The sequence below is a fragment of the Microbulbifer halophilus genome (assembly GCF_026183675.1).
Classification (GTDB): Bacteria; Pseudomonadota; Gammaproteobacteria; order Pseudomonadales; family Cellvibrionaceae; genus Microbulbifer; species Microbulbifer halophilus.
The window spans coordinates 1-57,671 of sequence record NZ_JAPIVK010000010.1; the positions used below are offsets into that span (position 1 = coordinate 1).

The 57,671-nt window shown below is 61.8% G+C and carries 42 protein-coding genes (1 of these 42 running past the window's edge); 27 read left to right on the forward strand and 15 right to left on the reverse strand.

Annotated features, from left to right (window positions below; all coding sequences use genetic code 11):
* The first annotated feature begins 296 nt into the window (after window positions 1–296).
* Window positions 297–2,009: an extracellular catalytic domain type 1 short-chain-length polyhydroxyalkanoate depolymerase gene (locus tag OQE62_RS06890; RefSeq protein WP_265721273.1), complete on the forward strand. Its 1,713-nt coding sequence runs from the start codon at window positions 297–299 to the stop codon at window positions 2,007–2,009.
* A gap of 182 nt (window positions 2,010–2,191) precedes the next feature.
* On the opposite strand, the gene OQE62_RS06895 is transcribed toward OQE62_RS06890, so the two are convergent.
* Window positions 2,192–3,529: a serine hydrolase domain-containing protein gene (locus tag OQE62_RS06895; protein WP_265721274.1), complete on the reverse strand. Its 1,338-nt coding sequence runs from the start codon at window positions 3,527–3,529 to the stop codon at window positions 2,192–2,194.
* A 103-nt stretch (window positions 3,530–3,632) separates the two neighbouring features.
* Window positions 3,633–7,004, reverse strand: coding sequence for a LamG-like jellyroll fold domain-containing protein (locus tag OQE62_RS06900; protein WP_265721275.1), 3,372 nt, complete (start codon window positions 7,002–7,004; stop codon window positions 3,633–3,635).
* 891 nt (window positions 7,005–7,895) lie between these two features.
* Here OQE62_RS06900 and OQE62_RS06905 point away from each other — a divergent pair.
* The 3 genes from OQE62_RS06905 to OQE62_RS06915 all read left to right on the forward strand — a co-directional run bounded on the left by OQE62_RS06905 (window position 7,896) and on the right by OQE62_RS06915 (window position 15,238).
* Window positions 7,896–10,718, forward strand: a complete 2,823-nt coding sequence (locus OQE62_RS06905; RefSeq protein ID WP_265721276.1) for a TonB-dependent receptor — start codon at window positions 7,896–7,898, stop codon at window positions 10,716–10,718.
* A gap of 553 nt (window positions 10,719–11,271) precedes the next feature.
* Window positions 11,272–13,959: a TonB-dependent receptor gene (locus OQE62_RS06910; protein WP_265721277.1), complete on the forward strand. Its 2,688-nt coding sequence runs from the start codon at window positions 11,272–11,274 to the stop codon at window positions 13,957–13,959.
* 289 nt (window positions 13,960–14,248) lie between these two features.
* A complete protein-coding gene (locus OQE62_RS06915) occupies window positions 14,249–15,238 on the forward strand; it encodes a Gfo/Idh/MocA family protein (RefSeq protein WP_265721278.1) in 990 nt (329 codons plus the stop codon).
* Window positions 15,239–15,303: 65 nt separating this feature from the next.
* Here the strand turns inward: OQE62_RS06915 and OQE62_RS06920 are convergent, their stop codons facing one another.
* From OQE62_RS06920 to recQ, 3 genes are all read right to left on the reverse strand, one after another.
* Window positions 15,304–16,800, reverse strand: coding sequence for a CoA-acylating methylmalonate-semialdehyde dehydrogenase (locus OQE62_RS06920; RefSeq protein WP_265721279.1), 1,497 nt, complete (start codon window positions 16,798–16,800; stop codon window positions 15,304–15,306).
* A gap of 176 nt (window positions 16,801–16,976) precedes the next feature.
* Window positions 16,977–18,311 carry an aspartate aminotransferase family protein gene (locus OQE62_RS06925; protein WP_265721280.1) on the reverse strand — a complete coding sequence of 445 codons (1,335 nt, stop codon included), beginning with the start codon at window positions 18,309–18,311 and terminating at the stop codon, window positions 16,977–16,979.
* A 244-nt stretch (window positions 18,312–18,555) separates the two neighbouring features.
* Window positions 18,556–20,373, reverse strand: a complete 1,818-nt coding sequence (gene recQ, locus OQE62_RS06930; RefSeq protein WP_265721281.1) for a DNA helicase RecQ — start codon at window positions 20,371–20,373, stop codon at window positions 18,556–18,558.
* Window positions 20,374–20,576: 203 nt separating this feature from the next.
* Here recQ and OQE62_RS06935 point away from each other — a divergent pair, with 203 nt between their 5' ends.
* Window positions 20,577–21,011 (forward strand): hypothetical protein, encoded by a 435-nt coding sequence (locus tag OQE62_RS06935; protein ID WP_265721282.1) that lies wholly within the window; start codon window positions 20,577–20,579, stop codon window positions 21,009–21,011.
* Window positions 21,012–21,139: 128 nt separating this feature from the next.
* Here OQE62_RS06935 and OQE62_RS06940 read toward each other — a convergent pair whose 3' ends face one another.
* Window positions 21,140–21,934 (reverse strand): glutaminyl-peptide cyclotransferase, encoded by a 795-nt coding sequence (locus OQE62_RS06940; RefSeq protein ID WP_265721283.1) that lies wholly within the window; start codon window positions 21,932–21,934, stop codon window positions 21,140–21,142.
* Between the two features lie 11 nt (window positions 21,935–21,945).
* Between OQE62_RS06940 and OQE62_RS06945 the strand changes: the two genes are divergently transcribed.
* Entirely contained in the window at window positions 21,946–22,554 is a 609-nt protein-coding gene (locus tag OQE62_RS06945) for a DUF502 domain-containing protein (protein ID WP_265721284.1), read from the forward strand.
* Window positions 22,555–22,807: 253 nt separating this feature from the next.
* Here OQE62_RS06945 and mnmC read toward each other — a convergent pair whose 3' ends face one another.
* From mnmC to trmL, 3 genes are read right to left on the reverse strand one after another with little or no spacing between them, the layout of a single operon-like run.
* Window positions 22,808–24,931, reverse strand: coding sequence for an FAD-dependent 5-carboxymethylaminomethyl-2-thiouridine(34) oxidoreductase MnmC (mnmC, locus tag OQE62_RS06950; RefSeq protein WP_265721285.1), 2,124 nt, complete (start codon window positions 24,929–24,931; stop codon window positions 22,808–22,810).
* A 7-nt stretch (window positions 24,932–24,938) separates the two neighbouring features.
* Complete coding sequence (gene fldB, locus OQE62_RS06955; RefSeq protein WP_265721286.1) at window positions 24,939–25,460, reverse strand: flavodoxin FldB; 522 nt, start codon at window positions 25,458–25,460, stop codon at window positions 24,939–24,941.
* Between the two features lie 17 nt (window positions 25,461–25,477).
* Window positions 25,478–25,942, reverse strand: a complete 465-nt coding sequence (gene trmL / locus OQE62_RS06960; RefSeq protein ID WP_265721287.1) for a tRNA (uridine(34)/cytosine(34)/5-carboxymethylaminomethyluridine(34)-2'-O)-methyltransferase TrmL — start codon at window positions 25,940–25,942, stop codon at window positions 25,478–25,480.
* Window positions 25,943–26,286: 344 nt separating this feature from the next.
* Between trmL and OQE62_RS06965 the strand changes: the two genes are divergently transcribed.
* The 8 genes from OQE62_RS06965 (at window position 26,287) to OQE62_RS07000 (ending at window position 42,755) form a co-directional block, all read left to right on the forward strand.
* Window positions 26,287–27,186: a DMT family transporter gene (locus OQE62_RS06965; protein ID WP_265721288.1), complete on the forward strand. Its 900-nt coding sequence runs from the start codon at window positions 26,287–26,289 to the stop codon at window positions 27,184–27,186.
* Window positions 27,187–27,545: 359 nt separating this feature from the next.
* A complete protein-coding gene (locus OQE62_RS06970; protein ID WP_265721289.1) occupies window positions 27,546–30,863 on the forward strand; it encodes a TonB-dependent receptor in 3,318 nt (1,105 codons plus the stop codon).
* A 213-nt stretch (window positions 30,864–31,076) separates the two neighbouring features.
* Window positions 31,077–35,351, forward strand: a complete 4,275-nt coding sequence (locus OQE62_RS06975; protein WP_265721290.1) for a hypothetical protein — start codon at window positions 31,077–31,079, stop codon at window positions 35,349–35,351.
* Between the two features lie 192 nt (window positions 35,352–35,543).
* A complete protein-coding gene (locus tag OQE62_RS06980) occupies window positions 35,544–36,188 on the forward strand; it encodes a hypothetical protein (protein ID WP_265721291.1) in 645 nt (214 codons plus the stop codon).
* A gap of 155 nt (window positions 36,189–36,343) precedes the next feature.
* Window positions 36,344–36,961, forward strand: coding sequence for a hypothetical protein (locus OQE62_RS06985; RefSeq protein ID WP_265721292.1), 618 nt, complete (start codon window positions 36,344–36,346; stop codon window positions 36,959–36,961).
* Window positions 36,962–37,269: 308 nt separating this feature from the next.
* Window positions 37,270–38,481: a hypothetical protein gene (locus OQE62_RS06990; RefSeq protein ID WP_265721293.1), complete on the forward strand. Its 1,212-nt coding sequence runs from the start codon at window positions 37,270–37,272 to the stop codon at window positions 38,479–38,481.
* 680 nt (window positions 38,482–39,161) lie between these two features.
* Entirely contained in the window at window positions 39,162–39,608 is a 447-nt protein-coding gene (locus tag OQE62_RS06995) for a hypothetical protein (protein WP_265721294.1), read from the forward strand.
* 381 nt (window positions 39,609–39,989) lie between these two features.
* Window positions 39,990–42,755 carry a TonB-dependent receptor plug domain-containing protein gene (locus OQE62_RS07000; protein ID WP_265721295.1) on the forward strand — a complete coding sequence of 922 codons (2,766 nt, stop codon included), beginning with the start codon at window positions 39,990–39,992 and terminating at the stop codon, window positions 42,753–42,755.
* Window positions 42,756–42,855: 100 nt separating this feature from the next.
* On the opposite strand, the gene OQE62_RS07005 is transcribed toward OQE62_RS07000, so the two are convergent.
* From OQE62_RS07005 to OQE62_RS07015, 3 genes are all read right to left on the reverse strand, one after another.
* Entirely contained in the window at window positions 42,856–43,860 is a 1,005-nt protein-coding gene (locus tag OQE62_RS07005; RefSeq protein WP_265721296.1) for a FecR family protein, read from the reverse strand.
* Window positions 43,861–43,886: 26 nt separating this feature from the next.
* The gene (locus OQE62_RS07010) at window positions 43,887–44,408 is read right to left on the reverse strand and encodes an RNA polymerase sigma factor (protein ID WP_265721297.1); all 522 of its coding nucleotides are present in this window, start codon (window positions 44,406–44,408) and stop codon (window positions 43,887–43,889) included.
* A 399-nt stretch (window positions 44,409–44,807) separates the two neighbouring features.
* Window positions 44,808–45,335 (reverse strand): glycine cleavage system protein R, encoded by a 528-nt coding sequence (locus tag OQE62_RS07015; RefSeq protein WP_265721298.1) that lies wholly within the window; start codon window positions 45,333–45,335, stop codon window positions 44,808–44,810.
* Window positions 45,336–45,445: 110 nt separating this feature from the next.
* On the opposite strand from OQE62_RS07015, the gene OQE62_RS07020 reads away from it, so the two are divergent.
* From OQE62_RS07020 to OQE62_RS07035, 4 genes are all read left to right on the forward strand, one after another.
* Window positions 45,446–45,748 (forward strand): MTH1187 family thiamine-binding protein, encoded by a 303-nt coding sequence (locus OQE62_RS07020; protein ID WP_265721299.1) that lies wholly within the window; start codon window positions 45,446–45,448, stop codon window positions 45,746–45,748.
* Window positions 45,749–45,765: 17 nt separating this feature from the next.
* Window positions 45,766–46,695, forward strand: coding sequence for a class I SAM-dependent methyltransferase (locus OQE62_RS07025; RefSeq protein ID WP_265721300.1), 930 nt, complete (start codon window positions 45,766–45,768; stop codon window positions 46,693–46,695).
* Between the two features lie 66 nt (window positions 46,696–46,761).
* Complete coding sequence (locus tag OQE62_RS07030) at window positions 46,762–46,986, forward strand: YheU family protein (protein ID WP_265721301.1); 225 nt, start codon at window positions 46,762–46,764, stop codon at window positions 46,984–46,986.
* On the forward strand, window positions 46,979–47,623 hold the full coding sequence (locus OQE62_RS07035; RefSeq protein WP_265721302.1) for an alpha/beta family hydrolase: 645 nt from the start codon (window positions 46,979–46,981) through the stop codon (window positions 47,621–47,623). The genes OQE62_RS07030 and OQE62_RS07035 overlap by 8 nt, the downstream gene beginning before the upstream one ends.
* Here the strand turns inward: OQE62_RS07035 and OQE62_RS07040 are convergent.
* Window positions 47,598–47,885 carry an antibiotic biosynthesis monooxygenase family protein gene (locus OQE62_RS07040; protein WP_265721303.1) on the reverse strand — a complete coding sequence of 96 codons (288 nt, stop codon included), beginning with the start codon at window positions 47,883–47,885 and terminating at the stop codon, window positions 47,598–47,600. The two genes, OQE62_RS07035 and OQE62_RS07040, sit on opposite strands and share 26 nt — an antisense overlap.
* Before the next feature lie 145 nt (window positions 47,886–48,030).
* On the opposite strand from OQE62_RS07040, the gene tusA reads away from it, so the two are divergent.
* The gene (tusA, locus tag OQE62_RS07045; RefSeq protein WP_265721304.1) at window positions 48,031–48,264 is read left to right on the forward strand and encodes a sulfurtransferase TusA; all 234 of its coding nucleotides are present in this window, start codon (window positions 48,031–48,033) and stop codon (window positions 48,262–48,264) included.
* 207 nt (window positions 48,265–48,471) lie between these two features.
* On the opposite strand, the gene OQE62_RS07050 is transcribed toward tusA, so the two are convergent.
* Window positions 48,472–49,158, reverse strand: coding sequence for a hypothetical protein (locus tag OQE62_RS07050; protein WP_265721305.1), 687 nt, complete (start codon window positions 49,156–49,158; stop codon window positions 48,472–48,474).
* Window positions 49,159–49,406: 248 nt separating this feature from the next.
* Here OQE62_RS07050 and OQE62_RS07055 point away from each other — a divergent pair, with 248 nt between their 5' ends.
* Genes OQE62_RS07055 through OQE62_RS07075 form a run of 5 tightly spaced genes read left to right on the forward strand, consistent with a single transcriptional unit; the run spans window position 49,407 to window position 54,120 of the window.
* On the forward strand, window positions 49,407–49,991 hold the full coding sequence (locus OQE62_RS07055) for an elongation factor P hydroxylase (protein ID WP_265721306.1): 585 nt from the start codon (window positions 49,407–49,409) through the stop codon (window positions 49,989–49,991).
* The gene (locus OQE62_RS07060; protein ID WP_265721307.1) at window positions 49,988–50,896 is read left to right on the forward strand and encodes a 5'-3' exonuclease; all 909 of its coding nucleotides are present in this window, start codon (window positions 49,988–49,990) and stop codon (window positions 50,894–50,896) included. The genes OQE62_RS07055 and OQE62_RS07060 overlap by 4 nt, the downstream gene beginning before the upstream one ends.
* On the forward strand, window positions 50,893–52,035 hold the full coding sequence (locus tag OQE62_RS07065) for a 4-phosphoerythronate dehydrogenase (protein WP_265721308.1): 1,143 nt from the start codon (window positions 50,893–50,895) through the stop codon (window positions 52,033–52,035). The genes OQE62_RS07060 and OQE62_RS07065 overlap by 4 nt, the downstream gene beginning before the upstream one ends.
* The gene (locus OQE62_RS07070) at window positions 52,032–53,171 is read left to right on the forward strand and encodes an ATP-NAD kinase family protein (RefSeq protein WP_265721309.1); all 1,140 of its coding nucleotides are present in this window, start codon (window positions 52,032–52,034) and stop codon (window positions 53,169–53,171) included. Before OQE62_RS07065 ends, OQE62_RS07070 begins: the two co-directional genes overlap by 4 nt.
* Window positions 53,172–53,193: 22 nt before the next feature.
* On the forward strand, window positions 53,194–54,120 hold the full coding sequence (locus OQE62_RS07075; RefSeq protein WP_265721310.1) for a class I SAM-dependent methyltransferase: 927 nt from the start codon (window positions 53,194–53,196) through the stop codon (window positions 54,118–54,120).
* A gap of 183 nt (window positions 54,121–54,303) precedes the next feature.
* Here OQE62_RS07075 and nadB read toward each other — a convergent pair whose 3' ends face one another.
* Window positions 54,304–55,935, reverse strand: coding sequence for an L-aspartate oxidase (gene nadB, locus OQE62_RS07080; RefSeq protein ID WP_265721311.1), 1,632 nt, complete (start codon window positions 55,933–55,935; stop codon window positions 54,304–54,306).
* Between the two features lie 175 nt (window positions 55,936–56,110).
* Here nadB and rpoE point away from each other — a divergent pair, with 175 nt between their 5' ends.
* The 3 genes from rpoE to OQE62_RS07095 form a co-directional block, all read left to right on the forward strand.
* Entirely contained in the window at window positions 56,111–56,725 is a 615-nt protein-coding gene (gene rpoE, locus OQE62_RS07085; protein WP_265721312.1) for an RNA polymerase sigma factor RpoE, read from the forward strand.
* A 156-nt stretch (window positions 56,726–56,881) separates the two neighbouring features.
* The gene (locus OQE62_RS07090; protein ID WP_265721313.1) at window positions 56,882–57,571 is read left to right on the forward strand and encodes a sigma-E factor negative regulatory protein; all 690 of its coding nucleotides are present in this window, start codon (window positions 56,882–56,884) and stop codon (window positions 57,569–57,571) included.
* 1 nt (window position 57,572) lies between these two features.
* A protein-coding gene (locus OQE62_RS07095) for a MucB/RseB C-terminal domain-containing protein (RefSeq protein ID WP_265721314.1) crosses the window boundary here: on the forward strand, window positions 57,573–57,671 show its 5' portion. Its footprint extends 960 nt past the window's final position; 99 of the gene's 1,059 nt are visible here — the first part of the coding sequence; the start codon lies at window positions 57,573–57,575; its stop codon lies off the right edge, out of view.

Here is a 57,671-nt window from a genome sequence, read left to right on the forward strand (position 1 = left end):
TCATGCGGCCATTATACCATATCTATATTCGTACCGGGTTAATAACATCGGGCGAGTCCTGTATTCGCTCCATGCGATCGTCATTCCGGACTTGATTCGGAATCTAGGCCGACGGGGCACCTTCGCTGGATCCCGGATCGTTTTGTCATGCCGGACTTGATCCGATACCGGGATGACGGCCCGGAGGGTGGACTTTGGTCAAAACAATTTTGAGATGACTAATAACCCCCGAAATTTGAGTAAAAATGATTCCCCGGCGCGCCGGGGAATCTCGAGGGAGAGAAAGCGGAGGAAAAATGAAACGCAACAATTACCTGGCCCGGCTCTGCTGCGCGGCCCTGATGGCGGTTGCCGCCATGTCTGTAACCCTGTCGAGGGCCGCGGCGGCGGAACTGACACAGGTGCAGGGCTTTGGCAGTAACCCCGGCAACCTGGAAATGTATCTCTATGTGCCCGACCAGACCGCCAGCCAGGCGCCGCTGCTGGTGGCGTCGCACTACTGCACGGGCACCGGGCCGGCTTTCTATTCGGGCTCCCAGTTTGCGCAACTGGCGGACCAGTACGGTTTTATCGTCATCTATCCGTCGGTAACCCGCAGTTCCCAGTGTTTCGATGTCTCCTCGCCGGAGTCGATGAACGGCACCGGCAGTGACCCTGTCTCGATCAAGTCGATGATCGATCATGTAACGCAGAACTACAGCATCGACCCCGGGCGTATCTACGCCACCGGTGTCTCCTCCGGTGCCATGATGACCAATGTGCTGCTGGCGCTCTACCCGGATGTTTTCTCGGCCGGGTCGGCCTTTGCCGGCGTGCCCTATACCTGCTTCGCCACCACCAACGGCAGCGACTGGAACAGCGACTGCTCCAGCGGCAATATCAGCAGGACGGCGCAGGACTGGGGCGATCGGGTGCGCGATGTCAACCCCGGCTACAGCGGCCCCTGGCCGCGGATGCAACTCTGGCACGGCACCAGTGACGACACGCTCGACTACAACAATTTCAGCGAGGAAATCAAACAGTGGACCAACGTCAACGGCCTGGACCAGACACCGGCCTTTACCGACAGCCCCGACAGTAACCAGACCCGCACCCGCTACGGCAGTACCGGGCCCCGGGCGCCGGTGGAGGCCATCAGCCTGCAGGGCACCGGCCACAATCTGCCGGTGAATGCGGCGGAGGCGATCCGCTTCTTCGGGCTGGATGGCAGTGCGCCCCCGGGGTCCTCCAGCTCCACTTCGAGCTCCTCGTCCAGCAGTTCCTCCTCGAACAGCTCATCCTCCAGCAGTTCTTCCAGCAGCTCCTCCGGCGGTAGCGGCGAAAACACCTTTGTACTGCGGGCCAGCGGCACCAACGGCGAGGAGTCGGTCAGCCTGCGTATCGGCGGCAGCACCGTGCAGACCTGGACCCTGTCGACCAGCATGCAGAGTTACACCGCTGCCAGCAGCCTGGCCGGGGAGGTCACGGTCGACTTCACCAACGACGCCAGCGGCCGCGATGTACAGGTGGATTACCTGCAGGTGAACGGCGAAATCCAGCAGGCGGAAAACCAGGGCGTCAACACCGGCGTCTGGGCCGACGGCGCCTGTGGTGGGGGCAACAGCGAGTGGCTGCACTGCAGTGGTTATATCAGCTTCGGCGATGTGACCGTCGGCGACGGAGGAGGTGACGACGACAGTGGGAATGACGGTGGTGGCATGGGCGGTGTCACCTGTTCCGTGGATTCCAGCAATGTGTGGAGCAGCGGTTACCAGCTCAATGTTCAGGTCACCAACGACGGCAACAGTGCCATCGATGGCTGGGTCGTGACCCTGGACTTCGGCGAGCCGGCCAATGTCGGCAGTAGCTGGAACGTAACGGTCAGTGGCGGCAACAGCTCGACGCCATCCTTCACCAACTGCTGTGGCTGGAACGGAAACCTGTCGCCCCGGCAGAGCGCCAGTTTCGGTTTTCAGGGAAGTCACGATGGCAGCTTTGCAACGCCGGTCTGCAGTGCCGTAGCCAATTAGTCCGGAAAAAGAAACGCAGCAACCTGCCAATCAGAGGCCCGAAAAAATCCCGGGGTTTCTGTAGGAGCCTGCTTGCAGGCGAATATCGAGGCCCCGGTCCTTTCGCCTGCAAGCAGGCTCCTACAGCGGTAGGTGCGCCGTGAGCACCGGAATGGCCGGGATCCCTGGTCCGGCCCGGGATTCTATGGTTGCGACTTCGCCAGCTCGTAGGCCCGGCTGAGGAATTCCGGGTAGAGCGCATCGCGCTGGTACATGTTGAGGTAGAACAGCGCGATCAACTTGTTTTCCGGGTCGATGATATATTCCGTCCCCATCATGCCGCCCCAGGCATAGGCGGAGTCGGAGACTTCCGGCACGGGTTTCTTGTGCTCGTTGTAGAGTTCAAAACTGAGCCCGAATTCGAAGTGGCTGTCTTCCTCTTCCGGTTCCGGCAGGCGGTTGACGGTGGTCATCCGTTCCACCGTTTCCGGTTTCAGGATGCGATGCCCGTTGAACCTGCCTTTGTTGAGCAGCATCTGGCAGAACCTGGCGTAGTCCTCGATGGGGCCATTCAGGCCGATGGCGCCCTCGGCGTAGGTCTGCTGTTCACTGACGGCGCCCCTGCTGTAGACATTCGAGCCGGGGACCAGCTTGCCGTCCACCCTGCTGTAGGCTTTTACAAACCGGTCCAGTGCCCCGGGTTCGTAGTACCAGTCGGTGTCGTTCATCCCCAGTGGCAACAGTACCTTCTCTTTGACATATTCCTGCAGGGGCTGGCCGGAGATACGCTCGATCATATAGCCGAGCATATTTGTACTGATATGGTAGTTCCAGGCGGAGCCGGGATCGAAGCCCAGGGGATATTTCGCCAGCTCGAGCATTTCCTCTTCCAGGTAGCGCGCCCGGTAGTTTCCACCGCCGGTGTGCTGGCCGCTGGGCTGTATGTCCGGTTCTTTGCCGTCGAATCCCAGGGGTGCGCCCGGTACATCGCTGTTGGCCAGGCGTGCTTCGCCGGCCAGGCCGGCGCTGAGCCCCGAGGTGTGGGACATCAGGTGCACGAAGGTCATGGGCGTAGAGGCGGCGCGGGTTTCGTAGCTGCCGTCTTCATTGAGGGCGGTGATCACCTGGTCGGGAATATCGGGAAAATATTTCGCGACCGGATCGTTGATATCCACCAGGCCCTGCTCAACCAGGGTCATGAAGGCAACGGTAACCACGGCCTTGGTCTGGGAGAAAAGCACATAGTAGTCGTCCACCGAGGCGGGAATCCGGTTTTCCCTGTCTCTCCAGCCAAAGGCGTTGGAGTAGAGCACCTCGCCATCTTTGGCGACGAAAGCGGCCAGGCTACTGGCTTTTTGGTCGTCTATGAAGGATTGCAGCAGCTTGTTGATTTTCTCCGCTGGTGCACTCTTCGTTGGCTGCTTGTTGCCGTCGTCGAATGACTGCGGTATTTCGTTATCCGCCTTCGCCGCACTGTATCCGGCGGCTGGGAAGGCGAATAGAAAGGCGGTTGCGATGGTTTTCAGGTTTCGGTATTTCATGCGTGCGATGGTTCCGGTTGTCTGTAGCGGTACGGAAATGGGGCCGCCCATTTCCCGCACCGGGCCGTAGGAGCCTGCAAGCAGGCTCCTACGGGCGGGAGTCTCAGTCCTCCGCCAGCAATTCCGCCTCGTACAACTTGCGGATATCGGCTGCCGGTACGGCATTTTCGTAGATTTTCAGCTCATCCATCATGCCGGCGTAAGGTGTATCCCAGTAGTTGACGCCCAGCGCGAAGTGGCTGGTTTCCGCGGTGCCGAAGATATCCGGGAAGCCGTTGCCGCTGAACTGCTGTTCGCCATTGATAAACACCCTGGTCTCGCCACCGTCGACGGTTACCGCCATGTGGGTCCAGGCGTCGGTGGAGATCAGCGATCCGGTGTTGGCATCGTACCAGTCGGTGCCCGACCAGAGCTTGGTGTCGCCCTCGCCGCCCCGGGGCAGCAGGCTGATCCAGCGCTCGGTGGTGTCCCAGCCGAACAGGGCGGGGGTGAAATCGGTCAGCGCCGAGGGGCTCAGCCACAGGGTGAAGCTGTAGCTGTTGTCGGTAATCAGGTTGTCCGGCAGCCGTACGCCGGAGTTGCCGTCCAGCACCAGGGCCCGGCCCTCCACGCCTTCCGTGTAGCTCACCGTGCCGCCGCTGGCGTCGATGGTGGCCCCGACTACCGTGCCGGGCCCGAAGTTGCCACTGCTTTCATGCAGGTTCTGTTCGAAAGCGAAAGTGGCGACGGCATTCGGCGGGCCCTCTTTTTTGACGGTGACGTCGAAGTTTTTTGTCTGTTGCTCGCCGTCGAGTGCGATGTCGGCCGTCAGCGTTACCTGCGCGTCGACATTCTGCGGGCGGGTGACAACGCCGGTTTCGCCGTTGATGGCGATCACATCCGGGTCGGATGAGATCCAGTCGATGGCGCTGGCGTAAGCGCCGCTGGTGGGCAGGTAGAGATGGTCCCGCACCGCCGAGGTGTCGCCCAGGTCGAGCTGCTGTACCGCCGAGGCGAGCAACTCCGCGGAGCTGGCCGGGTCGATATCCAGCAGCCGGATTTCTTCGGCGGACAGGGCGCTGTCGTAGATTTTCAGTTCGTCGATCAGGCCGTGGTAGGGCGCATCCCAATAGTTGACGCCCAGGGCAAACCGGCCGGCCCCGCCGGTAAACAGGTCGCCCAGCGTACCGCCGGAGAATTTCTCCTCCCCGTCCAGGTAGACGCGCACATGGCCCTCATCCACGGCGAAGGCCAGATGGGTCCAGGCGCCTTCGGCGATACGCTCGCCGGTGGTGCCGTCGAGCCACTGCTCACTGCCGCTCCAGAGCATGGTGTTGCCGTCCCAGCCTTCCGGCAGAAAACTGATCCAGCGGTTGGAGTCGGGCAGGCCGCTGTCGTCCAGCTGTTCGTCTGCGCCGAAAAAGGCCGGGCTGTTGGCGGCGATGGCGGTGGGGTTGGCCCAGAGGGAGACGGTGTACACGTCGTTGTCGATCAGTCCCTCCGGCAGCAGCACGCCGTTGCTGCCGTTCAGCTGCAGCGCCCGGTTGTTGTGGCCCGCGGTATAGGCGACCGAGCCATTGTTCGAGATGCGGTCGGCGGTAGCCGTGCCGGCGTCGAAACGGCCCAGGGATTCGCTCAGGTCGTCTTCGAAGGCAAAGTGCGCGGCGCGGTTGTACGGCAGCCGCTGCGGTACCTGCACCGTGTAGCTACGGCTGAGCTGCTGGCCGTTCAGGGTGATGTCGGCGGTCAGCGTCGCGCTGGTATCGCCGTTGCCGACATTGGGGCGGGTGACGCGGCCGTTGTTGTCGATGGCGAGTGTGTTGTCGCTATCCCAGGTGATGGCCGCGGCGCGCGTGCCCCGCTGTGGGAGTTCCAGCGATCCGCCCCTGGCCACGTCCGGCTGTTGCAGGTCGTCGGCGATACTCTGCAGCACGGCCTGCTCCGTTCTCCGGTCCATGCGGCTGCCCCAGACGGATTCGCCTTCGCCGTTCAGTGCAGTGAAGATCGGCACCAGTTCGCCGGCAGCGCTGTTCCACTGCCACTGCATTACGCCGCGGTAGCTTTTGCTGTTGCCGTCGATCTCCAGGGTCAGGTCGATACGGCGCGGCTCCTCTTCGAAAAGCTGGTATTCGCCGCTGATCTCGCCGCCGATACTGCCATCCTCGTTGAGGTGGATATAGCGGGTCTGTTTGGCGTCGCGGTTGATGTCCCTGCCGTGGTCGATAAATTTGTAATCGCCCACCAGGTCGCCGCTGTCGACAATATTGTCGCCCTCGATGGGGGCGTAGCGGTGGGGCGAGGCCACCAGCCAGCCGTCGGCGTTGACATACATTTCGTGTACGCGGATCGCGTGTTCCTCGCCGCGTCCGGGAAAGCGGGTGTGGGTGAACAGCAGGTGCCGGCCCGCGTCGCCATCGTAATAGGCGGAGTTGTGGCCGGGAGCCAGGTAGCCGCGTTCCGGCACCGGGTCGCCGGGGTCGGAGGCAAAGGTGAAACCGCCCATCAGCTTGACCCCGTAGGGCTCGATGCTGTTCCAGTTGCCGCGGGCCGCGGTCATCGCATTGCCCCCGGCGTCGACGAAGGGGCCGTCCGGATTGCGCGAACGGGCCACGCGGATGTTGTAGCCGTCGGTGGAGACATAGCCGCCGAAGGACATGAACAGGTAGTAGTAGTCGCTCTCGGGGCTGTACAGCATGTAGGTGCCCTCGATGGCGCTGTGGTCGCCGCCGGTCAGGTGCTTGCCGTAGCCCTGCCCGGGCAGCGGCTTGCCGGTGGATTCGTCCATTTCCAGTATGAAGATACCGCCGGAGTAGGAACCGTAGGTCATCCACAGCCTGCCGTCTTTATCGTAAAAGGCATCCGGGTCGATGGCATTGGGGTGGATGGTGGGGTCGTAGCTCTCCAGCCCCTCGGGGCCGTAGCCCGCGGCGATCTCCTCGTCGGTCATGCCGGAGCGCAGGAAAATTCCCAGGTCCGTATAGGGTCCCTCGATACTGTCGGATACCGCCACGCCCAGGTAGGAGCGCGGCGTGTCGCAATCGCCGGCTTCACTGGCCGGGTTGGCGCAGTGGTTGTAGTAGAAGTAATAGCGGCCGTCGCCGAGCCGGATGACGTCCGCGGCCCAGGAACCCTGGTGGCCGCCCACCCATTCGATCCCCTCGGAGATCTCGCTGGCGTAGGTATTGAACAGCGGGTTTGCATCGTTCACTTCGTTGGCGACGCGCTCCCAGTGCATCAGGTCGCCGGTTTTGGCGGCGGCCAGGTGGGAGCCGAATACATAGTAGGTGCCGTCTTCATCGCGAATGACTGAAGGGTCGTGCACCGCCATATCGTTGTAGTTGACGGTGTCGGCGGTGGGATCGGCCGGATCCGGTTCGCTGGTGGACGGCGGCTCTTCGGGGGCCGGTGATGAACCGGAGTCCCCGCCGCAGCCGTAGAGTGGCAAAACAAAACTGAGCGCAAGCGTAAGCCTGCCGATTATCGCGGCAACTTTCATGGAAAGTCTCCCTCATCTTTATCTTTATTTTTTGACTTCCAGGCCTTCGGTGGTCACCCCGAGTGCCGGGTGAGATCCGCTGGACTATTACGGCTGGATAGCGGCGTCGATGCCGAAGGAGGGAATCATATTGCCAATAGAGTTATGGTATTACAATATTATTATGGAGTGGAGATCATGGTCCCATGGGTGCCAGGGCGATCCCACAGTTGCCGGCCGCATACGGAATGCCCGGAAAGGGAGGTAAATAACCCGGAGAGAGCCGCCTGGGAAGGTGGTCTGGGCCGGTTGGAGAAAGCTCGCCACCGCGGAGGGCAGGGACGGCGGCAGGAGGGGTAGAATCGATAAAATCTGCCTGTTTTGATCATAAAGTATAACAAAACAGGTATTTTAGGCGTTGACTAGCCAAAATTTGCTGGATAATATGCCAAATAATAATACAAATAGTCGTCAAGGCGGGCTGGACCCGACTGGCGGCGAAGCAGAAAACCGAGAGCGCGCATCGGCTTGCAATCGACATGAGTTGAAAAGCGCGCCAAAATAATAAAGAGAGAGGAAAAAGCGATGAGAGAACCGCGTCTACAACGCGCGTCTGCCGCTGTGTCCCCCTGGGAGACGGCGGAGCACTGCGCGATTCCTCCCAGCCGACATCCGAAATGCCGGCACCGGCCCGATTCCGAACAAGGACCCGTTGCTCCCGGCGAGCGGCCCCGGTCCTTACTGCCATCATTCCTTTCCACACCCCCGTTCACTATTCGCGACTCGTGTGTGGAATCGAGACTGGCAAACGCGCCCGCTGACGTTTAGCGCGGTGTTCACTGGGGCGGGTGCTGTGTCGCCGGGCCCTGAATATTCGGCAGCAAAATAATAAAACCCAGATGGGAGATGATTATGTTCAAGCAACGATTGCTGAGTTCCTCGATTGCCATGGCCACCGCTGTGGGCGGTGTGCAGGCTGTGGCGCAAGTCCAGGGTGAACAGGCCCTGGAAGAGGTGGTTGTTACCGGTGTGCGGGCGAGTCTTGAGAAAGGGCTCGATATCAAGCGGGACAGCTACCAGGTTGTGGACTCCATCGTCGCCGAGGACATCGGCAAGTTCCCCGACAACAATGTCGTGGAGGCGCTGCAGCGGGTTTCCGGTGTGCAGGTGACCGATCGCGGGGCCGGTGAGGTAAATACCGTTTCCATTCGCGGTCTGACCGATGTAACCACGACGATTAACGGTCGCCAGATTTTCACTTCGTCAGGTCGGGCCGTGGCACTGGCCGATGTTCCGGCCAGCCTGCTGAAAGGCGTGAACGTCTATAAGACCCGCTCCGCGAGCCAGCTTGAAAGTGGTATTGCGGGGCAGATCGATATCAGGACCCAGCGCCCGTTCGATTTCGATGGCAGCAAGGTGGTAGTCGCCGGCCGTGGTATTTACCAGGAGCAGGCGGATTCCACCGATCCCAACCTGAGCGGCCTGTTCAGCAATCGATGGGAAACCAGTGCAGGCGAGTTCGGTGCGCTGGTCAATGTTTCCTATGCCGAGACCAATTACCGCGACCAGAATGTTGCCCCCGGTGCCATCATTCCCTTCGCCACCGAAGATGCGCCTGCCAACCTGAATCCCTACCAGCCGATTCGCTCGGTCTATACAGCGAACGGACCGGAGCCCTGGGCCGTAGACCCGGAATACTGGGGCGTGCAGAACTGGACCCCGGGTCTGGAAGCCGGCCTTCCAAACCAGCCGGGTTCAACCGTGACGGTCGGCGGAGAGGAAGCCGAATATATGCTGTCTCGCGACGCCATTTTTGAAAACGACCTCACAGGCACGCGCGAGCGCCCGGCCGCCAACATCTCATTGCAGTGGGCTCCCAATGAGCGTTCGGAATACCTGTTTGAAGCCTTCTACAATGGCTATCGCAACGAATCCTTCAACACCCTGAATTTCTCCTATGTCGATTTCTGGGGGGATGCATCGGGCCTGCCCAATGGCGGTGAGTTCGATTACTACGAAGGAACCAACGTGGTCAAGTCCCGCGAGGTTGCCGAGGCCTATGGATTTACCAGTGGCGACCTGACCAAGAGCGAGACAGACAGCTTTGTCTATGCCCTGGGCGGTAACTGGGATATTACCGACAACTTCCGCCTGGAGTCCGAGGTCTATTACCAGAAGAGTGAGTATGAGGATTCGTTTATCGCCATGCAGGCGTTTCGCTCTGCCTATGGCGTAGGCGTGGACTTCAACTCCGGCAACGGGATGCCCTCGTGGGTCTACTACGACAACCCGGAAACTACCGATGTCGACGAGAGTGACTTGACGGATGCTTCCCAGTGGACCACCTCAAATTTCTACGATAATGGCGCTTCCAGCGAGGGCGATGCGCTCACTTTCGACCTGGATGGCGAGCTGGACCTGAACGAAGGTGCGATTCATACCCTACGCTTCGGTCTGCGTCACGATGTCCGCGGAGCCTCCGAGGCGTCGCGGGACCAGAATAACGAGGCCCCGGAAAATTATCGTGAAATGCCTCTGGATTCGATCGACGGTCTGGCCTCCGTCGGTTCCGGTTTCTTTGATGGTCGCGCCGACATCCCCACTGCCTGGGCATCTACAGACGGTTATTACCTCAGCGCCAATGCCGACGAGATCCGGGAAATATATGGCCTCCCGACCGAGTCAATGCGCAAGACCTTCGAAGTTGAGGAGGCAACCACTTCTGTCTATGCGGAAGCCGATTTCGATACGGAACTCGCCGGCAAAGTGGTGGATGGCCAGTTTGGCTTGCGCTATGTCACTGCCGATACGGATATGGACTTCTACGACTTCGACGAAGACACGGATACCGGCTCTAAGAGCAGCGCATCGGCCAGTAGCTCCAAGCTGCTGCCGAGCCTGGTCACCCGCCTGCATATTACCGATGACCTGATTGCGCGTTTCGCCTATACCGAAACACTGCGTCGACCCAATTTCGACCAGTTGAATGCTTTCACCTACTACCAGGCCGCCGTTACCGATACCGAGCTGGGCACTGCAACCAGTGGTAACCCGGAGCTGGAGCCGGTGGAGTCCCAGAACTACGACCTGTCCCTGGAATGGTATTTCTCCGATTCCAGTGCATTGTACGGAACCCTGTTCCGCCGCGATGTCGACGGCTTTGTCCACGATTCCGCACGTGTGGTGGATTACGAAGGGGATACCTACGTCCTGACCCAGCCGGCGAACACCTCCAATGGGGTGCTCGAGGGGCTGGAACTGGGCCTGACTTATTTCCCCGATAACCTGCCGGAGATGCTGGACGGCTTTGGTATCCAGGCCAGCTATACGGCCCTGGATTCCGAGCAGGAAATCCCGGTTTATGACGGCCAGGGCGAGAAGACGGGCATGACCGACACCCCGATGTTCGGTGTGTCCGATTCGTCCTACAGTGTTGTCTTCGCCTACGACAAGAACAAGCTCGATATGCGGCTTTCCTACGTATGGCGCGACGACTTCCTGTACGACTACGAAGCCCGTTCCTTCGCCAACCCCCTGGGAATCTACAATGACGCGGAAACCAGTGTGGATTTCCAGGCGAGCTACGATGTTACCGACAACCTGTTGGTTACCTTCGATGCGACCAACCTGACCGATGAAGAGTACCAGAACTATTACGAGAATCAGGATATCTACAACCTGAACACCGCCATCTACAGCCGCACCTTTGCACTGGGTGCGCGCTACTCCTTCTGATTATTCTCCTTCAGTGCGTCTCACAGCAAGGCAGCCTTCGGGCTGCCTTTTTTGTTTTTGGGGCCCCGTAATTCGGGTTCAGTGGCGCTCGGGAATCCCGAACCCTCCAATCGGTACTATATTGGTCCAATAGTCATAAAGTATAACAAAAATAGATTTTCAGACGTTTACGGCCGTAGTATTTGCCGATAATATGCTTATTAGTAGTACAAATAAGGGGTTGCGAGTCTTCAGGATCACAGTGTTGCTGTGGAAGCGGCCCCGGAAATGATAAGAAGCGTTCGACATTAACGTTGATATAAGCGCCAAGAATAATAAGTGAGAAGGCGATGAAAAAGCTGCGTTTGCGCCGTGCACCTGCGGGTGACTGATACCGGCTAATTTGCCCCCTCACTTTCATTATCCCAGGCCCGGGCGCCCTTTCCGGCGTGTTTATTCCAGGTATCGCTTCCGGCTGGTTATCGTTCCTGCAGTTAAAACGAAGCCGACGACCGGTCTCCCGATATCTGGGCTTTGAATTAAAAACATAAAAATCAAAGATGGGAGAGAAGATATGTTCAAGCAGAAGAAGCTGAGTCTGTCCATTGCGCTGCTGGCTACGATTGGCGGCCCGCAGGTCTGTGCCCAGGATGGGGAACAGCGGCAGGCCGACGATCCGGCCCTGGAAGAGGTAGTGGTCAGGGGCGTGCGCGGCAGTGTCGTCACTGCCCAGGCGATCAAGATGGATTCCCAGCAGGTGGTGGATTCCATCGTTGCCGAGGACGTGGGCAAACTGCCGGACAACAGTGTCGCCGAAGCCCTGCAGCGGGTGACCGGTGTGCAGATCGAGCGCGCCAACGGCGAGGCGTCCACGGTGCTGGTACGCGGCCTGCCCAATGTGGTCACCACCCTGAACGGCCGCAATATTTTCACCACCACCGGCCGCGGTGTCGCGCTTGCGGATATCCCCGCAGACCTGCTGCATCGTGTCGACGTCAAGAAGTCCGCTAGCGCCGCGGATATCGAGGGCGGCATTGCCGGTGTCATCGACGTTCGCCTGCGCCGGCCCTTCGATTTCGACGACGGCTTCACCATCGCCGGCGGCCTGCGCGAAGTCTACAGCGAGCGCGCCGAATCCACCGACCCGGTGGGCAGCGTGACCATGAACAACAACTGGAGCAGCGGCGACAGCGACTTCGGTGCCATGTTCAGCGTGTCCTACCAGGACCGTGGCTATATGGACCAGGTGAATTTTGTTACCGCGCCTTTCGCCAAAGAGATACCGCACCCGGACTCTGTGGCGGCACCGAACCCCGGCGAGCCGACATTGATACCCAATGTGATCGGTTCCTACTTCCGTCACGGCGACCGCAATCGCACCTCCTATAATGGTGCCTTCCAGTGGAGTCCGAATGATAACAGCGAGTATTACGCGGAATTCTTTCACATTGCCTACGAGCAGGATTCGGAGTGGAACTTCTGGGTGCCCCTGCCTTCCTGGGGAGATCCGGCTGACGAGCCCATTGGTCTGGGCTATGTGACCGAGTACAAGCCCGGCACTAATGTCGCCAAGGAATATGTGCGCGACGATGCGCCCGGCACTATCACCAGTAACCAAGCCTTTTCCGATAGCTCCGATACCACCCAGGTCGCCTTCGGTGGGGAGTGGAATTTCGACCGGTTGACGGTCAATACCGACCTGGCTTACACCACCAGTGAGGCGGAAAACGAAACCTTTATCCTGGATCTGGTTTTCTTCGCACCGAGTGTCACTTACGATTTTTCCAAGAACGGTACCGGTGCTTCGGACGTGACCATCGAAAATGCCGACGGCACGCCCTATGACCTGACTGATCCCTCCCAGTATGTGCTGAACCAGTTCTTCGATCAGCGCAGCCGCCAGGAGGGGGAAGCGATCTCCTGGAAGACAGACTTCAATTATGCGTTTGACCAGGGGGTAGTGACGTCGCTCGATTTCGGTTTGCGCCTCAACCAGCGCAGCGCTTTCAACCAATCCGCGGATACTGGCGGCCTGGCGGGTGATCCCGACAATCCGGTATTCCTGACCGACTTCCCCGGTCTGGAAGACATGACACCGTCGGGATTTTTGAGCGACGTAGTCGACGTGAACACCGACCAGTGGCTGACCCCGAGGCGCGACTACCTGCTGGCCAATCGCAGCGAGATCCGCCAGGCCATGGGTCACGACCCATTGCCACAGGGGCCGGACTATATTCCCGCGCTCTACTTCGATAACGAAGAGAACAACTATGCGGCCTATATCAACGCCAACTATGAAATGTCTCTGGGGGATATGCCGCTGGACGGCGAGCTGGGTGTGCGTGCAGTAAGACTGGAGTCCACCCTGCGCGGTGCCGGCGCTTCCGAAGACACCAGTGCGAATAAACTCCTGCCCAGCCTGAATGCGCGTCTCGGCCTTCGCGAAGACCTGTTCCTGCGCGGTGCGCTTAGCCAGACGATCACCCGTCCGGGCTTTGCCGACCTCAACCCGTTTACCGCCTACTTCCAGCCTACACCGACGCAACCGGATTTCGGTACCGGCGAGGGTGGCAACCCGGAACTGGAGTCAGTTGAATCCAGCAACCTCGATATGTCCCTCGAGTGGTACTTCGATGATGCAAGTTCACTGACAGCGGGCCTTTTTTATCGCGATATTGAAGGTTACATCCAGTTCTACGCCTCGGAGGAGATGCGTGACGACGTGCCCTACGAGGTGACCCGCCCGCAGAATACCGGTTCGGGTTCCCTTGAGGGTGTTGAGCTGGCCTATACCCAGTTCTTCGATAACCTGCCCGGTTTCTGGTCCGGCTTTGGTATCCAGGCCAATGCCACCTTCATGGACGGCGAGGCCGAATCCCCGCCCGATGCCGAGGGCAACACCGAGATGCAGAATCTGCAGAATGTCTCCGACGAGTCCTACAACCTGGTGTTGCTGTACGAGAAATACGATTTCTCCGCACGCCTGGCCTACAACTGGCGCAGCGATTACTACCTGAATTTCGATGAAGCCGGTGCCCAGCCGGGAAGTTCGGTGATCGTCACGGATACGGACTCGCTCGACCTGGCGCTGAACTACGACTGGAACGAAAACCTGAGCTTCCTGCTGGAGGCCACCAACCTCACCGACTCGGTCTACAGCGACTACTTCGGCGGCGGTGGCAGTGCGGATGAATCCCTCTACCCGAGGGACACCTTCGCCCGCGAACGCACCTATTCCCTGGGCATGCGTTTCCGCTACTGAAGGTCGGGCCACAAAATCCGGGGCCCTCTCGGCCCCAGTCCTTTCGCCTGCAAGCAGGCTCCTACAGGTAATTCCCACCCCTCGACGGGATCCGGTTGATGGGCACGCTGCGCTTTGCCCATCCTACGAATTCGTGCCGCCCCGGGCCCCGCGGTCGGAATACTGGCGTAGGATGGGCAAAGGAGCGTAGCGACGTGCCCATCAATGGCCTATAAAAATCCCCCGCTCGTCCTCCCCGCCACGCTCACGTAGAATGACCCGAAACACACTGTCGAGGAAGGAGGTTTGCATGTTCCGCTGGGGTATTCTGTCCACGGCCAAAATCGGCCGGAATTTTGTCATTCCGGAATTGTTGGAGTCGGAGAACGGTGTCGTTACCGCGATTGCCAGCCGCGAGGAAGCGCGGGGAAAAGCTGTCGCCGGGCGTTTCGATATTCCGGAGGTGTTTTCCTCCTACGAGGCGTTGCTGGCCTCGCCGGAGGTGGACGGCGTCTATATTCCGCTCCCCACCTCTCAGCATGTGGAGTGGGCGGTAAAGGCGGCGGATGCCGGCAAGCATGTGCTGGTGGAGAAGCCGCTGGCCCTGGACGCGGGCGATATCGCCCGGGTGATCGAGGCGCGGGACCGCAACGGTGTGCTTGTCTCGGAGGCCTTTATGGTCACCTACCATCCCCAGTGGTTGAAGGTGCGCGAGCTGGTGCGCGAAGGTGCTATCGGCCGGCTGCGCCATGTGCAGGGCGCCTTCAGCTACTACAACCGGGACCCGGATAACATGCGCAACCGGCCGGAGCTGGGCGGCGGGGCGCTGCCGGATATCGGTGTCTACCCCACGGTCACCGCGCGCTTTGTGACGGGAGAGGAACCCGCTCGCGTGCAGGCCCAGGTCGAGCGCGATCAGGATTTCGGCACGGATATCCATGCCAGCGTCAGGGCCGACTTTGGCTCTTTTGAATTGAGCTTCTACGTCGCCACACAGATGGCCGCGCGGCAGGCCATGGTCTTCCATGGCGACAGGGGATTTATCGAGGTGGAGGCGCCGTTCAATTCCCGCGTCTACGGCGACGACCGCGTGATCCTGCACAACGCCAACCACTCCGAGGCCACCGTCTACCGCTTCGGCAACACGCGCCAGTACCGGCTGCAGGCGGAGGCGTTTGCCCGCGCCGCAGCGGGGGAGGGCGACGGGGTTTTCAGCCTGGAGGAATCGGTGAAGAACCAGAAGGTGATCGACGCTGTCTACCGCGCTGCCGGGCACGACGGCTGGGAACCGGTTCAGTAGTAGGGTGCGCCGCGCGTACCGATCGGGCAAATCGCGGCCTGGGGGCCGCGATCCGTTTCGGTCGATTACCCGTTACTGGGGAAATTGAACTGCGCCCCTTCCCGCACACCGCCGGCCGGCCAGCGTTGCGTCACCGTCTTGCGCTTGCTGTAGAAACGAACCGAGTCCGGGCCGTAGGCGTGCAGGTCGCCGAAGAGCGAGCGTTTCCAGCCGCCGAAGCTGTGGTAGGCCACCGGCACCGGCAGGGGCACGTTGATGCCCACCATACCCACCTGGATATTGTCGCTGAAGTAGCGCGCCGCCTCGCCGTCGCGGGTGAAAATGCAGGTACCGTTGCCGTATTCGTGGGCGTCGATGATGTCCATGCCTTCCTGCATGGTGTCTACGCGCATCACGCAGAGTACCGGGCCGAAAATCTCGTCGGTGTGGATCGACATACCTTCCCTGACGTTATCGAACAGGCTGGCCCCCAGGTAGTTGCCGTTTTCGAAACCGGGCACTGTCAGGCCGCGGCCGTCCACCGCCAGTTCGGCGCCTTCCTCGATGCCTCTGGCGATATAGCCCTCGATTTTCTCCAGTTGCGCGCGGGTTACCACCGGGCCCATATCGTTGTTGTTGTCCCGGCCGTCGCCGATTTTCAGTTCGACGATGCGCGCTTTCAGTTTTTCCACCAGCGCGTCCGCGGTGGCATCGCCCACCGCCACGGCCACGGAGATGGCCATGCAACGCTCGCCACAGGAGCCGTAGGCGGCGCCCATCAGTGCGTTGACGGCGTTGTCCAGGTCCGCGTCCGGCATCACGATGGCGTGGTTCTTGGCCCCGCCGAAGGCCTGCACCCTTTTGCCGTTGGCGGTACCGGTGCTGTAGACGTACTCCGCAATCGGCGTGGAGCCGACGAAACTGACCGCCTGGATGCGCTTGTCGGAGAGCAGCGTATCCACCGCTTCCTTATCGCCGTTGACTACATTCAGCACCCCCGCGGGCAGGCCCGCCTGCAGGCCCAGTTCGGCGATAAACAGCGCCGAACTGGGATCGCGCTCGGAGGGCTTGAGAATGAAAGTGTTGCCGCAGGCCACCGCCATCGGCCACATCCACAGCGGCACCATGGCCGGGAAGTTGAACGGTGTGATACCGGCGCAGACCCCCAGCGGCTGGAATTCGCTCCAGGAATCGATGGCCGGGCCGACGTTCTTGCTGTGTTCGCCTTTCAATAATTCCGGTACGCCGCAGGCGTACTCCACGTTCTCGATACCGCGCTGCAGTTCGCCCATGGCATCGTTCAGTACCTTGCCGTGCTCGCGGGTAATCAATTCGCAGATCTTGTCGGCGTTCTGTTCCAGCAGGTCCTTGAGGCGGAACATGATGCGCGCGCGCTTGATCGGCGGTGTGTCGCGCCAGTTTTTGTAGGCGGCGTCGGCCGCGGCAATGGCTTCCTCCACGGTGGCCTTTTCGGCCAGGGAAACCTTGCCGGTGACTTCGTTGGTGGACGGGTTGACGAGATCCTGCTGGCGCGGATCGCCGCTGACCATTTCGCCGTTGATCAGGTGGCCGATGGTGTTCATTGTTTTGCTCCTTCGGGTTGCCCCGCTTCGGTGATCGTTCTGTATCTTCAGATCTATTGTTCGTCATACCGGCGGAGGCCGGTATCCAGGGCGGAGCCGCCGGTGCTGGATTCCGGTACCGGATCAAGTCCGGCACAGGCTATTCGCCGGAATGACGAGTTGGTGATGTAGGGTGGCTATTCCGCAGTGTGCAGTATGTCCTTCAGTGTCTGCGCAATCTGCTCAATCTGCGCCTGTTCGATAATAAACGGCGGCGCCACGGCGATGGTATCCCCGGTCCAGCGCAGCAGTACACCGCGCCGGTAGGCCTCCAGCACCACTTCCATCGCCCGCCTGCCCGACTCGCCGTCGCGCGGCTGCAGCTGGATGGCGCCGGCCAGGCCGTAGTTGCGAATATCCGCCACATGGGGCGCATCGCGCAGGCCGTGCAGGGCCTCCTCGAACACCGGCGCCAGGGTTTTGACCCGCTCGAACAGCTTTTCGTTCTCGTAGATATCCAGCGTCGCCATGGCCGCGGCGCAGGCCACCGGGTGGGCGGAGTAGGTGTAGCCGTGGGCCAGCTCCGGGATATGTTCCGGACCCTGCATAAAGGCGTCGTAGATACCCTCGCGAGCGAAGACCGCGCCCAGTGGTACGGCGCCGTTGGAGATGCCCTTGGCGGTGGTCAGCAGGTCCGGCAGCACATCGAACTCCTGTGCGGCAAAAGCCGAACCGGTACGGCCGAAGCCGGTGATCACCTCGTCGAAGATCAGCAGGATATCGTGCCGATCGCAGATTTCCCGCAACCGCTGCAGATAGCCTTTGGGCGGCAGAATCACACCGGCGGAACCGGCAAAGGGTTCCACCATCACCGCGGCGATATTCTCCGCACCCTGCAGGTTGACGATATCCAGCAGCCGCTCCGCCATGGCCTCGCCGCTGTGTTCCGGCAGGCCGCGGGAAAAGCGGTTTTCCGGCAGCAGCGTGTGGGGCAGGTGATCCACGTCCAGTGCCGGGCCGAAATTCCTGCGGTTGCCCACCATGCCGCCCACCGAGATACCGCCGAAATTCACCCCGTGGTAACCCTGGGCGCGGCCCACCAGCCGGGTCTTCTCCGGCCGCCCTTTGGCGCGCCAGTAGGCGCGGGCGATTTTCAGGGCCGTGTCCGCCGCCTCGGAACCGGAGTTGCAGAAAAAGACCCGGTTCAGGTCGCCGGGTGCCATATCCGCCAGGCGCTTGGCCAGCTTGAAGGCCAGCGGGTGGCCGAACTGGAAGGCCGGGGCATAGTCCAGCCTCACCAGTTGCTGCGCCACCGCATCGGCAATCTCCTTGCGGCCGTGCCCGGCGTTGCTGCACCAGAGCCCGGAAAAACCATCCAGCACCGAGCGGCCGTCGGCGGTGGTGTAGTGCATCCCCTCCGCACTGACGAACAGGCGCGGCTCGGCCTTGAAGTGGCGGTTACCGGTAAACGGCATCCAGTGGGCGTCGAGCTCGGCGCTCGTCAGACCGGCGAAATGATCGATCTCGGCCATGGTTCACCTCTCGCGATCGGTTTTGTTGTGTTTGAGAGGAGTCTAGGGGTGGTTAATAAAATTTACAATAGTTGAATGATTGTTCGGTTGTCGTTGAGCCGGTTCCCCTCTCCCTTCGGGAGAGGGGCTAGGGGAGAGGGTGGCTGATGGGGCCACTAATGCAGATGGTGCCATCGAACCGGCCCTCTCCCCGGCCCCTCTCCCGGTGGGAGAGGGGAGCTTTTCGTTCTGTATGTTAAATATATTAACCGTTTATGGCGGTATCAAACTCCCGCAACACCCCCAGAAAATCCTCCCCGAACCGCTCCAGCTTGCTGTCCCCCACACCGGAAACCGCCAGCAACTGGTCCGGGGTCTGTGGTCGGGCAGCGACCATGCCGCGGAGGGTGGCGTCGTGGAAGACCACGTAGGGCGGCACGCCCTGTTCGTCGGCGATGCGTTTGCGGCAGGCGCGCAGGGCCTCCCACAGGGGTTCGTCGGCGGGGAGTATTTCCGCCGGTGGGGCGCCGCGCCTGGGTTCGGCGCCGGCGCCCCTGGTCTGCGCGGGCAGTTTGCGCAACTGGATACTCTCCTCGCCGCGCAGCAGCGGGCGGCAGGCCTGTGTCAGGCGCAGGCCCTGGAATTCGCCCTCCACTTCCAGGTAGTCGCGCACCACCAACTGGCGCACCACGCCCCGCCACTCGTTGGCGGAGAGTTCCTTGCCGATACCATAGGTGGAAACCTGGTCGTGGTTGAATTTGCGCACCTTCTCGTTCTCCGAGCCCCGCAGCACGTCGATCACATGCGCGGCGCCGAAGCGCTGGCCGGTGCGGTAGACGCAGGACAACAGCTTGGCCGCGGCCTGGGTGCCGTCCCAGGTCTGCGGCGGTTCCAGGCAGGTGTCGCAGTTGCCGCAGTCTTCCCCCAGCTCCTCGGCGAAGTAGCGCAGCAGCGCGCGGCGGCGGCAGCTGGTGATCTCGCACAGGCCCAGCATGGCGTTGAGTCGGTTGCGCTCGGCGCGCTTGTGCTCCTCGCTGCCCTCGGACATGGCCGCCATCTGCCCCAGCTTCACCACATCCTCCAGGCCGTACAGCAGCAGCGCCGTGGAGGGCTCGCCGTCGCGCCCGGCGCGGCCGGTTTCCTGGTAGTAGGCCTCCACGCTCTTGGGCAGGTCCAGGTGGGCCACGAAACGCACATCCGGTTTGTCGATGCCCATGCCGAAGGCGATGGTGGCGACCACGATCACGCCGTCCTCGCGCAGGAAGCGCCGCTGGTGGTCGGCGCGCACCTCCGCCGGCAGGCCGGCGTGGTAGGGGAGGGCCTTGAACCCCTGCTGGCACAGCCAGTCGGCGGTGCTTTCCACCTTGCTGCGAGACAGGCAGTAGACGATACCGGCGTTGCCCTGCTGCTCGTCCTTCAGGAACTGCAGCAACTGGCGGCGCGGGTTGTTCTTCTGCGCGATGCGGTACTGGATATTGGGCCGGTCGAAGCTGCTGACGAAGTGCTCGGCCGATTCCAGGTCCAGGCGCCGGGCGATCTCGCCGCGGGTGCGCCCGTCGGCAGTGGCGGTCAGGGCGATGCGCGGTATCGCCGGAAAGCGCTCGTGCAGGCAGTTGAGATACAGGTAGTCCGCGCGGAAATCGTGGCCCCACTGGGACACGCAGTGGGCCTCGTCGATGGCGAACAGCGACAGCGTCGCCTGCCCCAGCAGTTCCAGGGTGCGCGGCTGCAACAGCCGCTCCGGCGCCAGATAGAGCAGGTCGAGGTCACCCGCGAGCAGGGCCGACTCGATATCCCGGGCCTCGTGGAAGGGCAGCGACGAGTTCAGGAAGGCGGCGCGTACGCCGGCGGCCTGCAGGGCCTCCACCTGGTCCTGCATCAGCGCGATCAGCGGCGAGATCACCACGCCGCAACCGGGCCGCGCCAGCGCCGGGATCTGGTAGCAGAGGGATTTGCCGCCGCCGGTGGGCATCAGCACCAGGGCATCGCTGCCGGCCATCAGGGTGTCGATGACCTGCCGCTGCGGGCCGCGGAAGTCGGCGTAGCCGAAAACGTGTTCGAGAATATGCTGGGGAGAAGTCATGGGGGCGGAGTATATCAGGCCTGTGCCTTGCAGAATCCGGCAGGGATCTGGCATTTCCGACCATTGATTTGACAGAAATATTTCACAAAAATGGCAGGAATTACGTCCATGGTCGAAGCTGGCCCGCCTATAATCGGCGGCACAACAGTGATAGGCCGGGGCCGGTTGAGACGCCTGTTCAGCGGGTCCCCAAGGAAAAGGCTATGCGCACTTCAATAATACTGTCTTTGCTGTTGGTATCGGGAACCCTGGGGACCGCAGGATGCGTGACCACTTCCCCCCAGACGCTGGTCCAGTCGGCCCTGGCCGACACCCACCTGGGCTGGCAGCCCGCCCCGGAGCACCAACTGGCGTTCTCCATTGCCACCGCCAGCGGTATCGCGCGGCTGGAGCTGCGCCCGCTGCCGGCGGACCTGGAGACACTCACCCTGGACCTGCCGGGAATGGAGAAGGTAGAAGGCGTCCAGTGGCGCAGCGGCGACGGCGAACACGCCATGCTCTACAGCGGCGCCGCCGGCATGGAAGGCGTCGAACTCCAACGCCAGGGCCACGGTTTCCGCCTGGAAATCTCCGGCGCGGCGCTGGACCGTGTGCGTGGGGGTGGGGTGTTGACGGTGATTGATTTTTATCGGGGGTGAGGGGCTGTTTGTGTTGATGGTGACCGCTTCGGCCGCCCTCTCCCCTGAGCTACCTACTACCACCAAGCAGGTCCCCTCTCCCTCCGGGAGAGGGTTAGGGAGAGGGCCGGTTGGGGGGCCGCTGAAGGTTAAGTAGCCTCCCCACCAGAACTCTCCCCAAACCCCTCCGGCCGAATCAGATACAACACCGGCCAGAACTTCCCCGTCACCCAGAGCCCGTTCCGCTCCCTGTCCCAGGCGATGCCGTTGGCGACTGCGTCGGGGTTTTGCGATTGGGGGGCGAGTTCTTCCAGGTTGATCTGCTGCCGCACGGCGCCGCTTTCGGGGTCTATGGCGATGATCAGGGGGGTCTGCCAGATATTGGCCCAGACCAGTCCGTGGGCGTATTCCAGTTCATTCAATTGCGACCAGCGGCGATCGCCGCCGTGCACTTTCAGGCGGCGCTGTATCTCGAAGGTTTCCGGGTCGCGGAAGGTCAGTTCGTCGCTGCCGTCGCTCATGATCAACTGTTCGCCGTCGCTGGTCAGCCCCCAGCCCTGGCCCCTGTAGCGGAGGCTGCCCAGCGGGGACAGGTCGCTGCGTTTGTAGCGTTGTAACTCGCCGGCCCGGTAAGTGAGCAGGTAGAGCTTGTCTCCCAGCACGGTCAGGCCTTCTGCGAAGCGGTTCGCAGCCAGCCATTTGCGGCGTAGGGGATTGGCGGTGGGGTCGGTATACTCGGCCAGCCAGGATTGCCGATAGCGGCCGCTGCTCTCCCACCAGCGCTCGCCGTCGAAATAGAGCCCCTGGGTAAAGTGATCGCCGGGGCGCTCGCGCTCTTCCAGGATTTCATAGGGGGTATCCGCCAGCGGCGCTTGCGCTGCCAGCTCGAAGGGGAGCAGGGCGAGCAGCAGTAAACTCCATTTGTGTATTTGCAGGCATTGCATCCGATAAGACCATGAACCGAGTAAAAACATTTGTCACCCTGACCCTGCTGGGGGGCCTGGCGGTGGTGTTGCCCATCGCCATCTTCATCCTGTTGTTCCAGTGGCTGTTCGGCCAGGTCAGCGAACTGCTGGCGCCGGTAGTGGCCTGGCTGGAATCGCACACCGAGTTCAAGGATACCCTCGCGCGCCTGGTGGTGATAGCGCTGATCCTGGGTGGCTGTTTCCTGATCGGCCTGCTGGTGAAGACCAGTGTCGGCCGCTGGGCGCACCGGCACCTGGATCACTGGCTGGGCCGGCTGGCGCCCGGCTACAACACCATCAAGGACCTGGTGCTGCAGTTTATCGGCAGCGGCGGTGGCGAGGGTGTGCTGGCCGGCCCAGTGGCGCGGGTGCGTATCCACGGCCCGGAAACGCCACTGTCGGTCACCGCCATTGTCACCTCCCGCCACGAAAACGGCGACTTCACTGTCTACGTCCCCACTGCGCCGGTGCCCACCTCCGGGTTCGTCTACCACGTGCCCGGCAGCTGTGTGGAGATACTGCCGGATGTATCGGTGGAGGCGGCGATGAAATCCGTGGTCGCCTGTGGTTCTGGCAGCGCGGCGCTGTTGGCCCGATGAGTTGGTTCCCATCTCCCTCCGGGAGAGGGTGGTTGATGGGGTCGCAAATTGCCGATGGGGCACCGAACCGGCCCTCTCCCCCGGCCCCTCTCCCAGTGGGAGAGGGGAGCTCTGTTTCTGGCATTTGGGGAGATATTTTCCACCCAGCCCTCTAGAACCATTGAGCCAGTCCCCTCTCCCGCCGGGAGAGGGTTAGGGAGAGGGGCGCCTGGTCGTTGGCACCGGAGCAGAACCCCGCGTAGGGTGCGCCGTGCTAGCGGTTTTTCCCCAAATCCCTCACCGCAAACCGCGCCGGGTGCAGCGCTTTGGCCAGCTCCACAGGCACCGGCAACACCTCCCCGCCAACCCATGCCGCCAACAGTTCCGCCGCCAGCGGCGCGTAGGTAAATCCCCGCGAGCCCAGGCCGCCGAGTACAAAAAGATTCGGCTGGTAATGCGCCCTCTGCGGAATCAGGAATTTGCGGTTCTTGCGCAGCTCGGCGTAGGTGCTGGCGATGGAATCCCAGTCCGGTACCGGCCCGGCCATGGGCAGGTAGTCCGGCGTGGCCGCCCGCAGTGCCGCGCGGCCGGTGAGTGGTTGCGCGGCAAATTCCGCCGCCATTTCGGGCAGCAGCGCCGCCAGGGTCTCCAGGTTTTCCCGGTGCTCCCTGTCCCGCAGCGCCGTATCCGTATCCTTTAGCTTGAAGCTGGCGCCGAAACTTTGGTGGCCACTGGCGCCGGGGATCAGGTAGCCCTCGCCGCAGAGGGCGGTCTGCAACCTGCGGGAATAATCGGTGGCCACAGCGCCGGATACCTGGCCGCGAATGGGGCGCAGGGGCAGGGCGGCGGTCTGGGGGAACCGACGGATGGCGTTGGCGGTGCAGATGATCACGGTATCTGCACGGAAGCTGCCGCCGGGAACGCCGAGCCCCAGCTCGGCATCGGGGTGGGCGCGCGCCGGCTCCACCAGCGCTTTGCCGAGCTGGGGCTCGGCGTTCCCGGCAGGGGTACCGTGCAGTTGCCAGCCGTCCTTGCCATGTTCCAGGCTTTCAATTCGGGTATTGCAGCGGAGTTCGATATTCTCGTGCTCCAGCAGCGCCGCACAGACCCGCCTGGGCTCCAGCCACCCCGCTTGCGGAAAATACAGCCCCCCGAATTCCAGCGGCAGCCCGGCAATCTCGCTGGCCCCGGCCGCATCCACGCGCTGCGCCAACGCCCTCGCCCCGTGTTGTTGCAGCAAATCGTCAATCTGCCCCTGCAGGCCCGTCTCTTTTCCCGACTGCGCCAACTGCAGCAAACCGTCGAGATGCACCGACTGCGGGCACTGCCGCCGGTAATAGCGCTGCGCAAACATCAGCGCGTGCAGGTTGAAATCGCCATTGGGGCCGGGTTTGGGGGAGAGTTTGGCGTAAAGGATACCCTGGTCGTTGCCGGAGGCGCCGGCGGCGGGCCCCGGGCCCTGTTCGAAGACGGTGACCCGGTGCCCGCGTTCCGCGAGGGCGCGGGCGGTGGTGGCGCCGGCGATGCCGGCGCCGATGATGGCGATTGATTGGGCTTTGGGCTCTCCCTCTCCCCCGGCTCCTCTCTCCAAGGGAGAGGGGGACTTTGATCCCGAAGGCAGGTGCCAGGGCGTCGACGCTATTCGCGGTTCACCCGTTTCCTTCAGCCGCCCCCGCAACATCTCCCGCTTGCGCCCGAACCCCGGCACTTTCTGCAATGCAAAGCCGGCACCTTTCAGTCCGCGTTTTACGATCCCGGCGCAGGTGAAGGTCGCGAAGGTTGCGCCCGGCTGGCTCAGTGCGGCGATATTTTCGAACAGCGCCGGCGTCCACATAGCCGGGTTTTTGGCCGGGGCGAAGCCGTCCAGGAACCAGGCGTCGACGTTGCGATCCCGGTGGTTGTCCCCCAGCCGAAGGCCGGCAAAGGCCTCGCTCGCCTCGCCGATGGCCAGGGTCAGACTCACGGGGCCGAACTGCAGCCGGTGCACGCCGCGGGCGCAAAAGGGCGGGTACTGTTCCAGCAGTTGCCCGGCCAGCGGCTGCAGTTGCGGCCACAGCGCCAGGGCGCGCTCCAGGTCGCCCCGGTGCAGCGGGAACTTCTCCACCGAGACAAAGTGCAGTCGCGCGCCGGTTGGGGCGGATTGCCGCCACAAATCCCGGGCGGCGAGAAAGTTCAGGCCGGTGCCGAAGCCGGTTTCGCCGATGGTGAACACATCGCCGTCGGCGAGCGCGGCAAAGCGCTCCGGCAGGCGGTTCTGTTGCAGGAAGACGTAGCGGGTTTCCTCGAGGCCCTCCTGCGGAGAAGAGCCGCCGGAGAAATAGACATCGTCAAAAGCGCGCGACAGCGGCTGGCCGTCTTCGCGCCACTCGATCTCCGCGTGCAATCGGTCGTCGCTCATCCCGCTACTACTGCAGCCCGAACTGGCGCATCACCTGCGTGCACCACTGGTCGATACGCTCCTCGCTGAGATCGAATTCGTTCTCGTCGTCCAGCGCCAGGCCCACAAACTGGCTGCCATCGGCGGTCAGCCCCTTGGACTCCTCGAACTCGTAGCCATCTGCCGGCCAGTAACCCACGGCGCGGGCACCGCAGGCCAGCAATTGTGCGTGCAGGTAGCCGATTGCATCCTGGAACCACTGCGGATAACCCTCCTGGTCGCCCAGGCCGTAGAGCGCCACCGTCTTGCCGTCCAGGTTCAGTTGTGCCAGCTCGTCCCAGATCTCCTCCCAGTCTTCCTGCAGCTCGCCGTAGTCCCAGGTGGGGATACCGAAGATCAGAAAGTCGTACTGTTCCGCCAGGGCGATATCGTCTTCGGCCACATTGTGGATATCGATCCACTCGGCACCGATGCGATCGCAGATCTTCTCTGCCGCCATTTCGGTGTAACAGGTGCTGGAACCATAAAAGAGTCCGATGGGTGCAAGCATGGTGAAAAAGGTCTCGATCAGCGGGCGCCGGCGAAATCGAATTGTCGCCAGGCCTCGTAAATGACAATCGCGGCCGCATTGGACAGGTTGATACTGCGGCTCTCGGCGCGCATCGGGATGCGCAACGTGTGTTCCGGGCCCACCTGTTCCAGGAAGTCATCCGGCAGGCCCCGGGTCTCCGGGCCGAAGACGATGGCATCGTCCGGCCGGAAACCGATCTCCGCGTGGTTGCGGCTGCCTTTCGTGGAGAGCGCCAGCACCCGCGCCGGCCGCTCCGCCGCCACAAACGCCGCCCAGTCCCGGTGGCGTGCCACGCGGCTGTACTCGCCGTAATCCAGCCCGGCGCGGCGCAGCCGCTTGTCGTCCATCGCAAACCCCAGTGGCTCGATCAGGTGCAGCTCCGCGCCGGTATTGGCGCAGAGGCGGATGATATTGCCGGTGTTGGGGGCGATTTCCGGTTGGTAGAGAACAATCTTGAACATCGGGCGCCTTAGGGCCGGCCACCGCGGGCCGGCAAACAGTGGGAGCGCATTATAACGCGGTGTGGGGGGCTCTGCAGGGGCGGGGCGAGTCGGGCCGCAGTGGCGCCGTTAACCGGCCCTCTCCCTAACCCTCTCCCGGAGGGAGAGGGGACTGGTATGAGCCTTAACAAAACCCGGTGGGTAGATCCGCCCTGAATATCTCCGACATAGCTCCCCTCTCCCACCGGGAGAGGGGCCGGGGGAGAGGGCGGCCGGCGGTGGCCACCATCAGCATAACGGCCCCTCATTCCCATCCCCTTGACCTGCCGATAGAATGGCGAGCCCCATCTCCCCAGGGCGGTAATATGAAAAAAATGATTCTCCTCAGCATCCTCTGCGCCTTTCTCTGGGCGACAACCGGGATTTTTGTGAAGGCAGTGCAGGAGATGACCGTGTGGATGATCGTCTGGGGGCGTTTTCTGGTTGCCTTTTCGTTCTCTTTGATCCCTTTTGCCGGCCGGAGCACAAGCTTGCTGCCGCAATCGCGTATTGGTTGGCCCGACTTCTTTCTGTCTGGACTGATGACGGCCTATTACCTCTTTGCAACCCTCTCCTTCCTGCATGCACCGGTCGCACTGGCCGCATTGTTGATAGCGTTTACCCCGCTGATAACCATGGTGTGGCGAGTGGCAGGAGGAGAGAGCATAGTGCCCGGCGAGGTTGTCGGTTTTCTGGTGGCGTTTTTTGGCGTGGGGATATATCTGTTTGCGGGCAACCAGGCCAGTTTAAACTACAGTGCCAAGGATCTCCTGCTGGGCGGCGGGTTTGCGCTGGCGGCAGCAACAGTGCGTGCCAGCTTTTCGTATGCCATCTGGAAGAAGGCGCAATCGGGTGGGAGGCCCAACCTGGCCGGTATCAACCAGATGACGTTCATGACCGGTATCGTCCTGCTCCTGTTCTTCGCCTTCAGGGATATTTCCTCCCAGAGAGTGGATCTCTTCAACTGTGTCGTTCTGGTATTGCTGGGCATCATAGCCACTGCCCTTCCCAACTATCTCAACGGTGCCGTGTCTGAAAAACTTCCACCGATGATTCACAGTGTGATAGGAATGAGTACTCCCCTGCTTGCCGGGATACTGGCTTTCTCAATCCTGGGAGAACCCCTGGGCCTCTGGTCGCTGCTCGGGATGCTTATGGCCGTTATCGGAATCTGTATCTCCATCTACTCCGGGGCGGCTGCTCCCCGGCGGGCGGTTGGCGGTTAGCGGCTTCCACCGGCGCCTCCCGCCCACTTATTCCCGGATCACACCCGGTGCCAGCAACCAGTCGCCCCTCTCCCCCGGATCAAGTCCGGGGCAGGCCGCCCTCTCCCACGGGGAGAGGGCGGCCGGAAAAATCTCGTGGCCCGAATGGAGCGCCGCACCCACCGTCACAAAACCTTCTCCAAACCTTCATCTAATCCCTGTCGCCATTCGCCGCCAGTTACGTCTCTTGAAGCGTTGGATACGGGGAGTGCCCGTGTGGCGTCTTTGCGCCTATCTGAAGCCGGCGGGGGAAAACACCGGCCGCTGACATCACTTTTTCTTTTTATTTTCTTAGCCTTAGAGCGGGGGACAATATGGGATTGACGGTTTCAAAGCGGCTGCTATGCAGCGCCATTGGCATGGCCGTGGCCAGCCAGGGGCAGGCGGCCGCCATTAAACTGGATGCGTTTGTCGACGGCCGGCCGGCCGCGGTGACGGAAGTGCTGCTGGATGGCGAAGCCATCGGCAGCAGCGGGGCAGGGGAGAGCTTCTGGCACGAAGACGTGGACGGCGGCCGCCACAGCCTGCGGCTGCGCATCGATGGCGAAACCATTCCCTACGAATTTGCCGTCTCCGCCGATGAAGCGGCGGTGATCACCATCAACCGCGCCTCCGCCAGCGGCGAATCCACCAAATCCCTGCAGCGGGTGGACCTTGCCCGCTTCGAGGCAAGCAGCGGCGATGCCGCAATGATCGCCCCCGGCGAGGGCGAAGACCTGGCCCCCGGCCTGATCCAGGGCACCGTACTGCGCAAAGACAACCAGGCCCCTGTGCGCAATGCCACCGTGCAGGTGGTGAACGGCGAGGTGCAGGCCGTCACCGACCGCTACGGCAACTTCGAGCTGCAACTGCCCCCCGGCGTCTACGAACTGCAACTGGACCACGACGAATACCGCTCCAGCCGCCTCACCGGCCTGCGCGTACTGCCCCGCATGAACCTGGCGGTGGATGTGCAGATGAGCGCGGCCCCGGACAGCGATGCATTGGCAAACGCCCCCGCCAGCCCCGCCATCGAGGAAGTACAGGTGGTGGGCCGCTACATCGAGAGCAACCCCATTGAACTGGAGCGCATCTCCTCCTCCGTGGTGGACAGCATCGACTTCACCCAGATAGCCCGCTTCGACGATTCCATGGTCAGCTCCGCCCTCAAGCGCGTGGTGGGCGTCTCCATGGAAGACGACCGCTTCGCCGTGGTGCGCGGCATGAAGGGCCGCTACCAGTCGGTGGAGTTCAACGGCGCCTCCCTGCCCAGCACCGACCCGGGCCGCCGCGACCTGCCCTTCGATATCTTCCCCGCTGGCATCATGCAGAGCCTCAGCCTGCAGAAAAACGCCACGGCCGATGTCCCCCTGAATGCCACCGCCGGCCATATCGATATGCGCACCAGGGATATCCCGGACGAGGGCTTCTTCAAGGTCTCCTACTCCGCCACCCGCAGCGACAGCCACGGCGACGACCTGCTGATGAGCAGCACCGAAGGCGACCGGGACTGGTTGGGCATGGACGACGGCACCCGCGAGATGCCGGATATCCTCAAGCCAACAGGAAATGCCTATATAAATCCAAAAGACAATTCCGGACACTTGAGCACAGACGCCCTGGAAACCCTGGGCGAAGCCGTTCCGCATAAGGGGATCAACTACGGCGAGGCGCAGCTCGATTCCAGTTTAAGTTTCAGTGGCGGTGATAGCTGGGAGCTGGGCCGGCAAAGCCTGGGCGCAATCGGCGCCGTGCGCTATGCCAACAAGTGGAGCAGCAATACCAAGGAAAACACCCGTTTCGGCAGCAGCGGAACAACAGAGCCGGTACTGCACTTGGACAGCGAGAACGAAACCCTGGATACCAACCAGGTAATAGATCTCAGCGCCATGCTCAACCTGCAGTGGGATATTACCGATAACCACCGGCTCGGCCTCAACAATATCGTCCTGCGCCACACCACCAACTCCAGTGAGTTGGAGCATTCCATGTTGCCCAAGGGAAATGTCGGTATTGACAAGGAAGATTTTGATGAAGTAGCTGCCGAGCGTCTACGCAGGGGAGAGGAAACCGGCCTGCGCGACAACGTGAATACAGAGCACGTAACCAGGCAGCGCTCCGAGTGGATCGAGGAGCAGCTTGTCAGCCACCAATTGTGGGGCTCTCATTGCCTGGATATCTCCGCCGACCGCGGCTGGTCCCTCTACCTGGGCAACCTGGACCTGGAGTGGCAGTTAATGGGGGCCGAGACGGAATATGACCGCCCCAATGCCAGTCTGTACAGCTATCGCATGGAAAGTTCAGATAACCACGCAAAGCTTTCAAATGATGCTGGTGACCAGTACAACAATTGGGAGAGTATGACCGAGGAAAACGAAGGTTACCGCCTGGACCTGGCGCTCCCGGTGGAAGATCTCGGCGGTGTTTCCCTGTTGTTCAAGGCCGGCCTGCAGGGTTTGCAGCGGGACCGCGATGGCAGTTTTTCCAGCTATTACTACAGGATGGACACCGATCAGAACGCCGATTTCGGCGGCGGTATTCCGGACCCGCGCAGGGTTTTTGTGCCCGAGAACATTACCGGTGTCCTCAATGAAGATGGCAATATCCTGGGTGTAGGTTCTTTCAGCCTCACACCGGAGCAGGATGTTGGCCTGGTGGGTGACGACTACCTCTCGGAGCTGGAGAAAAACACGCACTACGCCCTGATGGAAGCCAATATCCTGGAAAAGCTCAAGGTCAACCTGGGGGCGCGCAAGGAAACCTTCGTTCTGGATGCAGAGATGTTCGCCTATTCGCCGGAACCCCTCATCAACCTGATGGACCGGGAGCGCACCAACCCCTCCCTGGGCCTTACCTGGATGTTCAGCGATGCCTGGCAGCTCCGCGCCGCCTGGTCGGAGACGGTCAACTGGCCGGAAGTCTTCGAGGTGATCCCCCGCCGCTTTAACGATGTCGAAACCCTGGAGCAGTACCGCGGTAACCCGGAGATCAAGCCAGCGGATATCGAAAACCTGGACCTGCGCCTGGAGTGGTATCCGTCAGACACCGAGTCCATAACCCTGGCGCTGTTCCGCAAGCAACTGGACAACGCCATCGAAAACCGCTTTTACGATAGCGGCGAGGTTTACGATGTCTATACCTTTGCCAATGCCATGGAAGCGGAAGTGGAGGGCGTAGAGCTGGATATGCGCCGGGAATTCACCCTGGGCGCGGATAGTGGCCACCAGCTCTTCGTGCAGTTCAACTACACGGATATCACCTCCTCCGTTGATCTTATCGATGGGAGCGGCATCACCGAACAGCAAATGAACCGGCCCCTGCAGGGCCAGCCGGACTATATCGCCAACCTGCAACTGGGGTACGACCACCTGGACACCGGCCAGGAGGTCACTCTGGTATTCAACCAGACCGGCGAGGAACTGGCGATAGTGGCCCCGATAACCACTTATGACCAGGCCCTCGGCGATGTATACGAGCAGCCCTACGGCGACCTGAAGCTTATCTACAAGAAAGCGTTCCTGAACGGCCTCTCTGTCTCCGCATCGGCGGAAAATCTGTTGGACGAGGAACACAGCTACGAATACGAGGAATTCGGTGTGCCCTACCTGAAATACAAATCCGGGCGCAAGTTCAAGCTCAAGGCCAGCTACAGCTTCTGATAACGCGGGAGCCACGGAACTCCCCTGTAGGAACCTGCTTGCAGGCGATTGTGTTGGAGCGGCCTCTTCAGCTATTCGCCTGACAAATTTTAGCTCCTGCAAAATTTGCATTTTCGTTGGGCGGCATTCCGTTGGGCGGCATTCCGCCATCCATGGCGGTCACAGCAGGCTCCTACGGCACAGCTTTCAAGACCAATACAACCAGGTGATCCAATGTTTTCACGAAAACCAAAAACCCGGATACTCCCCCGCGGCCTGTTACTGGCCGCCGGCGTGCTGTTGCTCGCCGGCTGTGAGGGGGATATGTCAGACGATATCGCCCAGGAAGACTCCCTGGAAACCACTCTGCAACAGTGCGAAGTGGTTGTGGGTGGCGTGGTGGGCTCCCCCACGGATCCCGTCACCATCGACGGCGAGCCCATCCGGGCCTGCCTGCTGGATACCGATGTGGGCCAGCGCGGCGAAGTGCGCCTGAAAAGCACCCACAACTTCGAGCCGCTGGTGTGGGTGCTGGACGGCACCTACGAAATCGGCGAGAGCAAGCGCTACGCCACCCTGGCGGACTGGCAGGCGGATACCATGCATCGGGTCGAGGCCCTCGCTGTTAACGGCATAAGCAACAGCGTGAACACACAAAGACCACGAAGACTTTACGCCCGCGAAGGCGCCATGGTGGTGGTGCACCGCAACGGCCAGTTGTTTGCCAATATCGAATCCGTCGACGACAACAACACCGGCACCGGCGAGTGGGCCGGCGTGGTGGTCAACGGCGTGGGGCCGCACCCGGATTGTGGCAGCAATGCCGGTGCGGAAAACTTCTGCAATATCGAGGGCGACCGGGGGTATTACGGCGGCGTTCCGTCCGATACCGATACTCAACTGGATGCTACCGGCTTCGCTGGCTGGGCCATGGAGGCCGGCGGTGAACCGGCCAGTGGTATTGCCCCGTCTGCCGCCGTGACCCTCAATGCGCCGCATCCGCTGCAGAATAGTAGCGCCTCTCACGCCGCCTACAGCGCCAAGACCGGCCTGGAACTCAACGGCGGCGCTATTGGTTTCAGTATTCGCAGCATTGGCAATAGTGGTAGTGCCGTACACTGGCACAGCGGCTATAGCGGGGATATTAAGGGAACCGTCTACCACGATAATGAAGAGCCGGCCCTGCGCGGCGAGAGCGGCGGCAACACGGTGCTGAAGACCCTTACTCTGGTGGACAAGGACCGGCAGGCGGGCAATGCCATCCGCCTCAGTGGCGGCGGCGACGTGGCCGTGGACAATGTGGTTATCCAGGGCTTCTCCGGCTGCCTGCAGGTAAACGATGGCATTACCCGCGTCTCGCCGGTCAGCAACAGTGTCTTCTACTGCGACAGCGCCAGCGCGGCCGCCGAGGACGGCAGCGATTACGCCGCCGATGCCCTGGCCGCGGCGGAAAACTTCTTCACCACAAACCCGGACCTGGACCCGGCGCTGAAGATTACCGCCACCGGTATCGAGGGGATTAATGCGATCGCCAAGGCTCCCAGCAGCCCCTACGATTTCAGCCTCACCTACGAAGCCTGCTACGGTGTCGGCACGCCGCTGGAGGAAACCGTCGAGATCGGCCAGGGCGGCAGCTACAGCATCTGCGAACTGCAAGGCGAAATCACCGAGAACCTGTATTTCGACGACGATATCAACGGCGAGCAGGTGGCCTGGCGTATTCGGGGCGATGTCACCCTGGGCCGTGATTTCAGCGCCCTGGATGCCGGCCAGCAGCGGGCACTGCTGGAGGCACCGCAAAAAGTCACCCTGGACGACACCTCCCGGCTGCGGCTGCCCGCGGATGCCTCGCTGGCGGTAAACCCCGGTGTGCGCTTCACCGTCGCCGGTACCCTGGAGAACCCGGTGGAGCTGGATATACGCCCGCAGGACCGGGGCGCCCAGTGGGGCGGTCTCACCATCAATGGCCTGGCGGATAGCTGCGCCGATGCGGCAACCTGCGCGCTGGCGCAAGAGCGCTTCGTGGATATCCAGTACCTGCGCCTGCTCAACGGCGGCAGCGGCCAGGCGGCCCTGACCCTGAACGAGGTGAGCGCGGCCGGCCAGATCGACAACCTGGATATCGCCGATGCCGCCGGCGACGGCCTGGCCCTGAACGGCGGCGCGGTGAATATCGACCGGCTGCTGATCTCCGGGGCCACCGGCGACCAGGTGCAGTGGAGCCACGGCTACCGCGGCACCCTGCAGTACGCCATATTGCAGGCGGACGAAAGCAGCCTCGGCCACGCCCTGCACGGCCGCAACACCAGTGCAGACCACGACCGGGACCCGCGCTCGCGCCCGGTACTGGCCAGTGTCACCATGAAGGGCAGCGAGAGCGCCGACACCGCCATACTGCTGGAGCAGGGCTCCGGCCTGCTGCTGTACAACTCGGTGGTGGCGAACTTCAATACCTGCCTGGATATCGACCATCAGTCCACCGCGGACCTGCAGCACACGGACCCGCGCCAGATCCACTTCGACAATGTGGTGCTGGACTGCAACGCCGGTGACAACACCCTGCCGCAGGAGGACGAAGACGGCGGCTTCGACTTCGCCAATACCACCACTGGCCAGGCCGGCGTCTACGAGGTGGCCGCGGTGCTGGATAGCAACTTCGTCGCCACCGGCCCGGATATTCCCGCCATCGAAGGCGCCATCGACTTCACCCTGGCCGGCGCCGCCGCCGACTACCTGGAATCGGGTGCCGACTATATGGGCTCGGTGCGGGATTCCATGGACGACTGGTACCTGGACTGGAGCGATTCCGTCGGCGTCCGCCTGGCGGCGGAGTGTGATTTCAAGGGCGTGCTGGAATATTTCGTTGAGGGTCCAGAAATTGACGTTGACGATGAAACGGGTAACGAAATCTTCGATTATCATCCGCAGCGCCCGGTCTGCGGGCTTCGCGGCACCCTGACCGAGGATCTCCTGCTCACCCATTATACCGGCACGGACCGGGAGGCGGTGGAGAGCGGCGAGCAGGTTATCGATATTGTGGAACACGACGGAATCGAATACGAGGTGGCGCGCGACCCACTGCGTACAACCTGGCTGTTCAATGGCCTGGTACGGGTCGGCGAGGGGCACCTGGAGATCACCGATACCGCCCAGGTGGAGGCCATGAAGGCGGACCCGGTTACGCTGGGTATCGAGGCCTCCGCCAATATAAGCACGACCAACCGCGGCGGCCTGCATATTACCCGGGGCGGTGAACTGGTGGCGCTCGGCGGCGAGAGGCTGTACGAAGAAACCGATCCCGACGCTGCCGGTCCCATTACGCTGGGCGGGAACCTGATCGTGGACGGCTTTGCCAGGAACAACCAGTGCCCGGAAGCCATGGCCGAGCCCGGCAGCCGCGTCTGCAATATCCAGGGCGACTTTGGCTACCACGGCGGCTACGACGACGACCACGGAAACCTGGAAGTGGAGAACCTGCATATCATAAGCAACCGGCTGTACCTGAACAGTGTCGGCCGCGGCGGCAAGCTCGAGAACCTTTATCTCGAGGGCGCCGACACCTGGAGTGCCCTCGACCTGGGCGGGGCGATGATCGATATCGACGGGGGAACGGTGAACCTGCGCTCCGTCAATATCGAAAAGGTACCGGGCAGTGCCATCCGCTGGAATCACGGCTACCGGGGCAATATGCAGGGTGTCTATGCCGAGGGCCTGCTCAAGTCCAGCGGGGCAGCCAGTAACGACCCTGCCTTTTTCGATCCCCTGTTCCAGGATGAAGACGGCAACTGGCAGCATTACCCGATGATTCGCGGCGCCAATGGCGAGGAGGGGCACGAAAGCGACCTGCCGCGTTCCATGCCCACCCTGGCCAATATGACGCTCTGGCTAACGGAAAGCGGGGATTTGTGTTCCTTTTTCGGGTGCGAACCGGTTGAGGTGGGGAGTACCGCGATAGAGCTGTCCCATGGCAGTGGCGTCTACCTGCATAACAGTGTTGTTGGGGGGACGGCAGGCCAATTTGATGGCCTTTATGGGAATATCTTGGTTGACCAGTGTCTCTCCGCGGATCCGAGTGTCGAGAGCTTGCTGGGTGAGGAAGTGATCCTGAACCAGGTTGCCTTTGGCTGTAAGGAAGCTTCCAGCGATCCCAATCTGGTAGGACAGATCGACCGGGCCTTTGCAACCAGTACCCATGTCAATAGCGAGACGGCGGTCAGCAACAAGAATATGCTTCCCGATCCCAGCCTGGCCGATGCGGATGTTTACTACTTCGATTGGGTACTGGGGCAGGCAATAAGCTTTTATTCGGACGTCCAGGGTGTAACCGTATTTGACGGCTGGCAGGAACAACGTTATCCGGATGCGAACCTGATCAATCTCGGTGAGGCGCCCATGGATTATTCCGGCTCCCAATCCGCAGATCCGGAGTTTATCCTCGATACCAACTACTTCGGCGCGCTGGATTACTTTGTGCCGCTCGAAGCGGGAAGGAATATTCCCGAGAATTAAGCATCTGTTCGCTTTGCGAGAATGGGCCGGCTTTATGCCGGCCTTTTTTATAAAAGCAATAAAAGATTCATGTCGCTGTTTTTTCGCTGGTGAGTCTATAGATTGAAGGCTGCCCGGTTTGAGGCTGTTTTTTTCGGGGCTGTGCTTTCATCCTGTTTTCTTGAAAAGCGTTTTCATCTAAAGGAGATAGATATGAAAAAGTTAATTGCCACACTCGGCCTGCTGGCCCTGGCTTCGGCGTCCCAGGCTGTTACCACGCTGGGTGGTGACGTAGAGTGTAATTATAATGGCGCATCCCTGGGCTTTATCCCGTTCAACAATACCGCCTATCTGGGTTGTGAGCTTCCTCTATCCATTGCGGTGGACGACACGGTGGTGCTGGCCAAAGACAGTGCTTCACTCGAACTGCCCATCGTATGGACCCTGCCGGGCATCGTTGAAGTCGGCAACGGCAGTAGCGCCAATGCTACACCGTCATCCGTGGATCATACTCTTTTGCAGATCGAGGCCGGTGCGCAGATTGCGGGCTCTGTAAATAGCGAGTCCGCGTTGCTGATCTCCCGCGGTGCCGGCATCGAAGCTGTGGGCACAGCCGAGGATTCGATCGTCTTCTCCTCGGTGGATGACAACTACAATAGATCCCAGGAGTGGGGTGGGTTGATTATCGCCGGCTTCGGCCAGAGCAATGGATGCCCGAACGACACCGGTAGCTGCGAGATGGAAGGTGTTGCAAGGGGCCATTACTTTGGCGGTGGCCTGACCGACAACGAGAGCCCGGAAAGCACTCTGGAGTATGTGGTTATCGCCGAGGGTGGCCATATATTAAGGGTCTCATAATTGTATTAACAGTTGTCCAGGTTTCTTTAACAACGGGCGATTTCTGTATTCGCTCCATACGATCGTCATTCCGGACTTGTTCCGGAATCCAGGCCGACGGGGCACCTCCGCTGGATCCCGGATCAAGTCCGGGATGACGGTCCGGAGGGTGGACTTTGGTCAAAACAATTTTGAGACGACTAATAATTAAGAATGGCGATGAGATCAATGGTCTGAATCTGTACGCCGTTGATGACAACAAGGCGACCATCCAAAATGTGCATATACACAATAACGCCGACGATGGTATCCAGTTTTTCGGTGGCGATGCTCGGGTGGACAACCTGTGGTTGACCTGTAACGAAGACGACAGCGTGGATTGGGAGCAGGGATATCATGGTTCCATCGAGAACCTGTCAATTCTTCAGGGTGGGGCTGGTTATGCCAATGTTGATAGTGCCGGCTATGCATTTGAGCTATCCAGTAAAAGATACTGGTACAGCCCTAGTTCCCAGCCGCGGTCCAATGGCTCTGTTACCAATGCCTCTATTACTCTGGCCAGCGGTGCGGTTCAGACCGATGAAGTTTTCCGCCTCAAGAACGAGACTCTGGGCTCCTTTACCAATATCGATATCAGCGGTTACGCTGGTGTGGGTTGTGAGGATATTGATGCGAATAGCAGCGGTTCTTTCGGCTCCCTGGAGTTCGATTGCAACCCGGTTGATCTGCAGGAAAATTCTCCTGCGACAGGCTTCACCGAAGCCTCCTTCTGGTCCGCGCCCGCCTGTGATTGATTCTGTTTTTTAGATCGGAGAATCCGGTATTTATTGAACGCAGGCTATTGCCTGCGTTTTTTATTATTGAAACTGTTTTTAAATAAAAAATTAATGTCGCCATTTGGATTTTCTGGCGTCTATGGGAAGTTTTTTATAACGTTGTTCAGGTTTTTCAATTGATTACATTGCTATTTATTCTTTCCGTTAAATCCCGGTGAAATATTTCCCCTGTAGCTTGGAAGTTGCCCGGGATAAGGAGGTTGTTTCCGGGTCTGGACTTTCATTCTTTATTGCTTTCAAAGCATTTTCATTTTACGGAGATCGAAATGAATAAGATTATTGCCACAGTCGGCCTGTTGGCCCTGGCTTCAGCGTCCCAGGCTGTTACCACCCTGGGTGGTGACGCGGAGTGTAATTCTAATGGCGAGTCTCAGGGCTTTATCCCGTTCAACGGTACTGCCTACCTGGGCTGCGAACTTCCGATTTCCATTGCGGTGGACGATACGGTAGTGCTGGCCAAAGACAGTGCTACACTCGGACTGCCCATCGTATGGACTCTGCCGGGCATCGTTGAAGTCGGCAACGGCAGCGGCGCCAGCGCCACGCCGTCATCCGTGGATCACACCCTTCTGCAGATCGAGGCCGGTGCGCAGATCGCGGGTGCTGTAGATAGCAATTCCGGCCTGCTGATTTCCCGCGGTGCCGGCATCGAAGCTGTGGGTACCGCTGGGGAGCCGATTGTCTTCTCTTCCCTGGATGACAACTACAGTGAGTCCGGCGAATGGGGCGGTCTGGTGATTGCCGGTTTCGGCCAGAGCAACGACTGCCCGAACGACACCGGTAGCTGTGAGATGGAGGGTGTTGCTGCCGGTCATTACTTTGGTGGTGGCCTGACCGACAACGAGAGCCCGAACAGCACTCTGGAGTATGTGGTTATCGCCGAAGGCGGCCATGTGATCGAAGACGGCAATGAAATCAACGGCCTGACCCTGTACGCCGCCGATGACGATAAAGTCGCTATCGATAATGTGCACGTGCACAATAACGCCGATGACGGCATCGAGTTCTTCGGTGGCGATGCCGAGGTGAACAACCTGTGGCTGACCTGTAACGAAGATGACAGCGTCGACTGGGATACCGGTTTCCACGGTTCCATCGAGAACCTGTCCATCCTGCAGGGTGGTGCTGGTGATTCCAATACTGACAGTGCTGGCTATGCGTTCGAGCTGGCTGGTAACCCCAATGATCCCACCAACCAGCCCCAGTCCAATGGCTCTGTTACCAATGCCTCGATCACGCTGGTTAGTGGCGCGGTTCAGACCGATGAAGTTTTCCGCCTGAAGGAAGGTACCCTGGGCTCCTTTACCAATATCGATATCAGCGGTTACGCTGGTGTAGGTTGTGACGATATTGATGCGAATAGCAGCGGTTCCTTCAGCTCCCTGGCATACGATTGCAACCCCACCGATCTGCCGGCCGAGACTTCCGCTACAGGCTTCACCGAGGCTTCCTTCTGGTCCGCGCCCGCCTGTGACTGATTCGGTCAGAATATAAGCCAGAAACTCCGGTCTTTCCTTGGCGCAGGCGCTTGCCTGCGCTTTTTTTGTAAAGCGTAAAAAAATTGTCGCCCTTTGGCTGTTTTCGCGTCTCTAGTAGGGCGGGTAGTGCAGGTTCCTTCAACTGTACGCATGCCGGCCGCAGTGCTCCAGAATAAGACTCGCTTCGTGTCGGGGCACTCTCCTTATCGGACGGGAGGGTTGCGGCTGGTGGAAGGTTGCATTGCCCGTTCCCCCATTTCTACGCGCAGCCTGGTCTGCGCTTTTTTTTGCCCAAACTGTCTTTTTGGGAAAAGTGTCTCGCTCGATGAATTTTCGCGTCTATAGACAGTTTTTATATTTTAAATGTATTGAGGTAGTGGGTTTAGATAGCGAATCGTTTTTGATTGGGCACAATATTGAAATATTGGCTGTTTAATATGTCGGTTGTCTGTGGTTGCTGTTGTTCACAGGCTTTTGGCTGATATTGCCATTTGTATAAATTTCAAATTATCCGATTCCATTGAGTGGAGCTAATGATGAATAAATTGAATGATGTCGCAGGGGTTGTTAAGTCTGTTTCCCGGGTTTGCGGGTTTGTTGCCGCATGTGTCGGTGTCTCTGTGTTTTCCGTCGGGTCTGTTCAGGCCCAGCCGCAGCCCGTTGATGGCCTGGTTTGCACCATGTCGGGCTCTCTGTCTTTTGAAAGCCCGCTGACCGAGGAGAACGCGGAGCGCGATGTAAGCGGCTCTGCCACTATCTCCACCTGTGTGGACAAGAACGGCCCGGTAGAGGGGGTCGAGGCCGAGGTATTGTTCTCCGGTGACGGTGTTGCCAACTGTTCGCTGCAGAGCTTCTTCCTGTCCCAGCTGGTAACCTGGAACGACGGCCAGTTCGATTTTGCCACCCTGGAAGCCCCGGAGGGCGGCCCGGCCCCCTTGGGTGCCTACAAGGGCGTGGTCAATGTGGGCAAGTCTGAAGGTGACAAGGTGATCACCGTGCTGTTCAACGATGAGCCGCTGCAGACCCTGAGCTGTATGCTGGGCATTGACCCCATCGGCACTTACAACTTCAGCGGTGTGCAGATCTTTACCGACCTGGAAAGCGAAGAGGCGGGCACCGAGCTCTGATAAAGGAGCACCCGGTTTGCACCTGTTCCGCGGTGTGAGTGGGGTGGGGCGCGGGAGTCGCCGATATGGCCTGGTCCACTTTCTGCAGGCCATGCTCCCGTGCCCCGGTTTTTCCTTGGTCCCGTTTCGGTGAATGCCCCCCTTTTTGGTGCTGAAGTACCAATTTTTGAAGCCTGCCCCTCTTGTCATTTTTTCGCAATATGTGTTTGCGACTATCCGGATGCCGTAAACCAAAATTCTCCCAATAAGCGGTTCCCGGAGTTTCTTCTGGATATTCCCTCTGTACTGCGTCCACTGGCCCTGTGTTGCCGGTTCCTGGGGCCTTTCGTGGCCCTGCCGGCGATGGCCTCGCCCTGTGCGCCGGAAGCGGGGCAGGATCTGATGTCCGCGCTTTACGCGCTAACGCAGGCATCCGGGTATCGCCTGGTAACCAACCCGGCACTGGTGCGCAACAAGAAGGTGGAGGTTGCGCCGGGGTGCGGGCCGCTGGAGGAGCGCGCCGAAAAACTGCTGGGGCCGCTGGGGCTGGATTACCGGTTGATCGGCGATACACTGGTGGTTTTCCGGGCCGATCCGGAAAAACGAGAGGCCCCCGCCGCAGCGGTGGCGAGGCCATCGATTGCCGAGGTGGTGGTGGAGGCCAGCAGTTTTTCCGCGGAGCCCGTCACCGGCAGTGGCAATGGCTACGGCCGCTATGCGGGGGGCGCGGATACGGCGCTGGATTTCGACCGTATCCATTCCCTCGGCATTACCGACCTGGCCTCGGCGCTGGAGCTGGTCTCCGGCGTGAAGATGGAGCAGGAGCGCTACGCGGTGATCCGCGGCATGAAGGGCCGCTACCAGTCGGTGCGTCTGAACGGCGCCCCCATTCCCAGCCTGGAACCCTCCGGCGAGCGGGTGCCGATGGATGTGTTCCCGGTGAATATCCTCAACCAGGTGGACCTGCGCAAATCGGTATTTGCCGACGCACCGGGCAACGCCAGTGCCGGCGTTGTGAATATCGAGACGCGGCGCATTCCCGAGGAGACGTCCCTGACGCTGGTGACCGGCGGCGGCTACCGCAGCGGTACCACCGGGGAGAAGGTTCTGCGCGGCTATACCGGGGACCGCGACTGGCTGGGCTACGACGATGGCGGCCGCGCCCTGCCCGGGGTGATCGAGGACAGCGCCCACCTGGGGAGCCCGGACGACTGGCCGGAAGTGCAGCGGGAGGCGGCGGGGGAGGCGATTCCGCGCAATTACGGCCTCTACTATGGCGAGGCGGGCGCGGATGGTCTTTTCAACCTGAGTGGCGGCCGCTCGTGGGAGCGGGGGCCGCACAACTGGGGGGTGACCGGTTCCCTGGGCTACCGGAACGAGTGGCGCCAGCGGGAACTCTTTTCCCAGGTGTTGAACCGCTTTTCCCCGCCGCCGGAACAGGAGGATGGGGAAGGGAGCAGCGTTTTTGCCACCGAGGATGCCAGCCACCGGCGCCTGGACAATATCATCAACCTGAACGGGCTGTTGGCGCTGGGCTACGGGCTGGATGAGCGGCATCACCTGGGGGCGAATTTCCTGCTGCTGCGCCAGAGTGTCAACCGCGCCGAGCAGATTGAGACCCGCGAGCGCAATGCTTCCGGGGAGTACGACGGCGAGAGCAGCCTGCGCAGCCTGTCCAACTGGACGGAAAAGCAGATGGCGCTGGGGCAGTTTTACGGCAGCCACTTCGTCGGCCCCGAAGAGAGTATCGCCATAAACTGGCACCTGACTTCTGCGCGCTCCCGCTATACCCGGCCCTACGACGTCAGCTACCGTTACTCTCGCTACGGTGTTTCCTATTCCTACAGGTTTCAGCCCGGCTATAACAATTTTCGCGTGGCCTGGGAGGATATGCGCGAGGAAACGCTGAGTGCCGGTGTCAGTGCCTCTTACCAGTGGTTCTGGGACGACTGGTCCGCGGACCTGAAAGCCGGCACGGACATACTGGATGCGCACCAGGATGGCTACCTGCTGGAATATACCTTTATTTCCAAGGGGACTCTGGATGCCAGCTGGGAGCTGCTGCAGCGGAATAATCCCGCCGGGATTCTGGCGCCGGAGACTATTATCGGCGAGCCGGGATCCGATGGCTTCCTGCTGGACAACGACATGAAGTTCACGCTGAGCCCACCGGAGCTGGACGGCGATTTCTATACCGCCGAACACCGCAACCATGCCAGCTACCTGCTGGCGGATACCCGCTACGACGAGCGCTGGCAGTTCTTGCTGGGCATGCGGCGCGAGAGGGACAGTGTAAAGGCCGATGCCTGGGACAGGCAGCCGCAGGACCGGGTGTCGCTGTTGGATGGCCGCCGGGATCTGTACTCGGCGGCGTTGGGTTTTGAGCCCTCGCCGCGGCACAAGCTGCGTCTGGGATACAGCGAGACAGTGGTCTGGCCCGGGGTTAACGAGCTGATGCCGCGGCGCTATGAGGATACCGACCTGCGTATTGAAGTGACCGGCAATCCCAATCTGGAACTGGCGGAGGCGGAGAACTGGGACCTGCGCTGGCAGTTCAGTGATGATGACCTGGGGCTGGATATGAAATTGCTGGGTTTTTACAAGACCATCGACAATGCTATCGAGGGGGTATTCTTCGATCCGGTGATTTCCAATAACCGGGCATTCAATATCTACAGCTACCTGAACTCGGATTCGGCAACCCTGTATGGTTACGAGCTGGAGCTGGATTTCGCGCGGGTATTTGGGGACTCCCACAAGTTGGAGTTGCAGTCCAGTTATGCGGGCATGCACTCGCAGGTGGATATTCCCCCCGACCTGCAGCGCGGGGCGGGGACCCGGCCCCTGCAGGGGCAGCCGGCGTACCTGGGCAGCCTGCAGTTGCAGTATCGGCACCTGGACAGTGATCGCAGTATGTCCCTGCTGTACAAGCGCTCGGGGCGGGAGTTGTATATCGTCAGCAATAGTTACGGCGTGCCGGATGTCTACCGCGATCCGTACGACAACCTGTCGTTGACCTTCAATACCCCCCTTCCGGGCCGCCTTCACGCCACCCTGTCTGTGGAGAACCTATTGGACGACGACCGGCATTACGACCAGGGCGGGAAGACGTTTCTGGCGTATCGGGAAGGGCGGCGGTATCAGTTGCGGGTGGCGGTGGATTTTTGAGGGGCACGGCTTTCGCCTGCAAGCAGGCTCCTGCAGGCGGGATGCGTGCGTAGGTTGTGGGGTGGCGCAGGATGGGCAAAGGAGCGCAGCGACGTGCCCATCAGGATTCCGCGGCCCCGGTTTTTTTTGTCTGCAGGACGATTTCCTCCCCGGCCTCGGAAATCTCCAGCCCGTGCAGGGTGGAGAGGATATGCAGGTTGGTTTCGATTTCGTTGAGGTTGAAGGTGCCGCTGACGCGCAGGTTGCGGGTCCGGTGGTCGCCGGCGACCAGGGGCCTGGCGGAGTAGCGGTTGAATTCCACCAGCAGTTCTTCCAGGCGCATGTCCTCCACCTCTACCAGCCCCTGCAACCAGCTTTTATAGGAATCCGGATCGAATTTCTGCACGGTGCCGAGGGCGTTGGCAGAGACGCGCAGGCGTTCGCCGGCGGCGATCTGCAGTTCCCGACCGGGCTGTTTCAGCGGGTGCACGGCAACGCTGCCCTCGAGCACGGTGAGTTCGGTGATGTCCTGCCGCTGGTCCACATTGAAGATGGTGCCCACCGCCTCGATGGAGGCCTGGTGGGATTCCACCACGAAGGGGCGTTGCCGGTCCTTGGCGACGGTGAAGCGGGCCTCGCCGTCGTAGAGGCGGATGCGACGCTCGCGCTCGGTAAAGTCCACCGCGACCCGGGAGCGGGCACTGAGGTCCAGGGTGCTGCCGTCGGCCAGGGCGGTGCGGCTGGTTTGCTGCCTTTCGGTGGTGTAGAGGCGGTTGCCTGCGCCATGGGCCGTGTCGAACCGGGGTACGAGGGTTACCGAGACTGCAATCAGGAAGGCGGCTGCCGCGGCCAGGTACCAGGGTTTCCGGTTGGGTCCGCTGGTCGCCGCAGCGGGGATGGTATCGATGGCAACACTGCTACCCACCAGGCGTACGGCATTTTCGAAATCCGGATGGTTCCAGATACCTTCCACCTGCCGGGCGCGTTGCAACCTGGCCGGTTTTTCCCGCAGCCAGTTTTCGTGGCGCTCGCGCGCGGCGGCATCGGCACTCTCTGCGCCGCCGTGTACGGCCCAGTCGTAGATCCGATCTATTTCTTTTGCGCTGAGTGGGTGTTCTGTGTTCATTGGCGTTTTCGGTTGCATTGCGAAAATCAGGCTTCCAGGTGCGGGGCCATTTTGGCTTCAATGGCTTTCAGTGCCCGGTTGAGCTGCTTTTCCACGGCTTTGGCGGAGAGGCCCAGGTGCCGGGCGATTTCCTTATTGGTTTTGCCGTGCAGCTTTCTCATGATGATGATGTTCCTGGTGGTTGTGGGCAGCTCGTTCAGTTGCTTCACAAACAGTGCCAGGCACTGCTGGTCGTTCAGTTGCTGATCCGGCTGCGGCCGCTGGCAGTCCAGACTGTCGGCGAGCTCGTCCACTGATTCCATCGGCTCCTGCTTGCGGCGCATGCTGTCGTTGATCACGTTGGTGGCAACACGGTACAGGTAGCCCGTGGGGTTGTCCGGGGGCTCGCCTGTTTTCAGTTGCCTCGCCAGGCGTGCCATGGCTTCCTGGTAAATATCCTCGGTGTCCGAGGTATTGCGAACGCGCCGGCGAATATAGTTCAGCAGCCTGGGCTTTTCCGCGGCGAGGTCCTCAAAAATCCTCTCGTGCTCCGCTGTCTGGTTTTCCATTGGGTTACCGCGTCCCCCGCTGTCATTTTTTTGTCACGCGATTGATATTTTTCCGCGCGCTTTAGGGTAGAGACGGAAGATGACAGCTTTATGCGGCATAATATTTTTTTATGGTTATATTTGTTTTGATAGTCATGAGGTGGGCGTAGGATGGGGGATTCTGTAGGAGCTTGCTTGCAAGCGAAGATCGCGGCCCCGGTTTTCGCCTGCAAGCAGGCTCCTACAGGGCCGCCCCAACCTACGAATTCGTGCAGCCTTCGGCCCCGCGGTTGGAATACCGGCGTAGGATGGGCAAAGGAGCCCAGCGACGTGCCCATCAGAGTTCCGCGGCCCCGGTTTTTCGCCGGCAAGCAGGCTCCCGCGGGCTGGATGCGGGCGTAGGTTGTTGGGGAGGTGGGCTCAGGCGGTGGTGGCGCTTTCGCAGTCGATTTCCACGCCGAGTTCGTCGGCAATTTCGTCCAGCTCGTCGCGCAGGCCGTCCAGGTCCATATCCTCGGCCACGCTGATGGTGCACTGGGCGGTGAACAGCGGCTCGCCGCTGCCGGGGATGCTGTCGTAGCCGGTTTCCAGTTGTTCCATGTTCAGTTCGCGGGCGGCCAGGGCGCGGGAGAGTTCGCGTACGATACCGGCGCGGTCGTTGCCCACCAGTTTCAACAGGATGGTCTGTTGCGGGCCGGTGGCCACGGTGCGGGCCTCTTCAATTTGCAGCTTGTAGCCCTCGTCGGCCAGCGCCGCCAATGCCTTCCTGAGCGCCTGGCCGGCGTCGCCGGGAACGCTGACCCGCAATATACCGGCGAACTTGCCGGCAAAATGCGCCATGCGGCTGTCTTCCCAGTTGCCGCCGTTTTCCGCCACCACGGCGGAGAGCCTTTCCACCACGCCGGGCTTGTCGTCGCTGATCAGGGAGATTACGAGATGCTGTTGCATTGGGTATTCCTTTGCTGCATGAGGAGCGGTTACGTGGCATTGTAGCGAGTGGTCGGTACTCTGATAAGCGGAAGTATCTGGAGACAGCAAGTGAGCCGGAGGGAGCAGCGATGAAAGTACATGTGGATCTGTGCCTTATTCCTGTTGGCGTTGGGGTTTCTGTCGGGGACTATATCGCCGAATGCCAGAATGTGTTGCGGGAGGCCGGGCTGGAGTACCAGTTGCACGCTTATGGCACCAATATAGAGGGAGAATGGGACCAGGTGATGGCGGCGATCAAGCGCTGCCATGAGCGCGTGCACGCCATGGGCGCGCCGCGGATCAGCTCAAGTGTAAAATTGGGAACAAGGACCGACAGGGAACAGACGCTTCAGGATAAAATCGATAGTGTTGAATCGAAGCTGGACCAATAAAACTCACGGGAGGAAGAATGAAAATTAAACAACTGTTGATCGCAATGGCATGCACCACCATGCTGGCGGCCTGCTCGCCCCAGTCGGGCGATGCGGGGAAAGAAGACGCCGCGAAGGAGGCTGCACCAAAAGACGCAGCGAGTGAAACCGCCGCACCCGCCCCCGAAACCGAAGCCGCCGCACCCGAAGCCGCGGCGGAGGCCCCGGATCTGGGATCAGTCATCGCCGGCCCGCAGCGCACCGAGGAATACGCGGCCCGGGACCAGTACCGCCATCCGCAGCAGACACTGGAATTCTTCGGCATAGAGCCGGGCATGACGGTGGTGGAAATCGCTCCCGGTGGCGGCTGGTACACGGAGATCCTGGCGCCCTACCTGCGCGAAGAGGGCACCTTCTACGCGGCGCATTTCCCGGAGGGTACGGATTCCGATTACTACCAGCGCTCCCTGGCGGGATTCAAGAAAAAGGTGGCAGCGGATAAGGCGAGCTACGGCGCGCTGCAGCGCACCGAGTTCGATCCCGCCTCGGGTGCGACCGTGGCGCCGGCCGGCAGTGCGGATGCGGTGCTCACCTTCCGCAATGTGCACAACTGGATGCGCGGCGAGAACGAGCAGAAAGCATTCAACCAGTTCTTCGCCGCGCTCAAGCCCGGCGGTGTGCTGGGTGTGGTAGAGCACCGTGCCAAGCCGGGCACCAGCCGCGAGGACATGATCGAGAGCGGTTACGTGACCCAGGAGCATGTGATCGAGGTGGCAGAAAAGGCGGGCTTTGAGCTGGAGGACACCAGCGAGATCAACGCCAACCCGAAAGACACCGCCGATCACCCGAAGGGCGTCTGGACCCTGCCGCCGACCCTGCGCCTGGGCGACCAGGATCGCGAAAAGTACCTGGCGATTGGCGAGAGCGACCGCATGACGTTGCGGTTCCGCAAACCCGCCGCCGAGTGATGAGTGTTTGGTGGTGAGTGGTTAGAATAGCGGCTTTCAATCACTCGCCACCAATGGCCCATCACTATGCGAATACCCGCCCGAGAACTGGATCCCGATACACTGCAAAACCTGCTGGAGGAGTACGCCACCCGCGACGGCACCGATTATGGTGAGCGGGAGGTGAGCCTGGAGGATAAGGTGGCCAGCCTGCGGCGGCAGTTGCAGACCGGTGAGGTGGTGATCTGGTTCGAGCCCGGCGAGGAGTCGGTCAATCTGGTGCTGGCGCAGGACCTGCCGGCCGATGCCTGAGTTCCTGCGCGATACATCCACCGGCGCCGTGCGGGCCCGATTCCTGTTTGCCCACGGCGCCGGCGCGCCCATGGACAGCGAGTTCATGCAGGCGGTGAGCGCCGGCCTCTGTGAGCGCGGCATCGAGGTGCTGCGGTTCGAATTCCCCTATATGGCCCAGCGCCGCAGCGGCGGCAGCCGCCGCCCGCCGAATCCCATGCCGCAATTGCTGAATTGTTTCCGCGAACAGGTGGCGGAGGCGGCGGAGCGGGGTGTGCCGCTGTTTATCGGCGGCAAGTCCATGGGGGGCCGGGTGGCGAGCCTGCTGGCGGACGAGTTGTTCGGGCGCGGGGAGATTGCCGGGCTGGTCTGCCTGGGCTATCCGTTCCACCCGCGCGGCAAGCCGGAGAAGCTGCGCACGGCGCATCTGCTGGAGCTGGAATGCCCGGCGCTGGTGGTGCAGGGCAGTCGCGATCCACTGGGGAGCAGGCAAGAGGTGGCCGGTTACGGCCTGCCGGATTCCATTCGCATGCACTGGCTGGAGGACGGCGACCACGATTTCAAGCCTCGCCGCGCCAGCGGTTTCAGCCGCGAGCAGCACTGGCAGTCGGCGGTGGATGCAGTGGCGGGCTTTATCCTGCCGCCTGCAGGATCGTAATCTTTTCGTCGCCCGCCAGTACCGGCTTCAGCAGCGACATCTGCGCGCGCCGGTCCTCGCTGGTGTACCAGGCCTGCCAGTGCAGTTCCGATTGCCAGTGGGACAGGGTAAAGCGGCGCAGGGGATTGCCTTTCTCGGTAAATGTCTGCCCCTCCACAAAACCCACGGTACGGTAAGCGTGGGTCAGGATCTTGCGGGCGAGCTCTTCGTAGGTGCTCTGCATGTCCGGGGCGATTTCCCGCTCAATCAAAACGTAAATCATTTTCTACTCTTGATCAGCCTTTTCGGTTCCCTCCGATTCTACCGCGACCGCCGCGGCTGTCTCTATTGCTGTGCGGGGCATATTGGCCGGGTGGTCAGGCAAAGTTGCAGATGACGATTACCGGAAAATGGCGGACAATTGACAGATGAAGTCAGATCACACCCTGGATGCCCGCGGCCTGCTGTGCCCCGAGCCCGTCATGATGCTGCACGCTGCGGTACGCAAGGTGGCGCCCGGCGAAGTGCTGCAGGTCATCGCCACCGATCCCTCCACCCAGCGGGATATTCCCAAGTTCTGCCAGTTTCTCGGCTACGAGCTGGTGGAGCATGCGGAGGAGGGGGATGAGTTTGTGTTCTGGATTCGGAAGGGTGGGGATTGATCGGGGCTTTGGGGCCTCGATCGGCCGGCCCTCTCCCTAACCCTCTCCCGGAGGGAGAGGGGACTGGTACGAGTCTTAACGGGGCCCGGTGGGTAGATTCAACCCTCAATGTCTCCGACATAGCTCCCCTCTCCCATCGGGAGAGGGGCCGGGGGAGAGGGCTGTCGGGGCGGCCACTTCAATTTATGCGGCCCCGTCACCGCCCGACTACGGAGAACTCACCAACGCCGCAATCGCCGCCAGCGCCTCCGGATCCTCCGCCTTGATCTTGTTGGCAATGTTGTGCTGGAAGAAATAGCGGAAATCCGCCGCTTCCTGGGCCGGGTAGAGGCACAGGTCGCCCGGCAGTACCGGGGTGGTTTCCACTATGTCGTGATCGATCAGCATGCCGTGGATCTCGCCGCTGGCGTAGAGACGCCAGCTCACCACTTCCGTGAGGGTGAGGTTTTCCCGCTGTTCGTCCATGAACACCGCGTGGGTGCCGATGGTGTCGGGCACTTCCTGCATTACCTCCTCGGCTTTGCTGTTTTCGTACTCGAAGTACTCCGCCGCTGTTTCCAGTTCGACGATTTTGTGAATCGGGGGCTCGTGGAAGATTTCCTCGATGCCCGGGTCGTAGTAGCCCTCGAACCGGCCGTCGAGCGGGTCGCGGATATCCGGGCAGGCCACGATGGTGTTCAGCCAGGGTACCAGGCCGACGATTTCACCGTTCGCCTTGAGTCCCCAGCAGAGAATTTTGAGGCTGTAGAGATCTGAACCACTGGAATTGTTGGAGTAGAGCATTTCCAAGCCGTCGAGCTCCGGCGACAGGCGGATAAAGCGCTTGTTCGCTGAAGTTTCGAGCGGCTCGCCGGTGAAGAGGTCAACCACGTTGCTGGAGCTGTGGTCGGTCATGGAGCACCTCCTTGCAGGGCCGGTTATGGTGCAGGGCGGCGTTGTACTGCTTGTGTTCCCCCCTGGGGAACGCCGGACGCGGGGCAGGGCCCTTTTCCGGAGTCCCTGCAACTAAGGTATATGCAGAATTACCGAAATACAACTGGCGCTTTAGACCCCTTGGTTATCGCGGGTGTTGTTTTACATGACTTTGAACCCGACGGAGGCGTTGCTATAGTCCGCGGCTTTGCCGAATCGCGGAGAAGCCCGTGCCAGCCCAGCCCAGCGTTTGCCACCAGACCACCGAATCCGCCGCCGCGGCGCGTATCGCGCGGGTGTTCGACGGCTGCTTCGCCGGCGCGAACGGGCTCAACACCCGCCTGCGCGGCGGTTTCGAGGAGCCCTACTACCGCCCGGCCGGCGGCAATCTCGACTATCACCGTATCGAGTTTACCCGTGACTACCCGGCCAGCGCCCTGCACGAGGCCGCCCACTGGTGCGTGGCCGGCGCGGCCCGCCGCCGGCGGCCGGACTACGGCTACTGGTACGCCCCGGACGGCCGCAGCGACGAGGAGCAGCGGCTGTTCGAACGGGTGGAGGTGAAGCCACAGGCGCTGGAGTGGATCTTCTCCCGCGCCTGCGGCCTGCGCTTCCGGGTCAGCGCCGACAACCTGGCCAGCGGCCTGGGCCCCGGCGACGACTTCAAGAGGGCCATCTGGCAGCGGGCGCAGCGCTACTGCGAGCGGGGGGGCGTCAACGACCGCGCCCGCCGCTTCGCCCTGGCGCTGGCGCGGGAGTTCGGGCGCCCGCAGCCGTTCGATGCGGGGCTCTACCGGCTGGCGGACCTGTCGTGAACACTGAACAGAACACCACCTTCCTGGTGGACGCCTCCGTCTATATCTTCCGCTACTACTTCGCCCTGCCACCCAACTGGCAGAGCCGCGACGGCTACGACACCGAGGCGGTCTACGGTTTCAGCAACTTCCTGCTGGACCTGCTGGCGCGCCGGCCGGCGCGTATCGCCTGTGCCTTCGACGAATCCCTGGGCAGCTGCTTCCGAAACGATTTCTACCCGGACTACAAGTGCAGCCGCGCGCTGCCGGACGAGGCGCTGGCCTATCAGTTGGCGGCCTGTCGGGAGATGGCCGAGGTGCTCGGGATTGCCTGTTTTGCAAGCCCGCGTTTTGAGGCGGACGATATCCTCGCCACCCTGACCCGCATCTGCCGCCGGCACCGGCCGATCGTCATCAGCCGCGACAAGGATCTGGGCCAGTTGCTCGACCGCGGCGCCGCGTCCCTCTGGGATTTCGCTGCCGACCGGCACCTGGACGCGGCGGCCATACAGCAGAAGTTCGGCGTGCGCCCGGCGCAGATCGCCGACTACCTGGCGCTGGTGGGGGATACCAGCGACGATATCCCCGGCGTGCCCGGCGTCGGCGCCAAGACCGCCGCGGCGCTGCTGGCGGAATTCGACAGTGTCGAGTCGCTGCTGGAGGCGCCGCAGCGGGCGGCGCAACTGAAACTGCGCGGCGCCCGGCGCCTGGCGGAAAAACTGGCGGAGCACGCGGAGCAGATTGCCGTGGCAAAACGCCTGGCGTCGTTGGTGGAGGATATCGACCTGGGCGCCGGCGCGTCGGACCTGGCCTGGCGCGGTGCCGACAGCGAAGTGGCCCGGGCAGTGGCGGACGCCTTCGGCATCGGCGGCCTCAAGGCTAAAATCGGGCGAACGATCACCATGGATACCGGGGAGATGGCGTGACGGGACTGACGATAGTCGCCGACGAGAATATTCCGGCGCTCGAGGATTACTTCGGCGACCTGCTGGAAGGCGGGGGACGACTCGAGCGCGTGAACGGCCGCACCCTGGGCCGCGATCAACTGGCGCGGGCGGATATCCTGCTGGTGCGTTCGGTAACGCCGGTCAATGAAGACCTGCTGGCGGATACGCCGGTGCGCTTTGTCGGCAGCTGCACCATCGGCACCGATCACCTGGATACCGCCTGGCTGGACCGGCAGGGCATCGCCTGGAGTGCCGCGCCCGGCTGCAACGCCAACTCGGTGGTGGAATATGTGTTCTGTGCGCTGGCGGCGCTGGCAATCGACTGGCGCGGTCGCAGTTTCGGTATCGTCGGCTGCGGCAATGTCGGCGGCCTGCTGCAGCGCCGGCTGCGCGAGCTGGAAATTCCCTGTGCCGTGTACGATCCCTGGCTGCCGGACAACCCGGACGCGGCGGATCTGCAGACGGTGCTGCAGCAGGACGTGATCTGCCTGCACGCGCCGCTGGTAAAAGACGGGCCGCACCCGAGCCTGCATATGGTCGGCGCGGAGCAGTTGGCGCACATAAAGGACGGGGCTGTACTGATCAGCGCCGGCCGCGGTGCGGTGGTCGATAACGCGGCATTGCTGGAACTGCTGCAAAAGCGCAAACGTTTCTCCACCGTGCTGGATGTGTGGGAAAACGAACCGGCTATCGATACGCGTCTGCTGGAGCTGGTGGATATCGGTACGCCGCATATTGCCGGCTACAGTATGGACGGCAAGCTGGCGGGGACGCGGATGATCCGAGACGCATTGGAAAGCTCCGAAATTATAAGCTCCCCTCTCCCTCGGGGAGAGGGGCTGGGGGAGAGGGAGCGCCGGCGGAGCCGGCGCAATGCCGAGCTGGAGCTCGGCGCGCCCAGGGGGAGCTTCGCCGACCTGTTGCTGCAGATGTACGATCCACGCAACGACGACCACCGCCTACGCGCCGCAGCGGATGGAGAAATTCCCATGGCCCGGGCCTTCGACCAGCTCCGCCGCGAATATCCCCGGCGGCTGGAATTCTCCCACTTTTCCCTCGCCGATGACGCGCTGGATGCGGCCGAGCGGCGACAACTGGCAATACTGGGGCTCAAGTGAAACTCAAGAAACTCGGACTCGTGATCAATCCCTGGTCCGGTATCGGCGGCCCGGCGGGGCTCAAGGGCAGCGACGGTATCGAAACCGTCAGGCAGGCGCAGGAGGCGGGTATTGAACCCCAGTCCAGCAAGCGCGCCGCCATCGCGTTGAATGCACTGACGCCGTTTTCCGATCAACTGGAAATTCTCTGCTTTGCCGGCGATATGGGCGGGGCCCTGGCGCGGGAGCTGGGCTTTACCGCAACGGTGCTGGGCAGGGCCAACACCGATCCCTCCACGCCGGCCGACACCGAGCGCGCCGCGCAGATGATCCGCGATGCGGGTGCCGACCTGATCGTTTTTGTCGGCGGCGACGGCACCGCGCGCAATATGGTCAATGCCCTCGGCGACAACTGCCCGGTGCTGGGGATTCCCGCCGGAGTGAAGATGCACTCCGCCTGTTTCGCCATTTCCCCCAAGGCCGGCGGCGAGGTGTTGCGCCGCTTGATGGCTGTGCAACTGGTGGACCTGCGCGAGCGGGAAGTGCGCGATATCGACGAGAAATCCTTCCGCGAGGGCCGCGTGCGCACGCGCCATTACGGCGAGCTGCTGGTGCCGGAAGAGGGGCACTTTCTGCAGGCGGTAAAAAATGCCGGCCGCGAGGTGGAGGAGCTGGCGGTTGCGGATATCGCTGCGGAAGTCATCGAGGACCTGGAGCCGGACACCCTGTATATCGTCGGCCCCGGTTCCACCACCCTGGCGGTCCTGGAGGAGCTGGGGTGCGAGGGCACCCTGCTGGGGGTGGACCTGCTGCGCGACGGCCAGTTGGTGGCCGCCGATGTGAATGCGCCGGAGATCGAAGAGGCCATCGCCGCGCATGACGGCCCGGTAAAAATCCTGCTCACCGCCATCGGTGGCCAGGGCCACCTGATCGGCCGCGGCAACCAGCAGTTTTCGCCGCGGGTGCTGCGGGAAGTGGGGCGCGACAACCTGGTGGCGATTGCCACCAAGACAAAAATCACCGAACTCGGCGGCCGGCCTCTGCTGGTGGATAGCGGCGATCCGGAACTGGACGAACAGTGGAGCGGTTTTATCCGCGTGATCACCGGTTACCGGGATGCAATTCTCTACCCGCTCAGCAACGGCGATACCCCGTAGGGTGCGACATTGGAAATCAATAATGAACTGGAACAACCTGCTGGAACAGGTGCAATCAAAACTCGATGACGGCAGCGCCGACAGCCGCCGCCTGTTTCACGGCCGCGGCCGCACCTGCGAGGGGCTGGAGCAGGTTTGCGTGGACCGTTTTTACCCCGCGCTGCTGGTGACTTTTTTCGGGGAACACGAGGGCGAGGACGCGCTCTGCGAGCAGCTCTGGGAAATGGTGGCGCCTCTCGGTTATCAGGGCGTTGCCGCCCAGCGCCGCTATCTCAAGGGCGCGCCGGCGGATTGGCCCGTCGGCCGGCCGGTGGCCGCGCCGGTGGCGCGCCGCGGCGATCTGCATTTCCCGCTCACCTTCGAGCGCCAGAATGTGGGGTTCTTCCTGGATATCGAACCCGGGCGCCGCTGGTTGGAAGAGCAGGTGCGGGCCCACGCGGATACCGGCAACCTGAAACTGCTGAACCTGTTCGCGTTTACCTGTGCCTTTTCGGCCGTCGCCCGCGCCGCCGGCGATCTGGAGGTGATCAATGTGGATGTGAATCGCGGTGTCCTCAACCGCGGGCGGGAAAACCACGAATTCAACCGATTGCCCATGAAGGGGATCAAGTTTCTCAAGTTTGATGTGATCCGCGAGTTCAACCGCTTCGACCGCCGCGGCCCTTTCCAGCTCGCCGTAGTCGACCCGCCCACGCGGCAGAAGGGCCGCTTCGATGTCGGCGAGCACTACGGAAAGCTGCTGCAGTTGCTGCCCGAGTGCCTGGCGGACGAGGCGGAACTGCTATTGGTGATGAACTCGCCGCGGCACAGTGAGGCGTATTTTCGCGAACTGATTGAGAACGGTGACAGGCGTTTTCGAGTGGTGGAGCGGTTGCCACAGAGCCCGGACTTCCCCGACCGGGATCCGGACGCGGCCCTGAAGATGCTACACGTCCAGTTTCGTCGCTGATAGCGCTCCCCTCTCCCCCGGCCCCACTGGCGTGCACCATCCCCGGCGCACGGCCTTCGGCCAGCTAAAGCTGCCCAAATCCGTTCCCGACGGATTTGTCCCGGTGGGAGAGGGGAGCTCAGTCGGGAGGCATCAAGATTCGAATCTGCCCACTGGGTTCCATTGAGACGCATACCAGCCCCATCAAACAAACTGCCGCTGGTCGGCAAAGTTTTCCGGTACCAGGATGGTATCCATCGCCAGTTCCCGCAGGGCGGGGTAGTCCAGTGAGTAGTGCAGGCCGCGGCTTTCGCGGCGGTCCAGGGCGGAGCGGATGATGAGTTCGGACACCAGCGCCAGGTTGCGCAGTTCGATCAGGTCGCTGCTGACCTTGTAGTTGGCGTAGAACTCGCGGATTTCCCGCTGCAGCAGTTTTACCCGGTGCTCGGCCCGCAGCAGGCGCTTGCGGGTGCGCACGATGCCCACATAGTCCCACATGAAGCGGCGCAGTTCGTCCCAGTTGTGGGAGATCACCACGTCTTCGTCGGAGTCCGTCACCCGCGAGGCATCCCAGGCGGGCGCCTCCCGCGGTGGCTGGACGCCGTCGAGGGTCCCGTCGATATGCAGGGCCGCAGAGCGGGCGTAGACCAGGCACTCCAGCAGCGAGTTGCTGGCCAGGCGGTTGGCGCCGTGCAGGCCGGTGAAGGTGGTCTCGCCGATGGCGTAGAGCTGGTCCAGGTCGGTGCGGCCGAACTGGTCCACCATCACGCCGCCGCAGGTGTAGTGGGCGGCCGGCACCACCGGGATCGGCTCGCGGGTAATGTCGATGCCGTACTGCAGGCAGTTGCTGTAGACGGTGGGAAAGTGCTCGCGCACGAAGTCCGCGTCCTTGTGGGAGATATCCAGGTAGAGGCAGTCGGCGCCCAGGCGCTTCATCTCGTGGTCGATGGCGCGGGCGACGATATCCCGCGGCGCCAGCTCGCCGCGCTGGTCGAAGCGCTGCATGAAGCGGCTGCCGTCCGGCAGCTTCAGCTGCGCGCCCTCGCCGCGCAGGGCCTCGGTGACCAGCATCGCCTTGGCCCTGGGGTGGTAGAGGCAGGTGGGGTGGAACTGGTTGAACTCCATGTTGGATACCCGGCAGCCGGCCCGCCAGGCCATGGCGATACCATCGCCGCTGGCGCCGTCCGGATTGCTGGTGTAGAGATAGGCCTTGCTGGCGCCCCCGGTGGCCAGCACCACGGCGCGGCCCTGGAACAGCTCCACTTCCTCGGTCTGTTTGTTGTAGACATAGGTCCCGGCGCAGCGGAAGCGGCCCTTGCCCGGATCCGGTTGGCGGATCAGGTCGAGGGCGATATGGTGCTCGAAACAGTCGATATTCTGCGAGGCGCGCACCCTGTCGATCAGGGTGCTGTGCACGGCGCGGCCGGTGGCGTCGGCGCTGTGGATGATGCGCCGGTGGCTGTGGCCGCCCTCCTTGGTCAGGTGGTAGTCGCCGTCCTCGCGGGTGAAGTCGACCCCCTGGTCTATCAGCCAGCGGATGGCGGCGGTGCTGTTTTCCACCGTCAGGCGCACCGCATCCGGGTGGCAGAGGCCGGCGCCCGCGTCTAATGTGTCAGCGATGTGCGACTCCACCGAGTCCATTTCATCCAGAACCCCGGCGATGCCCCCCTGGGCGAACCAGGTGGAGCCGTCCCGCAGCCGCTGCTTGGACAGCAGGGCCACCCGGTAGCGGGCCGCCAGGTGCAGCGCCAGGGTCAGGCCCGCGGCGCCGGTGCCGATGACCAGTACGTCGTAGTTGTTGGGCTGAGAGCTTACCTGTGCATTCATATATTTCATTTATCTTTAGCGGTCGCGTAGTATAGCGCCAACTTGAACCTGAGGTTGGTACTTCAGGTTAAACTCGTCGATTTGGCCCGGAACTTATGTCTCACTGCCCGTGTCTTCACCACCACAGAAAAAACGCCGCCGGCTCGCAACGGGGCCTTGGCGCGGCTGCTTACGGGAGTAGGGGATGACGGGGCAACAGGCGTCACCGAGTGACCGCCAGCTGGTAGAGCGGGTTCAGAAAGGGGACAAGCGCGCCTTTGACCTGCTGGTGCTGAAATACCAGCACAAAATAGTCGCAGTGGTGAGCCGCTTTATCAAGGATCACGCGGAAGTGCAGGACGTGACCCAGGAGGCCTTCATCAAGGCCTACCGGGCGCTGGCCAATTTCCGCGGCGACAGCGCCTTCTACACCTGGATGTACCGCATCGCCATCAATACCGCCAAGAACCACCTGGTCTCCCGGGGCCGCCGCCCGCCGTCATCCGACGTGGATCTCGAGGACGCCGAGTTCTACTCCGGCGCCGATCTGCTGCGGGATAACGAGACCCCCGAGAACCAACTCTTCCGCGACCAGCTGGAAGCCGCTGTTCACGAGTCTATCCGCGCACTGCCCGAGGACCTGCGGGCCGCGGTGACGCTGCGCGAGATGGAGGGGCTCAGCTACGAAGAGATCGCCGAGGTGATGAATTGCCCCGTGGGCACGGTGCGCTCGCGGATCTTCCGCGCCCGGGAGGCCATCGATCGCACCGTCCAGGCGGTGATGGAGGGCGAGCCCGAGCCGCTGGACGACCGGGGCTGAAAAACGGCGGCATCCGCCAGAATTTTCGCCCGCGGGGAAACAAACGGAAGGATACCGGGTCATAACTAGCAGCCGCCCGAGCGCAGAGTGCGGCTCTCGAACGAAAACGGTGCCAACGGGCGCTGAACAACGATTGCACAGAGAGGGTTTACCCGTATGTCTCACGGGAATCATCAGGATCGACTGAACGAGTCGCTGTCCGCGCTGATGGACGGCGAGGTCAGTGAGCTGGAGCTGCAGCGCCTGCTGAAGGCCAGTTCGGCCTCTACCCAGATGGGCCAGCGCTGGTCGCGCTACCAGCTGGTGGCCAGTGCCCTGCGCCGGGAGCAGGTGGCCCCGGTGGATAGCGGCCTGGCGGCGGGCATCTCCGCGGCCATCGAGCGGGAGGAACCCCTGTCCCGGCCGGGCGACGCTGTCGAATCCACCGGGCAACTGACCCGCAGTCGCTGGTGGCGCCCGCTTTCCCGCGGTGCCGTGGCCGCAACCGTGGCCTTCGCCGCCGTTCTCGGTGTGCAGCAGCTGTCCCAGCCCGAGCCCGGCGACAGCGAGATGCTGGCCGAGACGGAGCGGCCGGTGCAGCAGCCGGTGCAGTCGTCGCCGCAGCCTTCCGGTTTCTACGTGCCCGCGCCCAGCACCCGCTCCGTGAGTACCGGCGCGCCGCGCCTGGTTCCGGATCGCCAGCCGGGTGCGACCGGCCAGGCGGCCGCAAAGCAGGTGCCCACCCCCGAGCTGATGCGGCACCTGAACCGCGTGATGATCAAGCATTCCGAGCAGGCTGCCCACGTCGGCAATCAGGGCATGGTGCCCTTCGCCCGCGCCACTTACGGTGAGCAGGTGGGGATGTAGCGTGCGGAAACCAGCTGTACACCAGACTTCGCCGCGGTGGATTCGCAGGGCCAACGGTGCGCTGCTGGTTCTGTTTGTGATGTCGCCCCTGGCGGAGGCG

Coding starts and splice junctions, on each gene's coding strand:
- OQE62_RS06980 (WP_265721291.1), top strand. CDS start 35,544: ATGAAAAAGTTAATTGCCACACTCGGCCTGCTGGCCCTGGCTTCGGCG.
- OQE62_RS07090 (WP_265721313.1), top strand. CDS start 56,882: ATGTCTCACGGGAATCATCAGGATCGACTGAACGAGTCGCTGTCCGCG.
- OQE62_RS06920 (WP_265721279.1), bottom strand. CDS start 16,800: ATGAACACCATCGGCCACCTGATCAACGGCGAAATGGTCAGCGGCGAT.
- mnmC (WP_265721285.1), bottom strand. CDS start 24,931: ATGAGCGACGACCGATTGCACGCGGAGATCGAGTGGCGCGAAGACGGC.
- OQE62_RS06990 (WP_265721293.1), top strand. CDS start 37,270: ATGAATAAGATTATTGCCACAGTCGGCCTGTTGGCCCTGGCTTCAGCG.
- OQE62_RS06940 (WP_265721283.1), bottom strand. CDS start 21,934: ATGCAATGCCTGCAAATACACAAATGGAGTTTACTGCTGCTCGCCCTG.
- OQE62_RS07015 (WP_265721298.1), bottom strand. CDS start 45,335: ATGCAACAGCATCTCGTAATCTCCCTGATCAGCGACGACAAGCCCGGC.
- OQE62_RS06905 (WP_265721276.1), top strand. CDS start 7,896: ATGTTCAAGCAACGATTGCTGAGTTCCTCGATTGCCATGGCCACCGCT.
- OQE62_RS07035 (WP_265721302.1), top strand. CDS start 46,979: ATGCCTGAGTTCCTGCGCGATACATCCACCGGCGCCGTGCGGGCCCGA.
- trmL (WP_265721287.1), bottom strand. CDS start 25,942: ATGTTCAAGATTGTTCTCTACCAACCGGAAATCGCCCCCAACACCGGC.
- OQE62_RS07020 (WP_265721299.1), top strand. CDS start 45,446: ATGAAAGTACATGTGGATCTGTGCCTTATTCCTGTTGGCGTTGGGGTT.
- rpoE (WP_265721312.1), top strand. CDS start 56,111: ATGACGGGGCAACAGGCGTCACCGAGTGACCGCCAGCTGGTAGAGCGG.
- OQE62_RS06975 (WP_265721290.1), top strand. CDS start 31,077: ATGTTTTCACGAAAACCAAAAACCCGGATACTCCCCCGCGGCCTGTTA.
- OQE62_RS06900 (WP_265721275.1), bottom strand. CDS start 7,004: ATGAAAGTTGCCGCGATAATCGGCAGGCTTACGCTTGCGCTCAGTTTT.
- OQE62_RS06915 (WP_265721278.1), top strand. CDS start 14,249: ATGTTCCGCTGGGGTATTCTGTCCACGGCCAAAATCGGCCGGAATTTT.
- OQE62_RS06965 (WP_265721288.1), top strand. CDS start 26,287: ATGAAAAAAATGATTCTCCTCAGCATCCTCTGCGCCTTTCTCTGGGCG.
- fldB (WP_265721286.1), bottom strand. CDS start 25,460: ATGCTTGCACCCATCGGACTCTTTTATGGTTCCAGCACCTGTTACACC.
- OQE62_RS07075 (WP_265721310.1), top strand. CDS start 53,194: ATGAACTGGAACAACCTGCTGGAACAGGTGCAATCAAAACTCGATGAC.
- OQE62_RS06925 (WP_265721280.1), bottom strand. CDS start 18,311: ATGGCCGAGATCGATCATTTCGCCGGTCTGACGAGCGCCGAGCTCGAC.
- OQE62_RS07030 (WP_265721301.1), top strand. CDS start 46,762: ATGCGAATACCCGCCCGAGAACTGGATCCCGATACACTGCAAAACCTG.
- OQE62_RS06890 (WP_265721273.1), top strand. CDS start 297: ATGAAACGCAACAATTACCTGGCCCGGCTCTGCTGCGCGGCCCTGATG.
- OQE62_RS06895 (WP_265721274.1), bottom strand. CDS start 3,529: ATGAAATACCGAAACCTGAAAACCATCGCAACCGCCTTTCTATTCGCC.
- OQE62_RS07000 (WP_265721295.1), top strand. CDS start 39,990: ATGTCCGCGCTTTACGCGCTAACGCAGGCATCCGGGTATCGCCTGGTA.
- OQE62_RS07005 (WP_265721296.1), bottom strand. CDS start 43,860: ATGAACACAGAACACCCACTCAGCGCAAAAGAAATAGATCGGATCTAC.
- OQE62_RS07010 (WP_265721297.1), bottom strand. CDS start 44,408: ATGGAAAACCAGACAGCGGAGCACGAGAGGATTTTTGAGGACCTCGCC.
- tusA (WP_265721304.1), top strand. CDS start 48,031: ATGAAGTCAGATCACACCCTGGATGCCCGCGGCCTGCTGTGCCCCGAG.
- OQE62_RS07040 (WP_265721303.1), bottom strand. CDS start 47,885: ATGATTTACGTTTTGATTGAGCGGGAAATCGCCCCGGACATGCAGAGC.
- OQE62_RS06945 (WP_265721284.1), top strand. CDS start 21,946: ATGAACCGAGTAAAAACATTTGTCACCCTGACCCTGCTGGGGGGCCTG.
- OQE62_RS06935 (WP_265721282.1), top strand. CDS start 20,577: ATGCGCACTTCAATAATACTGTCTTTGCTGTTGGTATCGGGAACCCTG.
- nadB (WP_265721311.1), bottom strand. CDS start 55,935: ATGAAATATATGAATGCACAGGTAAGCTCTCAGCCCAACAACTACGAC.
- OQE62_RS07050 (WP_265721305.1), bottom strand. CDS start 49,158: ATGACCGACCACAGCTCCAGCAACGTGGTTGACCTCTTCACCGGCGAG.
- recQ (WP_265721281.1), bottom strand. CDS start 20,373: ATGACTTCTCCCCAGCATATTCTCGAACACGTTTTCGGCTACGCCGAC.
- OQE62_RS06995 (WP_265721294.1), top strand. CDS start 39,162: ATGTCGGGCTCTCTGTCTTTTGAAAGCCCGCTGACCGAGGAGAACGCG.
- OQE62_RS06910 (WP_265721277.1), top strand. CDS start 11,272: ATGTTCAAGCAGAAGAAGCTGAGTCTGTCCATTGCGCTGCTGGCTACG.
- OQE62_RS07025 (WP_265721300.1), top strand. CDS start 45,766: ATGAAAATTAAACAACTGTTGATCGCAATGGCATGCACCACCATGCTG.